General features: G+C 47.6%; 42 protein-coding genes, 8 pseudogenes and 1 riboswitch (2 of these 51 cut by a window edge). Of the genes and pseudogenes, 39 read left to right on the forward strand and 11 right to left on the reverse strand.

Going from position 1 to position 57671, the window contains the following annotated elements:
- The 6 genes and pseudogenes from ASL14_RS24395 to ASL14_RS24420 all read left to right on the forward strand — a co-directional run.
- Positions 1-931: the 3' portion of an ABC transporter permease gene (locus ASL14_RS24395; protein WP_134914013.1), read on the forward strand. The gene continues 59 nt to the left of window position 1, outside the view; the window shows 931 of its 990 coding nt (coding positions 60-990); its start codon lies off the left edge, out of view; the stop codon is at positions 929-931.
- Between the two features lie 98 nt (positions 932-1029).
- Positions 1030-3008 (forward strand): annotated as a pseudogene (gene parE / locus ASL14_RS24400) (DNA topoisomerase IV subunit B).
- A 22-nt stretch (positions 3009-3030) separates the two neighbouring features.
- Entirely contained in the window at positions 3031-5493 is a 2463-nt protein-coding gene (gene gyrA, locus ASL14_RS24405) for a DNA gyrase subunit A (protein WP_134914015.1), read from the forward strand.
- A gap of 275 nt (positions 5494-5768) precedes the next feature.
- The gene (locus ASL14_RS24410) at positions 5769-6239 is read left to right on the forward strand and encodes a MarR family winged helix-turn-helix transcriptional regulator (RefSeq protein WP_134914017.1); all 471 of its coding nucleotides are present in this window, start codon (positions 5769-5771) and stop codon (positions 6237-6239) included.
- 306 nt (positions 6240-6545) lie between these two features.
- Entirely contained in the window at positions 6546-7031 is a 486-nt protein-coding gene (locus ASL14_RS24415) for a MarR family winged helix-turn-helix transcriptional regulator (protein WP_134914019.1), read from the forward strand.
- Positions 7015-8517, forward strand: a complete 1503-nt coding sequence (locus ASL14_RS24420; protein ID WP_134914021.1) for a DHA2 family efflux MFS transporter permease subunit — start codon at positions 7015-7017, stop codon at positions 8515-8517. Before ASL14_RS24415 ends, ASL14_RS24420 begins: the two co-directional genes overlap by 17 nt.
- A gap of 94 nt (positions 8518-8611) precedes the next feature.
- Here the strand turns inward: ASL14_RS24420 and ASL14_RS24425 are convergent.
- Together ASL14_RS24425 and ASL14_RS24430 are read right to left on the reverse strand one after the other, a co-directional pair.
- A pseudogene (locus ASL14_RS24425) lies at positions 8612-9356 on the reverse strand (RluA family pseudouridine synthase).
- 8 nt (positions 9357-9364) lie between these two features.
- Positions 9365-10228 carry a class I SAM-dependent methyltransferase gene (locus tag ASL14_RS24430; protein ID WP_134914023.1) on the reverse strand — a complete coding sequence of 288 codons (864 nt, stop codon included), beginning with the start codon at positions 10226-10228 and terminating at the stop codon, positions 9365-9367.
- Positions 10229-11376: 1148 nt separating this feature from the next.
- Here ASL14_RS24430 and ASL14_RS29015 point away from each other — a divergent pair.
- From ASL14_RS29015 to ASL14_RS24495, 19 genes and pseudogenes are all read left to right on the forward strand, one after another.
- Positions 11377-11598 (forward strand): condensation domain-containing protein, encoded by a 222-nt coding sequence (locus tag ASL14_RS29015; RefSeq protein ID WP_250636798.1) that lies wholly within the window; start codon positions 11377-11379, stop codon positions 11596-11598.
- The gene (locus ASL14_RS28485; RefSeq protein ID WP_442953199.1) at positions 11595-12518 is read left to right on the forward strand and encodes a condensation domain-containing protein; all 924 of its coding nucleotides are present in this window, start codon (positions 11595-11597) and stop codon (positions 12516-12518) included. The genes ASL14_RS29015 and ASL14_RS28485 overlap by 4 nt, the downstream gene beginning before the upstream one ends.
- A gap of 64 nt (positions 12519-12582) precedes the next feature.
- The gene (locus ASL14_RS28490) at positions 12583-12882 is read left to right on the forward strand and encodes a hypothetical protein (RefSeq protein ID WP_223264110.1); all 300 of its coding nucleotides are present in this window, start codon (positions 12583-12585) and stop codon (positions 12880-12882) included.
- Between the two features lie 91 nt (positions 12883-12973).
- Complete coding sequence (locus ASL14_RS28495; protein ID WP_223264111.1) at positions 12974-13207, forward strand: hypothetical protein; 234 nt, start codon at positions 12974-12976, stop codon at positions 13205-13207.
- A gap of 189 nt (positions 13208-13396) precedes the next feature.
- Complete coding sequence (locus ASL14_RS28500; RefSeq protein ID WP_237171591.1) at positions 13397-15922, forward strand: condensation domain-containing protein; 2526 nt, start codon at positions 13397-13399, stop codon at positions 15920-15922.
- Between the two features lie 20 nt (positions 15923-15942).
- Positions 15943-20187 carry a non-ribosomal peptide synthetase gene (locus ASL14_RS28505; RefSeq protein ID WP_223264387.1) on the forward strand — a complete coding sequence of 1415 codons (4245 nt, stop codon included), beginning with the start codon at positions 15943-15945 and terminating at the stop codon, positions 20185-20187.
- Between the two features lie 166 nt (positions 20188-20353).
- Entirely contained in the window at positions 20354-20665 is a 312-nt protein-coding gene (locus ASL14_RS28510) for a hypothetical protein (RefSeq protein WP_223264112.1), read from the forward strand.
- A gap of 26 nt (positions 20666-20691) precedes the next feature.
- Positions 20692-21956: pseudogene (locus ASL14_RS24440) on the forward strand (MFS transporter).
- Positions 21957-22137: 181 nt separating this feature from the next.
- On the forward strand, positions 22138-23241 hold the full coding sequence (locus tag ASL14_RS24445; RefSeq protein ID WP_134914025.1) for a DNA alkylation repair protein: 1104 nt from the start codon (positions 22138-22140) through the stop codon (positions 23239-23241).
- A 231-nt stretch (positions 23242-23472) separates the two neighbouring features.
- Positions 23473-24515: pseudogene (locus tag ASL14_RS24450) on the forward strand (acyl-CoA synthetase); the annotation flags it as partial.
- 225 nt (positions 24516-24740) lie between these two features.
- Positions 24741-25019 (forward strand): AMP-binding enzyme, encoded by a 279-nt coding sequence (locus ASL14_RS28520; RefSeq protein ID WP_237171651.1) that lies wholly within the window; start codon positions 24741-24743, stop codon positions 25017-25019.
- A 33-nt stretch (positions 25020-25052) separates the two neighbouring features.
- A pseudogene (locus tag ASL14_RS24455) lies at positions 25053-26282 on the forward strand (aminopeptidase).
- Between the two features lie 218 nt (positions 26283-26500).
- Positions 26501-27087 (forward strand): annotated as a pseudogene (locus tag ASL14_RS24460) (TetR/AcrR family transcriptional regulator).
- A 45-nt stretch (positions 27088-27132) separates the two neighbouring features.
- On the forward strand, positions 27133-27759 hold the full coding sequence (locus ASL14_RS24465) for an HXXEE domain-containing protein (RefSeq protein WP_134914027.1): 627 nt from the start codon (positions 27133-27135) through the stop codon (positions 27757-27759).
- Between the two features lie 120 nt (positions 27760-27879).
- Entirely contained in the window at positions 27880-28662 is a 783-nt protein-coding gene (locus ASL14_RS24470; protein ID WP_134914029.1) for a DUF4309 domain-containing protein, read from the forward strand.
- Positions 28663-28823: 161 nt separating this feature from the next.
- Positions 28824-29351, forward strand: a complete 528-nt coding sequence (locus ASL14_RS24475; RefSeq protein ID WP_134914031.1) for a TetR/AcrR family transcriptional regulator — start codon at positions 28824-28826, stop codon at positions 29349-29351.
- A 108-nt stretch (positions 29352-29459) separates the two neighbouring features.
- Positions 29460-30415, forward strand: a pseudogene (locus ASL14_RS24480) (SDR family NAD(P)-dependent oxidoreductase).
- A 688-nt stretch (positions 30416-31103) separates the two neighbouring features.
- Positions 31104-31403: pseudogene (locus ASL14_RS29690) on the forward strand (DsrE/DsrF/DrsH-like family protein); the annotation flags it as partial.
- A gap of 76 nt (positions 31404-31479) precedes the next feature.
- Positions 31480-31746, forward strand: coding sequence for a metal-sensitive transcriptional regulator (locus tag ASL14_RS24495; RefSeq protein ID WP_134914033.1), 267 nt, complete (start codon positions 31480-31482; stop codon positions 31744-31746).
- Positions 31747-31789: 43 nt separating this feature from the next.
- Here the strand turns inward: ASL14_RS24495 and ASL14_RS24500 are convergent, their stop codons facing one another.
- Together ASL14_RS24500 and ASL14_RS24505 are read right to left on the reverse strand one after the other, a co-directional pair.
- A complete protein-coding gene (locus ASL14_RS24500; protein WP_134914035.1) occupies positions 31790-32566 on the reverse strand; it encodes a right-handed parallel beta-helix repeat-containing protein in 777 nt (258 codons plus the stop codon).
- Between the two features lie 167 nt (positions 32567-32733).
- Positions 32734-32961, reverse strand: coding sequence for a hypothetical protein (locus ASL14_RS24505; RefSeq protein ID WP_134914037.1), 228 nt, complete (start codon positions 32959-32961; stop codon positions 32734-32736).
- A gap of 74 nt (positions 32962-33035) precedes the next feature.
- Positions 33036-33145, forward strand: a riboswitch (TPP riboswitch).
- A 53-nt stretch (positions 33146-33198) separates the two neighbouring features.
- Between ASL14_RS24505 and thiM the strand changes: the two genes are divergently transcribed.
- The 4 genes from thiM to ASL14_RS24520 all read left to right on the forward strand — a co-directional run bounded on the left by thiM (position 33199) and on the right by ASL14_RS24520 (position 37124).
- Positions 33199-34017, forward strand: a complete 819-nt coding sequence (gene thiM, locus ASL14_RS24510) for a hydroxyethylthiazole kinase (protein WP_134914039.1) — start codon at positions 33199-33201, stop codon at positions 34015-34017.
- 100 nt (positions 34018-34117) lie between these two features.
- Positions 34118-34699 (forward strand): DUF421 domain-containing protein, encoded by a 582-nt coding sequence (locus ASL14_RS24515; RefSeq protein ID WP_223264115.1) that lies wholly within the window; start codon positions 34118-34120, stop codon positions 34697-34699.
- Between the two features lie 368 nt (positions 34700-35067).
- A complete protein-coding gene (locus ASL14_RS28525; RefSeq protein WP_223264116.1) occupies positions 35068-35370 on the forward strand; it encodes a hypothetical protein in 303 nt (100 codons plus the stop codon).
- The gene (locus ASL14_RS24520; protein ID WP_223264117.1) at positions 35346-37124 is read left to right on the forward strand and encodes a stalk domain-containing protein; all 1779 of its coding nucleotides are present in this window, start codon (positions 35346-35348) and stop codon (positions 37122-37124) included. The genes ASL14_RS28525 and ASL14_RS24520 overlap by 25 nt, the downstream gene beginning before the upstream one ends.
- Positions 37125-37386: 262 nt before the next feature.
- On the opposite strand, the gene ASL14_RS24525 is transcribed toward ASL14_RS24520, so the two are convergent.
- Together ASL14_RS24525 and ASL14_RS24530 are read right to left on the reverse strand one after the other, a co-directional pair.
- Positions 37387-39663 carry an alpha-galactosidase gene (locus ASL14_RS24525; RefSeq protein ID WP_134914041.1) on the reverse strand — a complete coding sequence of 759 codons (2277 nt, stop codon included), beginning with the start codon at positions 39661-39663 and terminating at the stop codon, positions 37387-37389.
- 86 nt (positions 39664-39749) lie between these two features.
- A complete protein-coding gene (locus ASL14_RS24530; RefSeq protein WP_134914043.1) occupies positions 39750-40736 on the reverse strand; it encodes a LacI family DNA-binding transcriptional regulator in 987 nt (328 codons plus the stop codon).
- A gap of 653 nt (positions 40737-41389) precedes the next feature.
- Here ASL14_RS24530 and ASL14_RS28530 point away from each other — a divergent pair.
- The 4 genes from ASL14_RS28530 to ASL14_RS24545 all read left to right on the forward strand — a co-directional run bounded on the left by ASL14_RS28530 (position 41390) and on the right by ASL14_RS24545 (position 44611).
- Positions 41390-42238 (forward strand): sensor histidine kinase, encoded by an 849-nt coding sequence (locus tag ASL14_RS28530; protein WP_223264118.1) that lies wholly within the window; start codon positions 41390-41392, stop codon positions 42236-42238.
- Between the two features lie 72 nt (positions 42239-42310).
- Positions 42311-42526, forward strand: a complete 216-nt coding sequence (locus tag ASL14_RS28535) for a sensor histidine kinase (protein WP_223264119.1) — start codon at positions 42311-42313, stop codon at positions 42524-42526.
- Positions 42513-42740, forward strand: a complete 228-nt coding sequence (locus tag ASL14_RS24540) for a response regulator (protein WP_223264120.1) — start codon at positions 42513-42515, stop codon at positions 42738-42740. The genes ASL14_RS28535 and ASL14_RS24540 overlap by 14 nt, the downstream gene beginning before the upstream one ends.
- 269 nt (positions 42741-43009) lie before the next feature.
- Positions 43010-44611, forward strand: coding sequence for an alpha-amylase family glycosyl hydrolase (locus tag ASL14_RS24545; RefSeq protein WP_134914045.1), 1602 nt, complete (start codon positions 43010-43012; stop codon positions 44609-44611).
- A gap of 387 nt (positions 44612-44998) precedes the next feature.
- Here the strand turns inward: ASL14_RS24545 and ASL14_RS24550 are convergent, their stop codons facing one another.
- From ASL14_RS24550 to ASL14_RS24565, 4 genes are all read right to left on the reverse strand, one after another.
- A complete protein-coding gene (locus ASL14_RS24550; protein ID WP_134914046.1) occupies positions 44999-45727 on the reverse strand; it encodes an HAD family hydrolase in 729 nt (242 codons plus the stop codon).
- A 28-nt stretch (positions 45728-45755) separates the two neighbouring features.
- Entirely contained in the window at positions 45756-46805 is a 1050-nt protein-coding gene (locus ASL14_RS24555; protein ID WP_134914048.1) for a zinc-dependent alcohol dehydrogenase, read from the reverse strand.
- 33 nt (positions 46806-46838) lie between these two features.
- Positions 46839-48107 (reverse strand): aspartate aminotransferase family protein, encoded by a 1269-nt coding sequence (locus tag ASL14_RS24560; RefSeq protein WP_223264390.1) that lies wholly within the window; start codon positions 48105-48107, stop codon positions 46839-46841.
- A gap of 84 nt (positions 48108-48191) precedes the next feature.
- Positions 48192-49400 (reverse strand): MFS transporter, encoded by a 1209-nt coding sequence (locus ASL14_RS24565; protein ID WP_134914050.1) that lies wholly within the window; start codon positions 49398-49400, stop codon positions 48192-48194.
- A 542-nt stretch (positions 49401-49942) separates the two neighbouring features.
- Here ASL14_RS24565 and ASL14_RS24570 point away from each other — a divergent pair.
- The 6 genes from ASL14_RS24570 (at position 49943) to ASL14_RS24595 (ending at position 57247) form a co-directional block, all read left to right on the forward strand.
- Positions 49943-50851, forward strand: a complete 909-nt coding sequence (locus ASL14_RS24570; protein WP_134914052.1) for an AraC family transcriptional regulator — start codon at positions 49943-49945, stop codon at positions 50849-50851.
- 120 nt (positions 50852-50971) lie between these two features.
- Entirely contained in the window at positions 50972-52036 is a 1065-nt protein-coding gene (locus tag ASL14_RS24575; protein ID WP_134914054.1) for a Gfo/Idh/MocA family protein, read from the forward strand.
- A gap of 726 nt (positions 52037-52762) precedes the next feature.
- Positions 52763-53812: a LacI family DNA-binding transcriptional regulator gene (locus ASL14_RS24580; RefSeq protein ID WP_134914056.1), complete on the forward strand. Its 1050-nt coding sequence runs from the start codon at positions 52763-52765 to the stop codon at positions 53810-53812.
- Between the two features lie 52 nt (positions 53813-53864).
- Positions 53865-55037: a Gfo/Idh/MocA family protein gene (locus ASL14_RS24585; protein WP_134914058.1), complete on the forward strand. Its 1173-nt coding sequence runs from the start codon at positions 53865-53867 to the stop codon at positions 55035-55037.
- A 36-nt stretch (positions 55038-55073) separates the two neighbouring features.
- Positions 55074-55802, forward strand: coding sequence for a ThuA domain-containing protein (locus ASL14_RS24590; protein WP_134914060.1), 729 nt, complete (start codon positions 55074-55076; stop codon positions 55800-55802).
- Positions 55803-56140: 338 nt separating this feature from the next.
- Positions 56141-57247: a Gfo/Idh/MocA family protein gene (locus ASL14_RS24595; protein ID WP_134914062.1), complete on the forward strand. Its 1107-nt coding sequence runs from the start codon at positions 56141-56143 to the stop codon at positions 57245-57247.
- A 332-nt stretch (positions 57248-57579) separates the two neighbouring features.
- On the opposite strand, the gene ASL14_RS29695 is transcribed toward ASL14_RS24595, so the two are convergent.
- On the reverse strand, positions 57580-57671 hold the end of the coding sequence (locus ASL14_RS29695; RefSeq protein ID WP_223264391.1) for an IS3 family transposase. Its footprint extends 175 nt past the window's final position; only the last 92 of its 267 coding nucleotides appear in the window; its start codon lies beyond the right edge, outside the window; its stop codon occupies positions 57580-57582.

Genomic DNA, 57671 nt, shown 5'->3' on the forward strand with positions numbered 1-57671 from the left:
ATTTTATGTCATTTTACTTGTTTTGCTTGTTCTTGTGCCGATTTTTACGTACGCTCAGATGAAAGTGGCGGAAAATAACCGCGAAAAATTCGGCAATGACTGGCGGCTGGAGCTGCGTCAGGCCATTACGGATAACCAAAATTCGCTGGGCAGCGACCGGGTTCCGGAGGAATGGAAGACCTATAGGCGAGTATTTGTTCAACAAATGCAATATTATCTGGAAAATGATGTGAACCCGAATGAGCCAAGTGGCGTAACCTTTACCAGAGAGTTTATGGACAATTCCATTAATTTGTTCGTTCCATTGCTTATTATGGCTATTGCCTCCGATCTGGTTTCAGGAGAACGAACGACGGGTACCATAAAAATGCTGCTGACCCGTCCTGTCAGGCGGTGGAAGGTGCTGCTGAGCAAGCTGCTAACGCTGTATATGTTCGTTTCGCTCATCATTTTGGCTGTGTTTGTGATCAGTTATCTTATATCGGGCTTGTTTTTTGGCTTTCGCGGCTTTAATGTTCCGGTATTTACGGGCTTCCAAATTGTTGGATCGACGGTGGATATGTCTGCGGTACATGCGATCCCGCAATGGTACTATCTGATGTTACAAACCGGATTGATCTGGTTCGTCAGTCTCGTGATAGCCTCGCTTGCCTTTATGGTATCGGTGCTGGTACGCAGTACGGCGGCAAGCATTGTGGTAATGATGGCTGCGCTTATTTCAGGCACAATTTTAACGAACATGGCCTCATCCTGGCAGAGTGCAAAATATTTATTTATGGTCAACCTCGAATTGACCGATTATTTATCAGGAAGCCCCGCCCCGATTGAGGGGATGACCTTGCCGTTTTCTTTGGCTGTACTGGGCATTTGGGGGGCTGCGGCGCTGATTGTTTCATTCGCCGTCTTTACGAAACGGGATATATTGAATTAAAATGGACAAGGTAAAAGAAAACATCTGTTTGCATTTTTGGTGAAAATCATCAAGAATAAGGCAAAACACGGTTACGATTAGACAAAGGGGGAGCATGAATGGTCGACAAAATCGACTTGTCTGCGGGAGCGTCCGGCACTCAGAACGGAGCTTTGGAATATGGCGTGGACGACATTCAAGTGCTCGAAGGGCTTGTGGCAGTTCGCAAACGGCCGGGCATGTATATTGGGAGCACCAGTTCTTCGGGACTACATCATTTGGTATGGGAAATTGTGGACAACGCGGTTGATGAGCATCTTGCCAAGTTTTGCTCCCGCATTGACATTACAATGCATAAGGACGGTTCCGTTACAGTAACTGATAACGGGCGTGGCATTCCTACGGGAATGCACAAAACAGGAATTCCAACACCACAGGTAGTATTTACCATTTTGCACGCCGGAGGTAAGTTCGGCGGTTCGGGATATAAAAAGTCCGGGGGTCTGCACGGTGTGGGCGCGTCCGTAACGAACGCTCTTTCGGAATGGCTTGAAGTGGAAATTTACCGGGACGGCAAGATTCACCGTCAGCGGTTTGAATATTGGCAGGACAAGAAGGGCGTGGAGCATGTCGGGGAACCGACCACAGGCCTTGAAGTGCTGGGCAATACCAACAAGACGGGCACCAAAATTACTTTTAAACCTGATATTCGCGTATTCCAGCAGGCATTCATTTCAACTACGATACGCTGGCCGAACGGCTTCAGGAAATTGCTTTTCTGAACTCGGGTCTTCGTATCCAGCTTAAAGATGAACGCAGCGGGAAGTCGGATGAGTATTTTTATGAGGGCGGAGCGAGTCAGTTTGTCGCTTTTCTGAATGAAGGTAAGGACGTGCTGCATGACGTCATTCACTTCAATGCAGAGAAGGAAGACGTTGAGGTGGAAATTGCTATTCAGTACAATGCAGGTTATACCGAAACGATTGCTTCGTTTGTCAACTCCATTCCGACACGGGGCGGGGGTACACATGAAACGGGCTTCAAAACCGCTTACACCCGTGTCATGAACGATTATGCGCGACGCACGGTAATGCTGAAGGAAAAGGATAAAAATCTGGAAGGCAATGATTTGCGAGAGGGAATGATGGCCGTAATCAGTGTCAAGATGGCTGAGGTTGAATTCGTCGGTCAGACAAAGGATCAACTGGGCAGCGCTTCCGCACGCAGCACCGTGGATGCGATTGTATCCGAGCAGATGCAGCGTTTTCTGGAGGAAAATCCGCAGGTCGCGCAAACGTTAATCAAAAAGGCAGTTCAGGCATCCAGAGCGCGTGAAGCTGCGCGTAAAGCTCGGGACGAAATGCGTACCGGCAAGAAACGCAGTGAAAGCTCTAATCTGAACGGCAAGCTGTCGCCTGCACAGTCCAAGGATTTTACACGAAACGAGCTGTTTATCGTGGAAGGTGATTCGGCTGGCGGATCGGCGAAACAGGGACGTGATTCCAAAATTCAGGCTATTTTGCCATTGAAGGGTAAGCCAATGAACCCTGAGAAATCCAAGCTGGCGGATGTTATGAAAAATGATGAGTATCGCGCCATTACAGCAGCAATCGGGGCGGGAGTAGGAACAGAGTTTACGCTGGAAGACAGCAATTATTCCAAAATCATCATTATGACTGATGCGGATACGGACGGCGCGCACATTCAAGTGTTGCTGCTGACGTTCTTTTATCGGTATATGAAAGAGCTGATTGATGCGGGACGCATATTTATCGCTCAACCGCCATTGTATAAAATAACCCGGAAGTCGGGTAAGCTCGAAACGGTACGTTATGCCTGGACTGACGAGCAGCTTGACAATTACTTAAAGGAATTTGGACGGAATTTTGAGCTTCAACGCTATAAAGGACTCGGGGAGATGAACCCGGATCAGCTATGGGAAACGACGATGAATCCCGAGTCACGTACCCTGCTGCGCGTCCAGATTGAGGATGCAGCCAAGGCTGAACGCCGTGTGTCGACATTGATGGGCGATAAGGTTGATCCGCGCAAGCGTTGGATTGTGGAAAACGTAGATTTTACGGAATATGTAGAGTAGTGCTAACAAATGAGGTGTATACATGAGCTTATCGGAGCAATTTTTGCCAGCTTTTCTGGAGGAAGTGGTCGGTGACCGCTTTGGCCGATATTCCAAATATATTATTCAGGATCGGGCGATACCCGATGTGCGGGATGGATTAAAGCCAGTACAGCGCCGGATTTTGTACTCCATGTATGATTCCGGCAACACACCGGATAAAGCGTATCGTAAATCTGCCAAAACGGTCGGAGACGTTATGGGTAATTATCACCCCCACGGTGACTCGTCAATTTACGACGGAATGGTGCGGATGGCGCAGCCTTGGAAAATGAGTCACGTACTTGTGGATGGTCACGGCAACTGGGGTTCCCAGGACGATGACCCGGCAGCCGCTATGCGGTACACGGAGGCCCGTCTGTCTCCTATCGCGATGGAAATGCTGCGTGATATCGAAAAGCGCACGGTTATGTTCAAGGATAACTTTGATAACTCGGCAAAGGAGCCGGTTGTGCTGCCTTCCCGCTATCCGAATCTGTTAGTAAACGGCTCCAGTGGGATTTCGGCCGGATTTGCGACTGAAATTCCGACGCACAGCTTACGCGAGGTCATTGACGCCAGCATTGCTGTGATGGAAAAGCCGGATATTGAGCTGGAAGAGATTATGACCTTTATTAAAGGTCCTGATTTCCCGACGGGCGGACTAATTATGGGTGGCGAAGGCATTAAAGACGCTTATCGCACAGGTAAAGGGCGTATTTATATCCGTTCCAAAACGGAAATTCAGTCTTTGCGCGGAGGTAAGCAGCAACTCGTCATTACGGAGATTCCATACCAGATTGTTAAATCAAGGCTCGTAACCGCCATGGAGAATATCCGTCTAGAGAAAAAGGTGGAAGGAATTGCCGAGGTTCGTGACGAGAGTGGACGGAATGGTTTGCGAATTGTGGTGGAACTGAAGAAGGAAGCCGATGCGGAAGGGATTTTGGCCTATTTGCTAAAAAAAACCGACCTTCAGGTGGCATACAACTTCAACATGGTAGCCATTGTGAACAAAGCGCCGCATCAGCTTGGATTGAAGTCCATTTTGGAAGCATATATTGCCCATCAACGCGAAGTTGTCACACACCGTATCCAGTTTGAGCTGGAAAAGGCGGAGGATCGCGCCCATGTACTGGAAGGTTTGGTCAAGGCGCTGAACATTCTGGATGAGGTCATTGCGGCCATTAAAGCTTCCAAAAATCGCCAGGACGCGCAAAATAATTTGCAATGGATGTTTGGCTTTAGCGAACGTCAGGCCGATTCTATTTTGACCTTACAGCTTTACCGCCTCACGAATCTGGAAATCACCACGCTGGAAAAGGAATTAAGTGAAATTCAGAAAAAAATTACGCAGTACCGTTCTATTTTGGAAAGTGATCGTAAGCTGATCAGTTTGATTCGCAAGGAACTGCTGGAAATCCGTGAGAAGTACGGCATTGACCGCCGTTCGGACATACAGGGTGAGGTTGAAGAGATTAAGGTAAATCTGGAGGTCATGGTTGGGGCAGAGGATGTATTGCTGACTCTTTCCAAAGACGGCTATGTGAAGCGTACAGGTATGTTGTCCTTCACCCGTTCCGGTGGGGAGCGCTCAGCTTCTGGCGTTAAGGAAGGGGATTATGTCACCCAGTTGCTTGATGTCAACACACTGGATGTGTTGCTCGTCTTCACTCAGCGCGGACAATATTTCTTATTGCCTGTGCACCAGGTGCCGGAGTACAAGTGGAAAGAGCCGGGAACTCCGATTGTTAACGTGATTTCGTTAACCAAGGATGATCGTATCGTGAGTGTCATTCCGATCAAAAACATTGAGGAAATCGGCAAAAGTCTGGTATTTGTAACGAAGAAGGGCCAAGTGAAGCGGACAGAGCTGACGGAATATGCAACGAAACGTTCCAGTGCTGTAGCAGCCTGCAAGGTAGCAGGGGACGATGAAGTGTTGTCGGTAACGCTAAGCGACGGCACCCGGGATATTATGCTGATTACCCGTGCAGGGATGAGCATACGATTCAAGGAGCAAGAGGTTAATGCGATGGGCCGCGTCTCGGCTGGTGTCAAAGGTATACAACTGGCGGAAGGCGATGAAATTGTCGCAGCGCTGTGGGTGGAAGAGGATGAAGGAGAAGTGCTGGTGCTGACCGAGTCCGGTTATGGCAAGCGCACGCTTCTGCTGGATTATCCTGCTCAGGGACGAGGCGGTAAAGGAATCACCACCTTTGAGTTCAAGGAAGGTAAACGAGTACGTTCAAATGGAACTCGGATCGTAGCTGCCTTCTATTGCCGTGAAGCTATTCAATTGTTTGCGATCACTGCAGAAGGACAGACGATGTCTTTCCTTTCGGAAAAAGCTCCTTTGACCGACCGCAAGGATACAGGCAAATTGCTGGCTCCTGTGGAGAAGAAGGACGAAATTGTGAATGTGCTGCCGCGTAGTGAGCCGCAGGCTTCCCAGTCTATAGAATAACAGGAAAGTCAATCGCTTTTTAGCTCGAAAAAGAGAGGTCCTCTCGTGCCATTCTGGCACGAATGAGGACCTTTTTGCCGTCATGCTGTCGAACCTTGACCACCCTCCAAAACCGAAGTGAGACTTCCTTCCCCTTTTCAATTGATGCTCCAAAAACGGCAGGAAACCGGGGCTGAATGGCGAAAATTTAATGTGATGAAATACAATCCGGACGGTGGCCCATACGGTAACTTTGATGCTTTTACTGACCCTGTTATTCAAAGGAGTGAGGCAAAATGCAAACGACCGAATTTGCGAAAATCTGGTCCAGAATGGCTAAGGATTACAAGGTTCATATGGAGCAGCAGTTGGCTCCATCATTGACTGAGGCTCAGCTTACAGTACTGGAGGTTTTGAACGAATACGGCCGTATGAAACCGTCTCAATTGATCCCGTATCTCGCAACCACACCTGCCGCGGTTACAATGCTGCTGGACCGGATGGAGCGGAATCGCCTGGTCACCCGCTTTAGAGATGTAAAGGACCGTAGAATCGTATGGATTGTTATTTCGGATCAAGGGAGAGAAGAAGCTGAACGGGGATTGCAGATAAGAGATGATTTTCTGGGCTCTGCACTAAACCGGATTTCGCAGCATAATCAAAATTTGCTGGTTTATCTGTTGGGTAAAATCACCACAAAGACGAAACCGTCTGCATCGGCAAGCGAGGCAAAGGGAGTAAAGGAACAAATAGAGCGAGCGGAGTAAGCATCTCCTCTTTAATATTCTAAATAAAAATGCGCGGATAATGCTGGCCAAAAGGGCCACACATGTCCGCGTTTTTTGTGCTGAAAAAACACATACTGTAGCTGTTATCACTTTTTTAAATGACTTGTTGTATCCTGCAAGTTTCAGTTGCTCTTTTCAATACCTATATCTGTTACAGGGGTGAATGTTGACATTTACATATAACATGATAAAATTAGTTATACATAAATAACATTTCGTATGCGAATAATTGTTTAAATATGTATATGGAATGTGAATTGGGTAATGGGAAGAAGGATGGTTCCAGTGAGTGACAGAGAGGAAGACAGACTTGAGGTGTACCGGATTATTCAGTCGGTAAGGGAGGTTAACAAAACGATATTTTATGCCTTCTGGAATGAGGAGCAGCATTTGGAACTGACAGCCGTTCAGCACATGGTTTTGGCGATTCTGAATAAACGACCCAATATCGGGTTATCCGAGCTGGCAGACATAGCCCATATGGGGTGTAGCTCCATGAGCGGGGTGGTTGATCGCTTGACCAAGGCAGGATATATCGCTCGCGGACGGCATGAGCATGATCGCAGATCCTTAGTACTGACGCTTACCCCGGAAGGAAAAGACATCATGCAAAAAGTAGACGACATGTGGATGGAGCGCGTCTTGCCCATTCTGGACATCCCGAAGGAGCATCTGGACATGGTTCTGGATATCCATAAACAAATGATAATGAAATTGACACCGAAGGGAATGAATCAACTTGAGCAGTCCTCAAATGACACTACCAGGTAATGTACGCAGAGCACCCATTGTGGCCGCTCTGTTGATTGGCGCGTTTGTTGCGATTTTAAACCAGACGTTGATAAGTGTGGCTTTACCGAAAATGATGAGTGATCTGAATGTAGATGCCAATGTGGCTCAGTGGCTTAGTACCGGCTTTATGCTCGTGAACGGGGTATTGATCCCGGTGACCGCATTTTTGATTGCGCGTTTTTCCACTCGTAAATTGTTTATTAGCGCAATGATTATCTTTTCAATCGGCACGCTGTTATGCGCTATTGCCCCGAGTTTTAGCATATTGCTGATCGGACGTCTCATTCAGGCCGCGGGTGCGGGTATTATGATGCCTTTAATGATGGTCGTTATCTTGAACATCTACCCAATAGAGCGTCGTGGCCGGGCGATGGGAACGCTGGGGATTGCGATGGGTTTTGCTCCAGCCATTGGACCAACCTTATCCGGTTATATAGTCCAGCATTATGACTGGCGGGTGCTGTTCTGGATCATCCTGCCGATTTCAGTGATTTCGATTGTGATCGGATTTATTTTTCTGAAAAATGTAACGGAGCAGTCCAAGCCTAAGCTGGACATTCCCGGTATCATTTTGTCTACTCTCGGTTTCGGCGGACTGTTATACGGCTTTAGTGATGCAGGAACATCGGGTTGGGGAAGTATTCCGGTCCTGTCTACGCTTATTGTGGGGACGATCGCGCTCATTCTGTTTATTGTTCGCCAACTGAAGGTTGATGAACCTATGCTGGAGTTCCGTATCTTCAAATACGACGTGTATAGCTTGACGACAATCATTAATGTCATTGTGACGATGGCTTTGTACGCCGGTATGATATTACTGCCGATTTATTTGCAAAATATCCGCGGCTTTTCACCGATTGAGTCCGGTATGCTGATGTTGCCGGGGGCGATTCTGATGGGGGTGATGTCTCCTGTAACCGGGGCTATTTTTGACCGGATCGGAGCACGATGGTTGTCTGTGATCGGTTTGTTGATCATGGCTGTGACAACTTGGGAGTTCACACGCTTGACCGAAACAACGACCTACATGACGCTGCTGGCTAATTATACGGTTCGGATGTTCGGGATGTCATTGCTGATGATGCCGATCCAAACGGCCGGGTTAAACCAGCTTCCGCAACGATTGAATGCGCATGGTACTGCGATGAGTAATACACTGCGTATGATTTCCGGTTCAATCGGAACAGCAATTCTGGTGACGGTGATGTCGACTCAAAGCAGCAACCGTCTGACGAATATTGTTGCATCTGAGGGATTATCTGTTACAAATAAAGCAGAGATGCTGGCAGCAGGCAACCAGGCTACGATTTATGGTATCAACTCAGCCTTTATCATTGCGACGCTGTTGAGTGTGACGGCCCTGATTTTGGCATTTTTCATCAAGAATACGAATGCTCAAAACGCTCTGCCCCGTCAGCAGTTGGTGAACAGCAAGAAAGGGCAGTCTGTGGTCTCCTCGTCGTAAGGGCGGGAGGACTATCAGATTTTTAACAAAAAAGAACCGGCAATGCATGTTTGTTTGATTACATGCATTGCCGGTTCTTTTTGTATATGCCTGCTCAATGCTCAGCTTTGAGCATACTTTCATAAAGCGATTTGGGCCACTCACTCCATGGGAATTGGGCTGGAGGGAACGAGTGGAAGCTCATGTTCTCCTTGCTAACAGGATGAGGTGCTCCAGCAAGCAGAGACCAGAGTGCCAACTGTTGACCCGGACGGCTCAGGTTGCCACCGTATTTTGATCCCCGTATAGAGGACAGCCGATAGTCTGCATCTGTACACGAATCTGATGCGAGCGTCCGGTGTGTAGCTCAATTTGTACAAGACTGAGTCCATCTGCTTGTCCAAGCACTTGGTACTCTAAAATGGCCTCTTTGGCCCCAGCCGTACCGGGACGAACTGCCTGAACCGTGTTAGTGCGGCTGTCCTTAGCAGATGATGGGTCAGACGGCCTTGTGAGGCCGCGGGAACACCGTTTAGAACCGCTGCATACATCTTGCGGAAACTACGGTCTCGAACCGACTCTGACAGCCGAGAAGCGGCTTTGGACGTCTTGGCAAAGATCATGGCACCGCCTACAGGCCGATCCAGTCTGTGAACCAGTCCTAAAAAGACATTACCAGGCTTATCGTGTCTGATTTTGAGGTCTTCCTTGAGTAAAGACAGCAGATCAGGATCACCGCTGGCGTCTTCTTGTGTCGGAACGTTGACAGGCTTTACAACGGCCAGAACATGGTTGTCCTCATATAGAACAGGGATATTCGGCTGGGCATGCCCGTGCCGGGTAAGTTCATCTGGAGTCATAGGAGGAATTAAGCCTCCCAGCGTCCGAGAATACCACAAGGCAGATTCAGCCCCGAGCGGGTAATCGGCAATCCGATTTCACCAGCGCTGATTTGACCGCCATACTTTTGTTGCATCGTCATACTCAGCATGTTGCGCAGTACGGTAGGCGAAATCCCTGTGGTATAGGAGTTAATTAGCATGAACAACGGTTGATCGGAAATGATGCTCATGCAGGATTCCAGAAACGGATACAGGCTTTCTTCCAGCTTCCATGTTTCTCCGTTTGGTCCCCGCCCGTAAGAAGGAGGGTCCATAATGATCGCATCATATCGGTTTCCCCGGCGTTGCTCCCGCTGTACGAACTTGAATACGTCGTCTGTGATGAAGCGTACCGGACGGTCGGCTAAACCGGACAATTGCACGTTTTCCTTCGCCCATTGCACCATGCCTTTGGCCGCATCGACGTGGACAACACTTGCTCCAGCATACGCTGCGGCAGTAGTGGCTCCCCCAGTGTAGGCGAACAGGTTCAGTACCGAAATCGGTCTGCCTGCGCTTTTGATTTTATCCATCATCCAGCTCCAGTTCGCTGCTTGCTCCGGAAAAAGACCGGTATGCTTGAAGCTGGTCGGTTTAATGTGGAATTTAAGCGGCCCGTAGCTGATCGTCCAACGCTCGGGAGTAGGCTTCTTCATATCCCAGCTGCCGCCCCCGGAGGAACTGCGGTGGTAATGTCCATGAACATCGCGCCACTCGGCTGTTTCCTGGGACAAAGGCCATATAATTTGCGGATCAGGCCGACGCAGGACAATATCGCCCCAACGCTCCAGCTTTTCGCCGCCGCCTGTATCCACTACCTCATAATCTTTCCATTCTTGTGCTACATACATGTACAATCCATCCTTCAGCATTCAATTCAGGATTCCGGCAGTCCTCTGCACAAAAATCCCCATATGGAGTCTATTGTACAACAAACCTCAGCAACAATCGAATGATTCCATGGAGAAGCTGGTATTGACCGTTATAGGTCCCAGCATTTTTTGTCGCTTTATGGCGGTTAGTGATGTGCAAATATTTGTTATGTTGCAGAATTGTTTATTTTCCAAATAATTTATATTAAAGAAATTTAAAAATCATTGACATTTTCGAATTTATATTTATGATATTAATTAATTGTTATATCTATAGTGTTTCTTAGTGAACACAACAACTTTTTTCACCTCGATGTTATCTTATTAATCTCATCTATGATACTGAAATCCTTAGTTCTAAATCTAAGGTTTCAGCCTACTCCCGGTTTTACCTACTTCTATGAACACACACTTCAATTTGAAATATTTTACTCACACCCTGAAATACTTTTCGATCATTTATTCTATTTTAAAGCTGTTTTTTATTAAATTTGTTTTTTGTCGGTAATAATGATTTTCGTAAAATATTTATGTTTCGCAATATCACTTGTGGGCGGAAAGGGGTTGGGTATGAATTACAGGTCATGTCCCAGTGCCTATTGAATTGATATTTAAACCAACAGGCAATCATGCAGTGTGATAAATTTTGCAAAGGACTGATCTCGCCGTTGACACTTTTATCAGCCAACTGCGCTTAGGGTTAAATAAGTGTCTGAGCATGAATAACTCAGCTTGCTGCCCAACTTAGAATTCAAATTTTCTCAATTCTATTAAACCTGATAAAGCGGCTAACTTCGATTTGTCGAGTTTATGTGTGGAGAACCGCACAGGAAATTGAAAATGAATCCTCTGTTTGTTCTATGATCGGAATGCATAACTGGCGCGCACAATAAAACAGTTCCTTCTCCAAAACCCAATGTTAAATATTACTCGTCACGGTCTGAATCTGTCCGTTTAGGATTCGATACCGACAGACGGTAGAACAGGTCATGGTAGGACAGGTCATCAAAGCTCGAAGATATGAAGCAATTTTATGAAAACCTATAATTATTCGCCCGAGGGGGAAATACGATGAGTAAAGCCTTGAAATCGAAAAAGTGGCTAATTTAACGCCTTTGCAGGAGGGGATGCTCTTTCATACGGTGATGGAGCCGGAATCACAGGCGTACTATGAGCAAGTACGAATGACCATCCGGGGTGAACTGAACCTGGAGGCTCTGCAAAAGAGCTTCCAGGCCCTGGTACAGCGTCACGAAACGCTTCGTTCGAATATTTATCATAAAAGTGCCTCCCGCTCGCGGCTCATCGTGTTAAGGAGCGGAATCCAACGCTTCATTACGAGAATTTGACGGATATTCCCGAGGCAAAGCAGGCTGAAGCGATTCGAAGCTACGCAGTCGCAGACCGAAGCCATCGGTACGATCTGAGCAAGGATTTGCTCATCCGTCTGGCTGTGCTTCACACCCAAAAGGATGCATATACGCTACTTTTAAGCTTTCATCATATCATTATGGATGGCTGGTGCCTTGGTATCGTCATGGACGAGCTGTTCGCGGCTTATGAAGCACTGAAAGCGGGGAAACCCGTAGAACTGCCAACACCGCAGCCCTATACTGGCTATGCTCGCTGGCTGGACAAGCAGGATAAGGAGGCGGCGAAGGAATACTGGCGGTCCATCCTGAACGGCTATGATCAGCCAGCCGTGCTGCCAACCCTGCCTGTAGCCCATCCGCTCCAGGCAGCTACCGGGTACTTACTGCATGAGCATAAAATAACACTCACGGATGAAACCACCTGTCAATTGCGTACGGTGGCTGAACGCAACGGAACGACCCTGAGCAGTCTATTTCTGGCTGCATGGGAGTCGTGCTTGGAGGATACAACCAAAGTGAAGACGTTGTCTTCGGCACCGTTGTTTCCGGTCGACCACCGGAGCTTGAAGGTGTGGAACAGATGTTGGGACTTTTCATTAACACCATACCGATACGAATCAAATTGGATGCAGATCAGCCATTTCAGGTCTGCTTGTGAAGTGCAGCGCAGCGCGGTTCAATCCCGGGCATATGACTATTTTCACTCGCTGAAATCCAGCCCAGTCAGCGCTCAAGCAGCAACTCATGGATCATTTGTTGTATTTGAAAATATCCGCTGGAGGATATGGTTGGCCGGCCGGATTGAAGGAACGCTTGGATTCGTCGTGGAGGACGCCCACTGTCCGAAGAAACACCTTACCCCTTCAACATCGAAGTGGAGGACGGAAAAGCGCTGAGCTTTATGCTGTCCTACAACAACTATGTCTACAGCGATGAAGCGATGACACGGTTAGCCGGCATTTGGAGCATACACTCGTTCAGATTGCACGTACACCAGAAATCCTGCTGCGGGACATTCGTCTGCTGACCGCTACAGAAGAGGCAGACTCACCCAGTATGGAGCGGACCATTGCCGACTATCCTGCCGGAACGTTTCATGGAATATTCGAAGCGCAGGCAGAACGTATCCCGGAACAGACGGCTGTCATCTACGAGGATACCGAACTGACCTATCATGAGCTGAATGAGAGGCCAATCTGCTGCTCAAGCTCTACAAAGCCGTGGGGTCCAACGCGAACATCTCGTCGCCGTGATGCTTGAGCGTTCAGCAGACATGATTATCGCTGTGTTAGGGATTTGAAGGCGGGAGCGGCCTACGTACCTGTCGATCCGACCTACCCGAAGGAGAGAATTGCTTACATGCTTCAGGACAGCGGGCTACTATTATGCTCACGCAGTCTTCCTGACTGAACTACTGGCGGATGTGGATTTTGCAGGTGAAGCGCTGGACTTGCCAGGATTACTTCAACAAGCTTCACAAGGGAACCATTCCCATCAGCAAGCGTCAACTACACACCTATCCATGATCCTGAGGCTTTGGCTACGTCATTTACACATCGGAACGACGGGAACGCCAAAGGCGTGATGATCGAGCACGCCATTACGTAAATACGGCGTGGGCTATAGAGAGGCTCACCAGTTAAAAGAGTTTCAGGTCAAGCTCTTCAGATTGCCAGTATGTCATTCGATGTCTTTGCCGGTGATCTGGCCAAGACATTCGTAAACGAGGCACCATGTCATTTGCCCGCAGGACGTACGTAACGATCCTCCGGCCTTGGCCAAAGTACTTGAACAGCACGAAATTACGACGTTTGAAGTTCCGCCTGCCTTATTAACGTTACTTATGGACTATGTGTATGAACACGGTACAGATGTCAGCGCTATGAAGCTGCTCACTACAGGCGCAGACAGCTTCGGCGTTGAAAACTACCGGACGCTTTTGAATCGATTTGGCGATACAATGCGCATTATTAACACCTACGGTGTGACCGAAGCGGCTATTGATTCCAGCTTTTATGAAGAAACGGCGAAACGCCTGCCTCCATCCGGTATCGTCCCGATTGGAAAGGCGTTGCCGAACCATAGAGTGTATATCGTGGATGAGGCTTTGCGTCCGCTCCCCATCGGCGTATCCGGAGAATTGTGTCTTGGCGGCGCTTCTGTAGCTCGAGGTTATCTGAACCGCCCTGATCTGACGGCGGAAAAATTTGTACCGAATCCTTTTGTGAGTGGAGAGCGTCTGTACCGCACCGGAGATCTGGCCCGCTGGCTACCGGATGGCAACATTGATTTCATCGGCCGGGTTGACTTTCAGGTAAAAATTCGTGGTTACCGGATCGAGCCGGGTGAAATCGAGTCGGCCCTACTCCAATTGGATGAGGTACGCCAAGCGGTGGTCACGGATAGAACGGACAACACCGGACAAAAGTATTTGTGCGCCTACGTGGCAGGCACAACCGACAAATCCTTCCTGCGGACAGAGCTTGCGAAACAGTTGCCTAGCTATATGGTACCTGCACATATTATCGTGCTGGATCAATTGCCTTTGACCCATAACGGTAAAATTGATCGACGTGCGCTTCCAGAACCCGAAGATTTTGTGTTGACCGACGTCGAGTATGAAGCTCCGCAGAGCGAGCTGGAGCAAACACTCGCTTCCATCTGGGAGGAAGTCATTGGCGTTAAACCGATTGGCCTGCGTAACAACTTTTTTGAGCTTGGCGGGGATTCGATCAAAGCACTACAAATTGCAGCCCGGTTGAATGCGAAGGGCCTCAAAATGGACATGAAGGATTTGTTCCGTTATCCGCAGATTGATCTGATCGCTCCTTATATTAAAGAAGTAATCCGGAGCATCCCGCAGAGGGCAGTACAAGGTGCAGTGGAGCTGACACCGATCCAATGGGAGTTTTTTGAGCATCATCGAACAGAACGTCATCATTACAATCAGGCAGTCATGCTCCAGAACGCCGAAAGATGGAACGAAACCTGGCTGCGAAGCGCCGTAGACAAGCTGACCACGCACCATGATGCCTTGCGCATCACCTTTGATGAGCGTGAAAAAGAACCTGTCGCCTATAACAGAGGCACAGCCGAAGGTGAACGCTTCACATTGGAAAGCTACGATTTATCACATGCTGACCAGCCTGAGAAAGAAATCGCGCAGCTCGCTGACGCGTTACAAAGCTGCTTTGATTTGCGCAACGGCCCGCTTGTGCGTTTGGCTTTATTCCGGCTACAGGAAGCCGATCATTTGTTAATCGTCATTCATCATCTTGTCGTAGATGGTGTGTCGTGGAGAATCCTGCTGGAAGACTTGGAAACAACCTACCAACAGTTAGCTAACGGTGAAAAGCTACAGCTTCCCGCTAAGACCGATTCCTACAAGGAATGGGCAGCACGCCTGTCCAAGTATGCGCAAAGCGCACTGGCGCGTCAGGAAATCAGCTATTGGAATGCGGTAGAAGCTCGTGAAATACTTTCGCTGCCAAAAGATCATGAGGTGCCAGTTAGCCTGATCCGTGACGGTCGCCAATCGGAAGTAACACTCAGCCGGGAAGAAACCGAGAACCTGCTGAAACACGCGCACCATGCCTACAATACAGAAACAAATGATATTTTACTGACGGCGCTAGGGCTGGCTTTCCGGGAATGGGGTGGACATGCTGAAATTGCAGTTCAGGTGGAAAGTCATAGCAGAACGGAATTGATTCAAGACATAGACGTTTCCCGCACAGTAGGCAGGTTTACGTCCGTGTATCCGTATGTAGTAGACGTGAGCAAGCCCGAAGATTTGGCCTATCAGATCAAGCTGGTTAAGGACAATTTGCGACGTGTACCCAACAAGGGTGTCGGATATGGCATTTTACGCTACTTGACCGACAGGGAGCAGCAGGATAGGGCAACTCTTTTTTCTGCCAAGCCACCTGAGATCAGCTTTAGCTTTGACGGAGAAGCCAGAGAAGGTACGACATGGCGCACCTCGACACTATCCACGTTTGCTGGTACTGAAATTAGCCCTCTGACTGAAAAAGCGCCCAGCTTTGATATTCATGGTGCGGTGGCTGATGAAAGACTCCGCATTGTATTCGAATACAATGCACGTGAATATGAAGCATCGACGGTGGAGCGACTTACAGCCAGCTTTAAGAATCATCTGATCGAACTTATTCGCCATTGCTGTGCCAAGGATACAGCAGAACAAAGCCCGACGGATTTTACATATGGGCAATTGTCTCTGGGCCAGTTTGAAAATATTGCAAATCGCTTGACAGATAAGCTGTTAAACCAATTGAAATGAGGTGAATTTTTTTGAGCCAAGTGAAAATTAAAGACCTCTATCCGCTATCCCCGATGCAGGAGGGAATGCTATTTCATTCCATACTTGATGAAAAGTCAGAGGCTTATTTCGAACAAACGATCATTACCATTCATGAAGCTATGGATTCCAACCTAATCAGCGGAAGCTTACAAAAGCTGATTGACCGCTATGATATTTTCCGTACGGTATTCATGTATAAGGAGACGGAGCGCCCGCTTCAGGTTGTACTGGAGGAACGGTCAGCTACCCCTGTCCATACCGAAGATGTGCGTAGTCTACCGGATGCGGAAAAGCACAGACGACTTCAAGCCATTTTACAGGAAGAGCGGCAGAGAGGTTTTGATCTGGAGAAGGAGGTTCTCATTCGGTTAGCGCTTGTACAGTGGGATGAGGATACCTCCAAGCTCATCTGGATCTCTCATCATATTATTATGGACGGCTGGTGCATGCGGACGGTAGCCAAAGATTTTTTTGATATTTACACATCACTTCGGGACGATACTCCTTTAAAATTAGAGCCTGTCTATCCATTCAGCAGCTTTATTCAGTGGTTGGAAAGACAAAACAAAGAGGAAGCAGCAGCTTACTGGAAACAATATGTGACTGATTTTGAAAATGAAACCGTCGTGCCCGGATATACTCGACCCGTCGATACGTCGTTTCAGGCAGAACAACTCATATGCACATGGGGAAAGCAGCTGACCCAAGGCATGGAACAAATCGCCAAGCAAAACCGTGTCACAGTCAGCACCTTATTTCAAACCGTTTGGGGCTTATTACTACAAACGTACAACAACAGTAAGGACGTCATTTTCGGGTCCGTTGTATCGGGCAGACCTGATGAAATCCCCGGTATTGAAAATATGGTCGGATTATTCATTAATACCATACCCGTACGTATTAAAAGCTCCGCTGAACAGCGGTTTTCCGACTTGCTTGCGTCTGTACAGGATTCCTTGATGGAGTCCAATCGGTATTCCTATTTTTCCTTGGCTGATATTCAAGCCCATAGTGTACTAAAACAAAACCTGATCCGGCATATTGTCGCTTTTGAAAACTTTCCCGTTTCGGAAGAGCTTACGGACTTGGAAAAAGACCCTAAAGCCCTCCGTGTTGGTGAAGTAGAGGATATTGAACAGACCAACTATGATTTGAATGTAATCGTCATGCCTAGCCGGGAGCTGGAAATCAAATTTAGCTATAACGCGCTGACGTATAACAAAAATGCGATCAAACAATTGGCTGCTCACCTCATCCAAATGATGGAGCAAGTTATTCAAAACCCAAATATCCGGGTTTCGGAGATTGATCTTTTGACAGCGGAGGAAAAACAGCAGATCTTGTTTGATTTTAACGATACACGGAGACCGTATCCATCGGACCACACCATACATCACGGCTTTGAAGAACAGGCAGAGAAAACACCGGATGCAGTAGCCATTGTATTTGAAAATCGTGAGCTGACCTACCGCGAATTAAATATAAAAGCTAATCAACTGGCCTCGAAGCTGCGGAAACTGGGTGTTACGCCGGATACCATCGTAGGTATTTTGACTGAACGTTCACCAGAAATGATTATCGGTATTCTTGGTATCTTGAAGGCGGGTGGAGCCTATTTGCCACTGGAGCCTTCTTATCCGCAAGAACGGATTGCGTTTATGATTCAGGATAGCGGTAGCGAAATTCTGCTAACCCTATCCGACAAGGGAAAACAGATGAACACTTTCGATTTTTTCGGTACTGTTCTGGATCTGGCTGACATCAGCTCCTACGATTCCGACGACTTCATTTTTTCCGAATCGACAACGGCAGACGATCTGGCCTATGTCATGTATACATCCGGCTCGACCGGGCGTCCCAAGGGTGTCATGATTGAACACCGGAATGTCATACGACTGGTGAAGAACACCAATTACATGCCATTTGCCGAGAACGAACGCATTTTGCTGACCGGGGCCCTCGTGTTCGATGCCTGTACCTTTGAAATTTGGGGAGCTTTGCTGAACGGATTGCGCTTATACATTGTACCGGAATCCGTAATCTTGGATGCTGTTCAGCTTGGTGAAGCGCTGGATCGATATCGTATTACAACGATATGGCTGACATCGCCCTTGTTTAACCAACTCGCTCAGCATAAACCAGATCTCTTTGCTTCGCTAAAGCACCTGCTGGTGGGCGGGGATGTGCTTTTACCTGCGATCATTAATACGGTTAGAGCACATTCTCCGGGACTGAACGTTATCAACGTCTATGGACCCACGGAAAACACAACATTTTCTACTTATTTCCCGATTGATAAGGAATATAACAGCATTCCTATTGGTCGTCCAATTGGCAATTCAACTGTTTATATTATGGACTCTTGGAGCAGGCTGCTGCCTATTGGTGCTCAGGGAGAAATATGTGTTGGCGGGGATGGTCTGGCGCGTGGCTATCTGAACAGGGATGATCTGACCCAGCTAAATTTTGTCCCTAATCCATTCATTCCGGGCGAAAAAATGTATCGGACAGGTGATTTGGGCAGATGGCTACCGGATGGCAATCTGGAGTATCTCGGACGGATAGACCAGCAGGTTAAAATCCGCGGATATCGTATTGAAGCTGGGGAAATTGAAACCCAGCTCATGAGACATGATGCAGTTCAGCAGGCGCACGTAGCGGTAAAAAGCACGAAGGATGGTCAAAAAACGCTCTGTGCTTATATCTCAACCGATGTACCGCTATCTATGAGTGATATGAAGACCCATTTGACTGGCCAGTTGCCGGATTATATGATTCCTGCCCAGTATGTGTTCCTGCCGGCGTTTCCTTTGACGACGAACGGTAAAATCGACCGCCAAGCATTGCCTGAGCCAGAAATGACCAGCGGTTCCGATATGGAATACGTTGCTCCAAGAAATGAAGTGGAACAACAGTTGGCGAACCTGTGGCAAGCAGTGCTTGGCGTTGAAAAGGTCGGCATTGACGACGGCTTTTTCGAGCTTGGAGGTCACTCATTAAAGGCCATTCAACTGGTATCCAAAGTACAGGAATCGAACATTCCTCTAGATATACATCAATTGCTTCAATATCAGACGATAAGAAGCTTGTCCGATCTTTTACAACGTGGTGAAGAGAGCGGAGTGAACACGGATACGCTCATTGCGAAAGCTCAGGAGGTTGAGCGGGCTATTGCCGAAGCGTTTGGTGTACAGGTCTTGCTTCAGTCCGTATCCATCGATAAGCAAAACTATTTGTTCCTGCAAGTGGAGCCTTTTCACGCAGAACAAGTTCAGGAAATCTCAGAATTTATCCAATCTCATATCCATCCAGACCTGCACCCGCATTATATCGTCCGCTGGGGAACCGACGAACCAGATAGAGTTCTCGGAGCTATACCGACAAACGAAGAACAAGAAACCTTACTTAAACAACAGGCCGATGTATGGCTTGCCAGCATCGCTGAGTTAAATACAGACTGGAATACCAATATGCTAAGTCTGAATGCTATTGGGCGCTATCCGCTTGCACCAGCTCAGCAGTACCATTTGCGGCATTTTACAGGTTCGGGTATGGTTGTGCAGTTAGATAGCTACTTGGATACCGGACGTTTAACCGTAGCGGTTCAGCGGCTTCTTCAACGCCATGAATTGCTGAGAAGCGTACTTGTTCAATCGTCCGGAACATGGGAATGGGAGCTGCGTCCAGCGCCAGAGCCAGAGCATCTTTCTTTACCGACTGTTGATCTTTCGGGTTATCCGGTGCAAGCACAACGCAGGCTGCTTTCATCCATCGCTTCTAACCTATTTTTAGAATCGTATGAACTTACACAGTCGTTGCAGTACCGGATCGTCCTGATTCGCTTAAATTTGCGGGAACATCTGCTGTTGTTTCCTTGCTCGCACATCATCTTTGATGCTACGAGCAGTGACATCCTGCGCAGACAACTCCTTGATGAATATCATCGTCCGCAGCAGGAACATGCGACAGAAGAGGTGCAATACCGGGATTATGTAAAACATATCCGTCAAGGCCCTCAAGGAATCAGAGATCAGGAAATCAGCGAGCAATTCAAACTTCAGACGTTTGGTGAGAATAATGATCGTATCCATGCGCTGACCGAAGAACACAACTATGGGGACACTACCAGATATCGTTGGGAGCTGAATGTAAGCGACATTTCAGAGCAGCACGGCGCTGCGAATATATGGATATTTCACTTCAATTGGCTGTACGTTTTTCAGCAGCTATTTCCAACTCTCTGATGTTCCGCTTTGGCTTACTAATTATGGAAGACAATATGGCGACCGAAACTATTTTGGAACCGTAGGCGAGTGTATTGATCATATACCCGTTGTACTGCAGGAAGATGACACTGAATCCTATGAAAAGAGTATCCATACCCACCTGGACTTTGCTGCACGCTATCATTTGAACTTTTTCAATCTGATCTTCAATGCTGAAATGGAGAAAGCTTACCCGGTATCCAGTAGCATTTTGAAAAAGGGACTTGAACAGCTGCCTATCGTATTCAACTATTTGGGTGAGGGACGAGAGGATGCAGAATTGCTCGACAATCTGCATATCGAAGGCACACAGGCTAACGTCAACAAGGTTATTTTCTTTGAGTCAGAGCATGTAGGGAATATTCTGAAAATCTCACTTACCATTCCGTATGAAGAGAACGGCCAGTATATCCATCAAATCTTCCAAGCTGCTAGTGACAGGCTCTTAACGCTTTGACCATTTCGCAGTAAGGAGATGAAGATGTGAATCAATTGTTTAAGGATCGTCGTTTTATCCGTTTCTTTGCTTCCCGTACTTCTGCCAACATTGCGGACAGCATTTATTCTATCGTCCTGCTGTATTTTGTACAGCAATCGACACAGTCGGTGGCGATGACCAGCTTCACGTATACGGCCGTATCTGCGGCGTCGATTTTCAGCTTTCTCGTGGGTCCTTTGGTGGATCGCTATTCACCGCCTTTGTTGGCCAGTATCGCCTTGTTTACGCAGGCTGTGCTCATTTTGGCTGTCCCGTTTCTCATTCAGGACGGGATGGTTAATCTGGTCGCTATCCTTGTTATTGTTTTTATTGCATCTTGCTTCTCTACACTGTTTTATCCGGCCAACAGTAAAATGCTGCCGCAACTGGTAGGCTCGCCGGATTTGATTGTCCGGGCGAATTCCATGATTTCGTCGACGGATCAGGTGATTAATATCGCCGGGTATCTGGCTGGAGCCTCGCTCATTATCGCCATGGGGATGAAAAACACGTTTTTTCTAGCCAGCGCAATGCTGTTTCTGGCAGGCTTTGTGTATATCAGGCTCAGCAAGCAAATCGATGCTCCTGCGATGGAGGACACGAACGGTAAAGGTTCACTGAAGCTGGGATACTATCTGAGGGAGCTGAAAGAAGGATATCTTTTTGTAAAACGGCACACCTTCCTGAGAATTATGCTTCCGTTCTTTGCCCTGACGAACTTTTCGATGGCCATTTTAATTATTGCCATACCTTCCATTGCGGTATCCTATGGCTCACCGATCTATTACAGCTTACTGTATGTGGCCTATTTTATCGGTATTTTTGTCGGTTCCTTTCTGGTCAGTGTATTGAAAAAGAACGGCATCACCATTGCGGTCTCCTGGGTAGCCATGGGGCTGGCGATCTACGTGTTTTCCCTTGTGCCGGAGATGTGGATGAAGCTGCTGGCCGCCCTGTTACTAGGTATTTTACAGGCATCATCAATGTACTGCAAACGTCCTTGATTCAAATTATTACCCCGCTGCCGTTAATGGGACGGGTGGCATCCTTTCTAAACACCCTGTCGAGCGCAGCCCTGCCATTAGGAGCCTTGATTGGTGGTGCGTTAGCTTTACGGTTTGCTCTGAGCGAGGTGCTGTTTTTCAGCGGACTGATTACCGCATTGTGCGGCTTGATCATGTTTCTGGTCAAGGATATTCGCCAGTTTGAGATTCCTTCAGAGGAAATTGGAAGAGTAACCCCAACTTCCGTTACTGAGGACATAAGCTAGAGCTTGATCCAAATTCATAAGCTACGCATGCAAAATGCCAGGCCCTCATCACAGGGCTTGGCATTTTTAGTATTTCTGGCTCTGGAACGGTTTTGGTGCTGGTGTTGGAGCGTCGTTTATAGTTATCATAGACGAAGGTATGAATCTATCGTTTACATTCGGATACAAAAGGAGATACAAGATGGCTGAACCTTTAAAAAATATATACACAGAGGATTTTCTTCGCCTTTTCGGTGAAAGAGTACAAACGGCGTATAGCTCGTTTGATACCCAGAGATTTATCCATCAAGTCATGGACGAATCGTGGAATGAGCTGGAGCTAAAAGCCCGGATGCGGCGGATTTCACTAACATTGGGGACGTTCTTGCCCAGTCGTTATGAAGAAGCCTTGGCTGTCCTTTTTGCTATAGACGAGCATTGCAGCGGTTTCCCGTACTTATTCTTTCCGGATTTTGTGGAGGTGTATGGGCAGGGGGAGGAGCATTGGACGCTTTCCATGGAAGCGCTGGAGCGTTTCACACAGAAGTCATCTGCGGAGTTTGCCGTCAGACCCTTCCTGCTGCGCGAACCGGAACGGATGATGCGCCAGATGACGGTCTGGGCGGGGCATCCAAGCGAGCATGTCCGCCGTCTTGCCAGCGAAGGCTGTCGTCCACGACTGCCGTGGGGGCAAGCGTTGCCCATATTTAAGCGCGATCCCGCTCCAGTATTGGCCGTGCTGGAACTGTTAAAAGCCGATCCCTCACTGTATGTACGTAAAAGTGTAGCCAACAACCTGAACGACATCGCCAAGGACCATCCCGAAGCAGTCATTGCAACAGCTCAACGATGGAAAGATATGCATCCCCACACCGACTGGATTGTACGCCACGGCTGCCGGACCCTGATTCGCAAGTCCAGCCCCGAGGTGATGACACTGTTCGGCTATGCCGAAGAAACGAATGGGTCCCCGTTAGTCACGGAAGCGTCTTTTACTGCCGATCCGGCTGTGTTAAAGCTCGGTGATAGCAGTGAGCTAAGCTATGCGCTTCAACTTCGGGGAGGTGACCCGGTGCGAGTTCGCATCGAATACGGAATCGACTTTGTGAAGGCAAGAGGACAAGTCTCGCGTAAATTATTTTTGCTTTCCGACAAAAACGTACCCGGAGGAACCCGTCTTACAGGTACGCGAACACACCGTTTCGCAGACCTGACGACCCGCCGCCATTATCCAGGCGCACACCGTATTACACTGCTTGTGAACGGACAGGAAGCTGCATCTACGGAAGTGGAACTCCAGTTTTAAAAGCTCTATAGCAGCAGAGAGAAAGAGTCTGAAACCTGGCTCTTTCTTTTTGTCGTTCGCTTCTAGGGACTTTACTTTTTCAAAAAAATGAGTCTGGTATTAGAACCTGGTACTAAGACGTGTTATAATAAGATTAGATCGTGGCTCTCATCTTATGTATAAAGGGGAATGTACAATTTGACAAATCAACAGCAATGGCTTGCGCCTGAATATTACAATATGACTTCGGAAATGGAGCACCATGACGCTAGCAAAACAGCACTCAAGTGGTTAAGCGAAACAGGAGACTACGAGGAAATCACCTACGGGGAGCTGCTGAAAAAAGCTAATCGACTGGCTGGAGGACTCGCAGGACTGGGATTTAACAAAGGAGACAGGGTTCTGGTCGTAGTACCACGTCGCATTATTGCGTATGTGATTTACCTGGCATGCTTAAAGCTGGGACTTGCCGTTATTCCTTCTTCCGAAATGCTTCGGGCCAAGGATATTGCTATCGACTTCGCCATTCGGAAGCGCGCGGGGTGATTGCCTGGACCGGAGTAACAGGTGAAGTGGACAAAGTAGACGGGGATTTGCCTTCTCTGGATTACCGTATCTCGGTTTCCAGCGACGACACCGTAGCTGAACCTGGCTGGCTGGAGCTGAATGAGCTGATGGTTGGACAGGAAGATACCTTTGAAGCTGTGAAAACGCACCGGGATGACATGGCAATTCTGGCCTATACCTCCGGTACCACGGGAAATCCTAAAGGTGTCGTACATAGCCACGGCTGGGGATTTGCCCATCTTCGGATTACATCCCCTTGGCTGGATATCCAGGCCTCGGATACGGTATGGGCTACAGCTGCGCCAGGATGGCAAAAATGGATTTGGAGCCCGTTTCTATCCGTATTGGGAAATGGAGCGACCGGATTCGTATATAATGGTTCTTTTCGTCCGGGTCGCTATTTGCAGTTCTTACAGCAATACCGGATTCAAGTGTTATGCTGTACCCCAACGGAATACCGGATTATGGCGAAGACGGATGGGTTGGATCAATATGATCTGTCCCAACTGCGCAGCGCAGTTTCTGCGGGAGAGCCACTTAATCAGGAGGTCATTAACAAGTTTCAGGAGCAGTTCAACATTACGATTCGTGACGGTTACGGCCAGACAGAAAGCACTTTGATTATCGGTAATTTGAAGGATGCGCCTCTACGCACTGGTTCGATGGGGAAATCTATTGCACCGGGACTGGTTGAGATCGTAGACGAGGACGGTGTTCCACTGGCTCCGGGCCAAGTGGGCGATATTGCAGTTCGTGCTGATCTGCCGGCATTATTCCATACGTATTACCTTGATCCAGAGCGCAAAGCAGTCAGTGTCCATGGAGACTATTTTGTTACAGGAGACCGGGCGCGCAAGGACAAGGATGGATATTTCTGGTTTGAAGGACGCGGTGACGATATCATTATCAGCTCCGGTTATACTATCGGTCCCTTTGAAGTGGAAGAAGCGCTCATGAAGCATGACTCTGTACAGGAGTGTGCTGCCGTAGCCAGTCCTGACGAAATCCGGGGACATATTGTAAAAGCCTACGTTGTACTCAAAGCCGGAGTAGAAGGATCACCGGAGTTGGTGAAGGAACTGCAACATCATGTGAAAGCATTGACAGCGCCTTACAAATATCCACGAAAAATAGAGTTTATCAAGAGCTTCCCAAAACCAGCTCGGGTAAAATACGAAGAGTGGAGCTGCGTGAATTGGAGAAGCAGTCAGTACTGTAATTGTAGATTGTAAATATCATGAAATTCGGAACAGGAGCGTGGAAAAATGAGTTCATTTGAAGCATTGCTGGAGCAATATGCAGAACTGGTCGTAAGAGTAGGTGTTAACATCCAGCCCGGACAGGCGTTGTTGGTCACTGCACCACTGGAAACCGTTGAGTTTACACGCCTGATTGTCAGCAAAGCCTATGAAGCAGGCGCTAAATATGTACAGGTAGAGTTTGAGGATGATTCCATTACACGTAGTCGTTTTGAACATGGTGACGAAGCCAGCTTGATTACTACCCTGCTTGGAAGGCAGAAATGATGGAGAAATTCGCCGAAGAGGGTGGAGCCACGCTAACAATCAAGGTGCCGAACCCAGATCTGTACCAAGGCATTGATCCGCAAAAGTATCGCGTGCAACGAAGGCGGCGGTAACGGCGAGAGAGGGCTTCTCCCACTACACCCGAAATCATAAAATCAGCTGGTGTCTGATCAAAGCACCGACGAAGGCTTGGGCCGATAAAGTGTTTGCCGATGTGGCGGAAGAGGATCGCATTCGTGTCATGTGGGAAACGATTTTCCAAATGAACCGTGTAGACGGCTCCGATCCCGTCCAGAATTGGCAGAATCATCTGAAAAATCTCGAACAGCTGCAAAACAAGCTGAATCATAAAAAGTATAAAAGCCTGCACTACCGCGCGCCCGGAACAGATTTAAAAATCGAACTGGCCGACGGACATATTGGCGCAGCGGTGGTGGTGAAAACGAGCGTGGAGACTACTTTGTGGCAAATATGCCGACAGAAGAAGTGTTCACGATGCCTAAGCGTACAGGTGTGAATGGTTATGTCACCAGCACAATGCCGTTAAATTTGAATGGACAACTGGTCGATCGCATTATATTTACCTTTAAGGATGGCAAGGTCACCAAATATACAGCGGAATCCGGCGAGCAGCATTTGACGAATTTGTTGGCTACGGATGAAGGGGCAAGCTATTTGGGGGAAGTTGCGCTGGTGCCGCACGATTCACCGATTTCCAATCTCAATCGCATCTTTTACAACACAGGGATTGATGAAAATGCCTCCTGTCACTTGGCGCTCGGCAGTGCGTATCCGTTTAACCTCGAAAAAGGAACACAAATGAACCGGGAAGAGCTGCTCCAGAACGGTGCCAATGTCAGCCTGACCCATGTTGACTTTATGATTGGCTCTGCTGAGCTGGATATTGACGGCGAGCTGCAGGACGGAAGTACAGAGGCTGTGTTCCGCAAAGGAAATTGGGCGATTTAATCCTTTTCTCAATCTCAATTTATAGCAACCCGCAAGCGATCTCATTCGTTTGCGGGTTTTTGTATATGCTAAATATCAAACTGTGCTTGTATTGCGAAATATAAAGTGCTAAACTAAGTTCAAACATAAATTTAAACAGTGTTTTAAATTATGTTTAACTTATAGGATTCTGGTCTATTCAATCCGCTCTGATTGGACCAGGTAAGAGGAGGAGAAGTATGAATCACGTAGACAAAAAACAGCAAACCAAAGAAAAAATATTACACGCTGCGCTTGAATTCATTAAAAAGGAAGGTTTTGAGGCGGTTACAATCAGGAAAATTGCCGACCTGTCGACCACTAATATTTCTCTAGTTAATTATTATTTTGGCTCTAAGGAAAATCTGCTCAGTGAAGCCATTGAAGTGATATTAAGTGGCTTTCAGCACACTTTTCTATTTTGGACGATACAGCGATCCCACCCCAAGATCGACTGAAACAATTTTTGTTTGATTATTTACAAGTCATTCGGCAATACCCGGAGCTTCTCTCACGAGTCATTGTCATGGGCAGCACGCCCTTCACATCCCAACAGGAATACGGAAGGTTTTTAAACATGATGGGATTCCCCAAAGTGCAAAGTACGATCAAGGAGCTGACAGGTGAGCAACAGCCAGAACGATTGCTAGCGATGATGCTGCAAATATTTGGGGCTATTTTTCTTCCCGCATTGATGAGCCCGATTCTTGAATCCGGAGCGGCTGTGGAAATGCCTTCAATCGAGGAACAATTAAATCTGTTATTTGAAAGATATTTTGATAAATAAGGATTTTGCAAAATCCTGGAATAATAAATGACTGGAGTGAATACTATGAATTTTTTGAGAAAATACTGGCAGGACGCAGGGGCTATCATCGGTGTGATCGTATGTATTGGTTTACTTATGAACAGGGCCATTTTTTCGGATATAACAGGAATTTTATGGTTGAGCTTTGTAACCATACTTTTTCATCAATTTGAGGAGTACCGCTGGCCTGGATATTTTGCCGGTCTATTTAACAACGTCATGTTTAAAAGTGAAACCCCAGATCGGTACCCCTTAAACACCCAATCAGCCATGATTATTAATGTGGTGATTGCCTATGTGTTTTATTTACTCCCGATATTATTTCCGCACGTGATATGGATTGGACTCGCGCCTGTTTTTATGGGCTTCTTCCAGGTAGTCTGGCATGGCATTGTTGTGAATATAAAAGCAAAAACCTTATATAATCCCGGTTTGTTTACGGCAGTCTCCCTGCATGTTCCGGTCGGAATCTGGTACATTCACGATATTGTCAAGTACAATGCACCCACCGCAGCAGACTGGATCTGGGGGACAATCTACTTTGCTTTTGCTGTATATATCTTCATCATAAAAGGGAATATGTGGTTGAAAAACAGCAATTCTCCCTATCCTTTTTCTCAACAACAGTTAGGATCGTACTATCGTAAATAGTGTATGTTGGATGATCTTCAATGTCCTTGTTTACAAGTTGGAAACAAGTAGAGGTATTCTGGAAATGTGGTTCGGTTACACTTGGTTTGTACCTCATTGAAACAAGGAAAGAGTGATCTCATGATAAAACATTCACATCAACCACATGAATCAAAAAAGCTGCCCTATAAGCTAATAACGGCTACTGCTTTGATGGCTATCAGTTTCGTTGTCATCACCGGATGCGGCAATAGCGGAGATGCAAAATCAACTGCTCCAATTACGGAAGGCGCGGTTGCACCATCTACCGATTCTGCGGTTCAGCAAACGGACGATAATAGTAAGAGTGCAGATGCGAACAAGCAAGGTTCGGACACACACCAGCAAAGTCCAAGTGCAGCAGATTCCAAAAATACAGGAAAGGTGTCTGAGCAAGGCTCAACCTCGGCCCATCAGTCACCTGCCAGTAGTGCAGCGCCATCTAATCACACACACAGTTTCCCAGCAACCATACTCAGCGCCGCCAAGCTGGGGACGCTTCCGAATTTGCCCAAAGGTCTTGGTTTGGGAACGGGCAGCGATCTTTTGTTCGAGCTGTGGGGAAAATCCGAGTCAGGCTCTACCGGTCATCTGCGGAGCTACGCCAAGCATCATACGGATATCGTACTGGATGGAAGCGATAAAGTTACAGAGATTACATCATCCGATCCATCTTATAAAAAGCTGGTTATCAACCAAGTCATTAAGGAACTAGGTAAGCCGACCGAAAGGAACGACACCTCCAAAGACGTACCGGATACAGCAGAAGTTAGTTATACCATCAAAAATACTTCCGGGCTTGATCAGTATTTAGTATTTTCCTATCAGACAAAAACACAAAAGGTCAACTATGTCAGATTGTATTTTAACTCCATGACTCCATAATCTGAGACACAATAAAAGAGTCGCTTCCGAAACCATCACGGAGGCGACTTATTTTTTCTGAGCGATTACTATTGCATTTTCGTGCAGTGTCGTTTATATTGAATTTAGTGATTGATCAATCACTAATCTGAATCTGTGTTGAACAAAAGGATGGAGATTTCATGACCAAAGCTACGTCAACATCAATAAATCGTCAGAAGGAAATCATATCCGCCGCCATTGAAGTGTTTGCGGAGATGGGCTATTATCGTGCGACCACAGCCAAAGTGGCTGAACGGGCCAACATTTCTCAGCCATATGTTTTCCGTTTTTTCGCTACCAAGGAAGCCTTGCTGATTGAAGCGCTGAAGGTTTCATTTGCACGCATCATAGACTCTTTTCACCGAGTTATTCATTCGGTTTCGTCTGAACGGCTAGAGCAGGAGCTTATTGCAGCATATTCGCAAATTATGATGGAATACCGCAATGAGATCCTTTTGCAAATGCAGGCGCAGACGATTCACGAGGACGTGGTTGTGAACGTGATGCAGCAGGGATTACGTGAAATTCATGCGACGGTATATGATGCTTTTCGCCAGGCAGGGATTGATCAGGCATTGGAAAGAACGATGCTTTTTCTGGCCAGAGGCATGCTTTGTAATATCTCAATGTCGCTGGATCTGCCGGAGCTGATGAAAATAAACGATTAACCTCGTTTATTTTCATATTATGTAATTGATCAATCACTAACTGTTATTTCATCGCACTTTGTTATTGATTAGTCACTAAATAATTATTCTATTTAAGGAGTGTTCACAATGAAAAAAGCAATCGTATTAGGTGCAACCGGAGGAACTGGGTCGGCAATTCTACATGAACTTCTCAACAGAGGCATTGAAACCATCGCCTTCGGCCGTTCTTCCGATAAGCTCCAGCAATTACAAGCGTCATTGGGTCAGCCAAAGCATCTGTCTGTTTATAAAGGAGATGTATTCGATGCGAATCAGGTTAGTGACGCGGTTAAGGATGCAGATGTCATTTTCCAATGCGCGGCTGTTCCATACCACGAAATGGAGACACGCCAGCTTCCTTTGGGGAATCCGTCATGGAGGCAGCCAACCGTTTAGGTAAGAAAATAGTCATCATAGACGGAATTTATCCGTACGGAAAGGCATTGACTCCATTGGTGAATGAGGAACATCCCAAAAACCCTCATACCCGTAAGGGAAAAGTCAAGCTGGAATTTGAAAAGCTTATATTCAGTTCCCACTGGGATCATGCACAGCCTATGATTGCAAGATTGCCTGATTATTACGGACCTACAGCCAACAAATCCTCTTATTTAGGTTTAACTATGGAGGCTGTGGCTGCTGGAAAACCGGCTATTTTCATAGGAGGCTTGAATGTCCCCCGCGAATATGTGTATCTACCCGATGTGGCAGTGATGATCGTGGAATTAGCTAGCCGGGAAGAAGCTTACGGTCAAAATTGGAACATACCGGGGGCGGGTGTGATTTCCGGCAAAAAGCTTGTGCATATTGCACAAAAAGCAAGTGGTAAAACTAAACCCGTCTTTCCACTGCGAAAAACCGCACTTCGTCTGATCGGATTATTTGATCCCGTGATTCGTGAAATCGTAGAGATGCTATATCTGACCCAAACACCTGTTGTGCTGGATGGTAGCAAATACGAGCGTGTTGTAGGCCCTATACCCAAGACCCCTTTTGAAAAAGGCATAACGGATACAATACTCGCATTGAAAAAACGTCAATAAAAAAATCTATGATGGGGCTTTATCAGAAAATATACTTCCAAGCTATGAAAGCCGCGATGGCAGCATCACGGAGCTGAGTGAAGGCGGTAAAGTTCACGCACGCTTAGCAGAGCTTTACCAGACGAATCCGGGTTTAAACCTGCAAAGTGAGACTGAATTCAGAAATAGAGTAACTGCTAACTTACCAGAACACCCTAACGCCTATCAAGAAATTCGGCAGACCAACATGGAAGAAATAACACCTGCGGAAGAAGAACAGCGAGACATGGAAATGGGACCTAACCGCTGTGCCGTACATGACAACTAAAGTGGGGGTATGATGGATATTCTCCTGTATGGAGTCATGGTGCTTCTGGGTCTGATCGGATCATTCTTTTCCGGTTTGCTGGGTATCGGCGGAGCCATTATCAATTATCCGTTATTACTTTTTGTCCCGGCTGGCTTGGGCATAGCACATTTTTCAGCACAAGAAGTGTCCACGATTAGCATGTTTCAGGTCTTCTTTGCTTCATTAGCGGGAGTATTTATGTTAACCGTGCTCAAGATTCCTACCCGAACGACCATCGCATCCTCATTCGCTATTGTGTTCATTTCCGCCATTGGCGGTGTCATTGGCAAAATATCAACGGGTCAAATTCCGGTTATCGTAACTGTTTTTACGGTATTGGGAAGTTTGATCGGCGCACCTCTAGGCTCCAAATTTGGCTGGATGATGCCGCGTGGACCCCAAAAGCTTGCATTGTCCAAAATGAATTTTGCAGGACTCGGCCCACAGATGATCAAGCATGTCATGAAAAAGCATAATGCGCTTTCCCTTCCGCAGCTTATCGAGCTGGCGCAAGAGCAGGGGATCAAGCTGGTGGCCTGCACCATGACCATGGATCTGCTAGGACTACAACAGGAAGAGCTGATGGACGGTTTGGAATATGCCGGAGTAGCTGCCTACCTGGGGGATGCTTCGCAGGGTAAGGTAAATCTATTCATTTAGGATGTCCTTATTATTTTTTTGGTTTATAATATACCTATACATGTATATGATTAAATCAAAAAGGAGTGTATACCTGATGGATTACAATTATAGTGATGAGCTGAAAACACGCCTGAGAAGAATTGAGGGTCAGGTGCGTGGGGTGCTTCGTTTAATGGATGAAGGACAATCCTGTAAGGACGTAGTAAGCCAGTTATCCGCCGTACGCAACGCATCCGATAAAGCGATTGCCCAGATCGTGGCAGAGAATCTGCAACGTTGTATATCGGAAGAACAAGAGGCTGGTGGAGATACAGATAAACTTGTTAAGGAAGCGATCCAGCTTCTCGTAAAAAGTCGTTAAGGAGCTGTAGTCCGACTTGAACCTCAGAATGGGTAGGACAATATTATTTCCCGAAATTATTGCCCTCAATCCATAAGGGATGCTGAACATAAGTCCCTAAAACTCGATTAAAATACACTCGATTGTGAGAGGTTTCTTTCGTAACCCGAATACCAAAATCCCCATTTCCCTTGGATATGATTTCATTTAAATAAATACTGGATTGTTGAACATCCGTTTCCAGATAAATCCCGTTCGAATCACTCGTCCAATCACGAATTTTACCACGACCTTTCCAGGCTCCAAAATTAGAAATGATATTATTGGAAATATTGATTTTAGAACATCGCAAAACCTGGATGCCCGAGAAATCAGGATGATCAATCGTGTTGAACATCACGTTAATATGGTTAGAAAGCTGATCCAGTTCAATGCCAAAAAAGCGGGTATCCCAAATCTTATTGTACATAATCTCTAATCCATGGTATCGACTGCCTAATGAAATTGGGTGCTCTAAATTACGTGAAACGCGAATCCCTGAATTGATTGAACGAAGGATGATGTTCCTTTCAATGCGGTTGTTATAAGCGGGCAATGAATAAGAGATACCTGAGAGAGGAGAATCCTTAATGAGATTGCCCCATACTTCGGAATCACGACACATATAAAAAGAGATCATGGAGCCAAATACATTGTTATTGCGCACCTTACCATTTTTCTGAAGAGAAAAGGATAGGCCATCCCCTATAAAATCAGAATATAAGGTGTTATTTTCAAACACATTTTCATTATCGAGATGATTTTCTTCTACTGCTGCAATCGTATCTGCACCTGGCGTCACCTGTGGACCCGCAAAGTATACGGCAAAAATACTTGCAGCACCTAAAATCTTATTTCCTTCAATGCGGGTACGGTTAGAGGATGCAACAACAAGAGCTGCTTGAGCAGAGTGAGTGAACGTATCCAGGGTTAAGCGGGTAATCGAAACATCATCGGCGTTTATTTTGATTAAATCCTTTGAAGGATCGGCTTGGCGAAGTATCGTTTGTTCAATGGATTCACCCTGTATTTTGTAGTGTGGTTTTGGATCAATATAGTAGTAGAAACATTGTAAATACCGTTTTTTATTAAAATATTTGTTTCATTGGATGCTAAAGCTTCAATTAGAGAAAGATAGTCACCCGAGCCATCAGCGGCTACAACAGCAGACGGGGAAGAAGCAATAGATGGGTCCAAAAGCAAACCTCCAAACGTTTTTTACATGATCAAAATATCTGTTGATTTTTGTATGACGAACCCGTAACATTAGAAAAAAATATAACGGGAGCCTGTGGAAGCAAGCTGAGAGTACGACTAAGCCGTCGTAGACCGTGTGAACCTGTTGGATAATGCCAGCGTAGGGATAGAAGTGTATACATATGTATAGGCCAACAGTCTTTCACAGGTTCCTGAAGAAAGAGGGTTGGTTTTTTTATGTTAGATCAAATGGCTTTGTTACTACAAAATATGCGGGATACGAATCCGCTCGTTCACAATATAACCAATGTGGTCGTCACCAATTTTACGGCAAACGGACTGCTCGCGCTCGGCGCTTCACCAGTTATGGCATACGCCAAAGAGGAAGTCGCAGATATGGCCCGAATTGCGGGGGCGCTTGTACTTAACATTGGTACGTTAAATGAAGAACTTGTAGAGTCCATGATTATGGCTGGTTTATCGGCTAATGAACATGGGGTACCTGTGCTGTTAGATCCCGTGGGCGCGGGAGCGACCCCATTCCGCACAGCCTCCGCTCTCCGGATTCTGGATCGGGTCAAGGTGGATATTGTTCGCGGTAACGCTGCTGAAATTGCACAAATCATTGGCGAAGACATACAAATTAAAGGTGTCGATGCTGGAGAAACAGGCAATTTGAATATTTCACAACTTGCAGTCAAAGCAGCCCATCAACTGAATACAATTGTTGCAATCACCGGCAAAGAAGACGTCATTACCGACGGCCGTATAGGGTGGATCATTGAGAACGGCCATAGCATGCTTACCAAAGTTACGGGAGCTGGTTGCCTATTAACTTCGGTGCTTGGCGCTTTCGCTGCTGTCGAAAACGACAGACTTACTGCTGGCATGGCAGCACTTGCCGTATATGGCGTTGCTGCTGAAATGGCAGCAGAACGAAAAGGTGGGGAAGGACCAGGAAGCTTTCAGATCGAGCTACTTAATATGCTGTTCGCGGTAACGCCGGAAGATGTGCGCCAGTACGGTAGGGTGCGCGCATTAGAGCGGATATTCTGAACACAAGAGGATAGAAGGTGAAATGAACTACTGTTTATATAGAAATGGACAGGTGTAATAACCCGTAAGGAGAAATAACTTCTTGCCGGGAGGTGTATGTATGGAGGTATTCGTCACGATTAGTGTCAAATTGATCATCAGCTTTTTTGGTTTGTGGATTATTGCTTTTATTACAGGGCGGAAAACCCTCAGTCAGTTAACACCGCTCGATTTTTTAACGTCATTGGTTTTAAGCGAAATTATGGGGAATACACTATACGACGATAAGGTGAGCATTGGGCAGCTTTTGTTTGCTTTGGCACTGTGGTGCGCGCTGTCCTACTTTTTTGAGAAGGCAACGACCCATTTTGTAAGATTTGGATATATGGCGGAGGGCCGGACTGTGCTGCTCATCGATAAAGGCAAGGTTAATCAAGAAATGCTAGAAAAATACGATATTGAGTATACACAGTTACTTTCCATGCTTCGGCAGCAAAATATTTTTTCTCTTCGTGAGGTCAGGTACGCCACGTTGGAAACGAACGGCTCACTATCAGTCATGCGCAAACCCGAATACGAGCCGCCAACCGCTCAGGATATGGGGATAGGTGTGCAGCCTGATTTCTTTTCCGTTACGGTCATCGATAAAGGAAAGCTGCTGAACGAATCCATGAGGGGCAAGAAAATCGATAGAGCAGATTAAAGCAAAGGTCCGAGAGCAAGGATATGGTGATATCGACGAGATCGCCTATGCGGAGTATAGCGAGGATGGAACACTGTACATTGTTCCGATGGGAGAGAAAACCTAATTAGACCAGGTTGGACCAGGCATAAATTATCTTTTAGTATCCGCGCTCAGCGCGGCTTTTTTTATGTATACAAGTCCAGTTCTTGGCTTGGGGAAAGAGCTTGTACTATTAGCCTAAACATTTCCTTTAAATATTCCGATAACATTTAAATGAACGTCTATTGCTTATGCTAGGCTGACAAGGCTGGATTACAATAGGAGGATTTTGTAATCTTACCAACTGGTTTGACAAATACATATTGTTATCAAGGAGTGCACAGATCATGAAAAAGAAGGGATTGCGCCAATGGATGGCTCCGTTCGCAACGGTTACTCTGATTTTGAATACGGGATATGGCATCTTGGGGGGAACGGATGTAGCGGCGAGTGCGTTGCCTGCCAAAGAGCATAGCTGGAATTTGAAAAATCCGGGTATAGAGCAGTCACATGCAAATGTATTAGCAGGTCAAGGGCGCTATGCGAAGGTTGGTTCGGGTACAGGCGTGACTACGCTTACAGAAGTAGATGGTCAAAGAACCTATATTAACAGAATTATAAAACGTTGGCGAACCAAACAGCTGCGTTGAATATTGCAACTGGAGAAGTAAGCCATTTGACAGCGGTTCCGGCAGATACAACAAAGATGAACTTGTCTTGGACAAATCCGACGGACACCAATTTTGACCATGTAAAGGTCAGCGTCAGCACGGACGTATATGTAGATAACATCAAAAGTAATTCTTATATGATGAGCGGCTTACAGCCTGATACAACATATAACTTTCGCGTGCAGACGGTGGATAAGAGCGGAAATGAATCTCAGGGGACTACAGTACAGGCCAAAACGGCTTCTGTTGTTCCTGTAGATAAGACACCTCCAGGAGAGGTGAGCGGGCTCACAGCGACGAATGTGGGTTACAACGCTTTTACTGTGAATTACATTTTGCCCAAGGATGCTGACCTGAGCCAAGCGATTATCTATCTAAATGATAGGGAAGTGCAGCGAACCTTAGGTACGTCCTACACGTTTAGTGGCTTGATCGCTTCCACTAACTATACCGTAACGGTCAAAACAGTGGATAAATCCGGAAACGTATCTGGGGGGGTTAGTATTCCAGTTACAACCCCAACAGTCTCCGTCGATACTTCGTCCGTGCCAGATGTGACTGGAGCGACAGTGACGTCCGTTGGTAATCAGAGTATATCCATTTCCTGGACGAGACCCAGCGGGATTAGTACAGTTAGTCTATATCTGGACGGGCAACTGATAACAGATTCATCAGGAACGACATATACGTTCACGAACCTGACAGCAGCTCGGTCGTATGGAATTACGATTAGGTCCAAGCGGAGCACAGGTGCGTTGTCCTCTGGCGTGAAGCTGAGTGCGACGACTAATTCGAACTCCAGTACGTCGGAAGTAACCAATCTTGAGGTAGACAGCAAGGATGAAACCTGGATAAAAATCACCTACGATATTCCGAGTGAAGCGCAGAGGGTGAAAATATATGTTGATAATGACTATCGGGGGGCTACAACCTCTGAGTCCTACAATATTACGAATTTGCGTGCTGGACGCTGGTATGTGATTAAGGTAGTAGCAGTAAAAAGCAATGGAGGGGAATCTTCAGGTGTGAGTTTGTCGGAACGTACGGATACTTCCTATTCGTCTTCATCTTCGTCGTCTAGTTCATCAGACTATGAGGAAGCAAGAGATTTGATGAGGACTGCGGAGAATAACCTGAGTGCATCCAGTTGGCGTGCTGCCAGAGACGCAATTAGTGATCTGCCAAGCGGGTCGCGTAAAAGTGATCTGCTGGATCGACTGGAAGCTATTCGCAATCGTGTGTTTAATACCAGCGGATCATCAACCACGACAAGTACAAGTACAGGTACAACAAACTCTGGCTCAGCGTCCGTGTACTCCAACAATGCGGTTGCCCCATACGCAACTTCATTCATCCTGACACCAGGAGCTAAATATGCTTACGTGGATGGTCGCGCTATGTCGATAGATCAGGCCCCGCAGATCATAAATGGGGTGACGATGGTTCCGCTACGTTTTATCAGCGAACAGGTGGGCTACCAGGTGAATTATGAAAGAGGGACCAAGCGGATCCTTATGAATCGCCCTACTGAAGGCAAACAGGTGATACTTCAAATTAAGAATCCCAAGATGGTAGTATATGAGCTAAATATATCCCGGAATTCCTCAACTCCCATCACAGCCCCGATTATTGTTAAGGGCTACACGTTAGTTCCACTAAGAGCCATTAGTGAGCTTTCGGGCTACCAAGTGAATTATAGCGCTGCATCCAAACAAATTACGATTACAAAATAAATGCTTTTGTAAAAATGGTTCCAAGTAAAGAATCTGGAACTCAACTTGTCGAGAAACCCGGTCATTTCCATGACGTTGGGTTTCTCTTTTTTTTGTATGTCACACGAAAAATGAAAAAGCGATGGATAGACAGGAAGTAGTAATTATTCGCCATTAACATACAGGTAGATAACTAAAATATTGGAATAATTATCAAACAAGGCAGACCGGAGAATCGGTCTGCCTTGTTTTAATTTTTTACCGTCACTGACTGCATTCGTGATCAGCGGGGGATCGCCTTAATGCGGAAGGTAGAGCTGGCGAAATCCCCTGTTAGATCCGAGACCACAAGCCCAATTCTCATTAGGCGGTCACCTCCAAAGATTTCGCCATCGAACGCTACGCTGAAGGGGGAGCCGCCGTCTTCCGCCAAGGTATTAACCGCATGATCTGCAGTGTTGCCCGTCGCCCCGGTTTCGATTTTATACTTTTTCTCCGGGTCAAGTCCTTTTAGTGTTAATCGCCGGATTGGCCCATTCGGTTCAGCCAGTACGCGGAAGTAAGCGACAAACGCTTCCGACTGGTCCTCGCTAACGAACATCCAGGCCGTATCACCTCGGCCTTCAAATGGGCTAAGAAGCCGATACATATCCCCTTGTTGTACAAGGGAACGAATTTCCTTGTACTGGGCGATTTGTTTAGTAGCAAGCTCCTTTTCTTTCTTTGTAAATGCAGTAAGGTCAAGCTCGTAACCAAAGTTTCCACTCATTGCCACGTCGCCGCGTATAGCGAGGGAGGTGATTCGTCCCACCTGGTGGTTCGGCACGCTTGATACGTGTGCCCCCATGGTGCTGGCCGGATACACGATGCTTGTTCCGTACTGAATAGCCAATCTTTCAATCGCATCGGTATCGTCGCTGGTCCATGTTTGCGGCATATAGTAGAGCATTCCTGGATCGAACCGTCCGCCACCTCCGGAACAGCTTTCGAACAAGATGTCCGGGAACCGGGAAGTCAAGCGTTCCAGAAGATCGTAAAGTCCGAGCATATAACGGTGTGCGGTTTCCTTTTGCCGTTCGCTAGGAGCTGTAGCCGAAGCAATCTCCGTCATATTACGGTTCATGTCCCACTTGACATAAGTAATCGGAGCGATTGAGAATACGGAGCTAAGCGTATCGTACAAGTAATCGCATACTTCTTTGCGGGAGAGATCGAGCACCAACTGGGATCGGCCTTCCGTCCGCCGCCGCCCCTCAGCATGCAGGCACCAGTCAGGATGGTCACGGTATAGTTCACTATCAGGAGATACCATTTCCGGCTCTACCCACAAGCCAAACTGTAATCCTTGTTCATTCACCCGTTTGGCCAGGTCGGCAAGACCGCCAGGCAGCTTGCGGCGGTTCTCAAACCAGTCCCCAAGCGAATTGTCGTCATTATCGCGTTTGCCAAACCAACCATCATCAAGAACAAAGAGCTCAATACCGAGGGGTCCTGCTTCCTTAGCAATCGCCTCGATTTTATCAGCATCGAAGTTGAAATAAGTGGCTTCCCAATTGTTTACAAGAATCGGACGCTCTTTGTCACGGTAAACGCCCCGGCACAGACGTGTACGATAGAGTCGATGATAAGTGCGAGACATGCCCCCAAGACCTTCTCCGGAAAAGACCAGTACGGCTTCAGGGGTCTGGAATGACTGACCCGGTTCAAGTTGCCAGGAGAAGTCAAAGGGATTGATCCCGATACTTACACGGGTCTGGTCGAACTGCTCTACTTCTGCCTGTGCGACGAAGTTGCTGCTATAGACCAAGCTGAAGCCGTACACATCACCACGATCTTCAGTTGCATCAGGACGAAGCAGTGCCAGAAAGGGATTCATCTGGTGACTGCTGGAGCCCCGACGGCTCTCCAAGCGAATGGCACCGGGTCCCAGGTCACGGCGCTGGATATGCCGTTCCCGTACCCAGGCACCGGACAGGTAGAGAGCTTGGTAGTTGGAATCGGCGAAATCGACAGAGGCGCTCATGGCTTGCTCAATATTTATGATAGCGCTTCCAGCATGCTCAAACAGGGTAGACCGGGCAATAGCACTGTAATTCGCAAATACAGTATAAAGCAGTGTAGCCTTAAGACCTGAGTTTTTGTCCTCAAGGATCAGAAAGAGGGTTGCTGCTTCATCATCCGATTCGGTATAGACGGCAGGAAGTCCTTCGAGCTTTGGTTTACCCGGTACAATGCGGTAACCAGTATATTTTAGCTCCGTAATCCGGGTGCCGTCCGCAAGTGCAACCTGGTAAGCGGGCTGACGAAAGTCGCTTGTTCCATACTGGGGAAATTCCTGGGGAAGCGTGTCCAGGGAAATCGTACGATTGGAAGGAACGGGAGTGGGAGAGAAAGAGCAGCGCTCCCTAAGTTCCAGTATACTTGCTAGACTTTGGTCATGGTGAAGTCTAGCTCCCCAATAGACATGTGCGGGATATCCTTCTATAAGCTGGATAATATAGCTGCAATCCTTGGACTGCAGGTGAAACAAACCAAGCGTCTCGTTTACATGAATGTTCATAGTATTCACTCCTTGGGGTTCATAATATCGATTTGTTTTTACGTAAGGATATTTATCAATAACGTTAAGACTTTCAAGTGCTGATTTTAGCTGTTTTGGCACGAGCTCTCCCGTATGACAAGCTTAGTCCCGATCACGCTGTGCGCAGGTGGTTCACGTCCCTCAAACCGTTCAGCTAGCAGTTGAATGGCAGCCTTTCCCATCTGTTCGGGATAGGCACGCACAGTGGTTAGCGGTGGCTGTACGAAGGCCGCCATCTCAATGTCGTCGAAGCCGACGACGGCCATATCCTCAGGTACCTTGACTCCATCTCCATGAAGGGCACGGAGGGCACCGATGGCGAGCGGGTCGCTTGCAGCGAAGCAGGCCGTCGGTCTTTCCTGTTCGACAAGTAGCTCGTTCATCATCCGATAGCCATCCGCGGTAGTCCAAGCGCCTATACGGACAAATTCAGGATTGTACAATCCCCGTTCCCGCATGAACCGTTCAAAATAATGCGCCCGTCGCTCTCCGTCGCTTTTACCGCCGATAAACCCGATTTGTCTGTGACCAAGCTCCAATAAATGTCCGAGTGCCTGATCAACAGCTTGCCGGAAATGGAGGCGTACGGAATCGTACTCCAACTGTTCATGGTACTGGTCGACAAGGACAATGGTGTTCTTGTTGGGATGCAGCTTGATCACCTCTTCAGGATCGACGCCGCCCACGACAATCAGACCGTCCGTCTTCTGCAAGCTGACGATGGAAGAGCGGCCTCGCAGGGTCTGCCCCAACGTCAGGCCAAGCTCTTCACAGCGCAGTTCGATTCCACGGCGGATCGAGGCATAATACGGATCGTCCCGTTCCTCTTCAATGGAACACCACAGCAGGAGGGAGACTGTCTTCCCGGCACGTTCCGTGTTCTGCTTTAATTGCCTCAGCCGGGAAGGCTTATACCCGAGCTGTTCAGCAATCGAAAAAATCCTGTTTTTGGTGTCAGGGCTCACGGACAGAGACAGATCGTTATTTAAAACCCTTGAAACGGTTGCGGCAGACACACCCGCTTCGCGGGCAATGTCTTTAATGGTTGCCAAAAAGCTCACACCTTTTTTAGTTAATAAATTTACTAAAATTCGACTTCATCCTAACACATCCCATTAATACTTTCAAGATGGCGGCTGAATCTTTAAGGTTACTTTTGATCTACTCTTGTACAGATTAGTTGTGTTAACATGATGAATATTCTCTTGATGGCGGAGGGGTTTCAAATTGAATATTCTGTCACTAGCTCGAAAGTGGTTTGGTCGGCTTCGATTCAAAAGCAAGGATATTGCAGTATTTCTTCCGCTAATCATTGTTTCTCTCCTTATTCTTGGCCTGTTGTCTAATCAACTCTTCAGCCGTTCTTTAATAGACCGAACCACGAGTAACGTAATGGACGAGTCAGCTTATCCTGTCTCGGACCGATTACATATTCAGCAGTGTGGAAACGGCGGCCAATAGTATGGTCACGAATATTAACAGGAGGTATGATTCATACGGTGCCGAATCTGATACTGCCATGAAGCGTGTTCGGTTTGGAAACCTGATGCAGAGCCGCCTATCCATTGACTTGTCAATCTTTCCGAGGTAGATGCCGCTGTATTCATTGATAAAGAAGGGACAATTTTCGCCTCTTACACCGAAAGTGGAGATGAGAGCAAAGTCTATAGCATGCGAAAGTTATGGACAGGCACTCTGGTTTGATATGGAGAGAAGAGATTTCCTAACACCAGATCCGAACTCTCCGGTTTTGACGCTGGGGAAGACGGTCATTAATATAGACACCGGAGAATCCTATGGAACGCTTTTTCTGCTAGTGAAGGAAGAAGGTCTGTCCGATTTTTTTCGTTCCAGCGATCCGAATGCGCCCAAATCTTATTATTTTTTGAATAACAGAATGCGCGTGGCTGTGGCAGAAGACAATGAGATGCTGATGAATCCAGTGAATCCACAGCTGGGTGAGGCCATCCAACGTTGTGCACCTAATGCATCCCATGGAACGTGCTCATTCGAGGATGAGGGCAATCTGGTAACGGTCACTGATTATAACCGGATGGATTGGAAGTTGGTCAATATTGTTTCTCTTAGCCTGCTTACGGCTGATTTCCGGCAAAATATTAGGCTGTCGCTTTTAATCGGCCTATTATGCCTTGTTTTTTCCTGGCTGGGCGCTAGCTTTCTATCTAAATTGGTCGTTAGCCCTCTCGAACAACTAACTAGGGCCATGCGAAAAGTAGTAACCGGGGACTTGCAATCGGTTACAACAGTCCGCACAGAGGATGAGATCGGTACCATTGCTGAAGCGTTTAATTTTATGTTAAGACGGGTTCGGGAGCTGCTGGATGAGGTGAGGCAGGAACAGAACCGAAAGCGTGAATATGAGCTCGAACTGATGAGCGCCCAAATTAAACCGCATTTTCTGTATAACACTTTGGATACCATTTACGCGCTCAATGAGTTGGACCGTAATGATGAGGCTAGAGATACTACAAAGGCGCTGGCAGATTTTTATCGAATGGTGCTGAATAAGGGAAGGGAGCTCATTATTCTATAGAAGGAAGCTCAGATTACTGATGATTACCTGACGATTCTGCAAATCCGTTATCCCGATGTGTTTCGCTATGAGATGGATATTCCACCAGAACTTGCGGGCACACCGATCCCGAAACTTTCGCTCCAGCCGCTTGTCGAAAATTCGATTTACCATGGTCTTAAGGAGAAAGGAACAAAAGGTTTTATCCGCATTTGCGCCTTTAAACAGGGCGATAAGGTGGTCGTTCGGGTGGAGGACAACGGTGTAGGGATGGACGAAATCCAGGTTCAGACCTATGCCCTTCATTGACGGAATTGAATTAGCCGAGAGGTTGAAAGTCAAGTTCGAACGCATCGTTATTGTATTCATATCCGGACATAACGAATTTGAATATCTACAGAAGGCGGTTCGAACCGGAGTGCAGGATTATTTGCTGAAGCCGTTCAATGCAGAAGAAATGCTCTCGATGTTGGATCGCATTAAGTCGAAACTACCTATAAATCAAATTACTTATTCTGGTTAATCAACAGACGTGATGAGATATATATCCTGAACTGATTCGGACGACAGCAAACAAGCTTTTATTCAGCAAAATAGAAAGTAGTAAATCTTAGAAAGAGAATAATTTCTTAAAGAGGAGTAGACATATCGTCTGCTCCTCTTTCGTTCGATACAGAGATAAAACAAAAAGATCGATATTTTCCACCATAATAGATAATAATATCCCCTTTTTTGGATTGTTTCTCTTTATAATGAAAGCGCACTCATAACAATCTAAGGAGCTGATATGTTTTGACACGTAACAAACGCTTAAGAAGATTGTCCACCGTCATGTTAACGGTACCTATGCTCACGATGTTCGCTTCAGGTGCAATGGCCGAGCAGGAAATGAACGGACATAAGCCTCCGGTTTCTACTGGAAGCGGTGTGTTTTATGAAATTTATATCAACTCTTTTTATGATTCGAATGGAGACGGACACGGTGATCTGAAAGGAATTACACAAAAACTTGATTACTTAAACGACGGCAAACCCCGTTCGGGCAAGGATTTGCAGGTCAGCGGCCTCTGGCTCATGCCCCTGAATCCGTCTCCAAGCTACCATAAATATGATGTAACCGACTACTATCAGGTGGACCCGCAGTATGGGAATCTGAATGATTTCCGCACCTTGATGAAAGAAGCGGATCGAAAGGGCGTCAAGGTGATCATGGACCTTGTTATCAATCATTCGAGCAGCGAGCACCCTTGGTTCAAGGAGGCCAGCGCCAACCCGCAAAGCAAATACCACGACTATTACGTATGGGCGGATGAGAACACAGATCTGGAAGAAAAGGGCTCGTGGGGCCAGCAGGTATGGCATAAGAATCCGAATGGGGAAGGGTATTTTTACGGTACGTTCTGGTCAGGAATGCCGGATCTGAACTTCGACAATCCCGAAGTCCGCAAAGAAATGATCAAAGTCGGCAAGTATTGGCTGCAGCAGGGTGCACAGGGGTTCCGGCTTGACGCGGCGATGCATATTTTTAAAGGACAGACGAAGGATGGTGCCGATAAAAACATCGCGTGGTGGAATGAGTTCCGTTCCGAGATGGAGAAGGTAAATCCAAATGTATATCTGGCAGGAGAGGTTTGGGACAAACCGGAAATAATAGCTCCTTATTACGGACCGCTCCACTCCCTGTTTAATTTTGACCTGGGTGGAACGATTTTGAACTCCGTGAAAAACGGCCGGGATCAGGGTATCGCAACATTCGCCGAGAAAACGCTGAAACTGTACAAATCGTACAATAAGGCGGCACTCGATGCTCCGTTCCTGAGCAACCATGACCAGACCCGTGTCATGAGCGAGCTGGGCGGGGATGTGCGAAAAGCCAAGCTGGCCGCTTCCATTCTTTTGATGCTTCCGGGTCAGCCGTTCCTCTATTACGGGGAAGAAATCGGCATGAAGGGAGAGAAGCCCGATGAGTATCTTCGGGAGCCTATGCGCTGGTACACGGGAGATGGCCCTGGTCAAACAACGTGGGAGAAACCCAAATACAACACAGGCGAAGTGTCGGTCGAAGCGCAATTGCGGGACGATGATTCCCTGCTGGAAAGCTACCGCACGCTCATCCGTCTGAGAGAAGAACATGAAGCTCTCCGCAGCGACAGTCTACAACCTATCCAAACAAATTCTTCCAACGTGACCGCATTTACACGCACTTCAGGCAAAGAAACATTGTATGTATATCATAACCTGTCTGAAGAGCCAGTTACCCTGCAGATGAAAGATTTGGATAGGGGTAAATGGAAAGTGGTCTTCTCCACCTCAAAGGATGCGAAGGTGAAGAAAGGAACAGTTACAATTCCGGCTTACAGTTCTCTAATTACCGAAGAAGACAGAAAGAGCTGAATATACGGAAAAATTACCGTTCAGATGAAGCAGGATATATATTGATGAATCCAGTTTGGGGTGTTAACAGCACCCCATTTTTCTATATGAGTTTTGCTGCATACGAATAGAGGATTTAAAACCGTCAGGAGATCAGTTATATGTCAAAAAGATAGTTTTTACGACTGTTGTGTGTTGAACCGGGAAATTACTCGTTTCAACTAGACCACTTCGATGTAAAGCACGCCCGTTAGAGTACACACAGGGCAGAATAAATGACATTCTCCAGTGTGTAGTCCAAGGGGCGTTATTTAATGCCCTCATCCATATTAAAGATCGGGCGCTTCCATATGATTATAAAGGGGATATGCCTTCTGGTACATTTCAATTTTTGGTCTTGGCAGGCAGCTACTCCTCGAACGGCAGGCTCTCTTTAATCGCCCACAGGTCGTCATAGCTGATAATCCGGCGATCGGCTCTGGACAGGTCCTGCCGGCCCGAGCCGGGGTTGTGGAAGCCAATGCAGCGCATACCCGCACTCTTGGCTGCCTGGACACCGTTCCGTGAGTCCTCAATAACGATGCAATGGGCCGGGGCAATGCCAAGCTGCTCGGCGGCATATAGGAAGATGTCCGGTGCCGGCTTACCCTGCGATACTTCTTCTCCAGTGATTCGAATATCGAAGTAACGGCCAAGCCCTGTCTTTTCCATGATGAGATCAATCAGCTCCCGTGGAGAGGAAGAGGCCACCGCGACTGGAATCTCTCTATCTTGCAGCCAGTCCAGCCACCGCTCCAACCCGTCAATTGCCACAAGGCTCTCGTGTGCAACCATCGTCTGCATCACATTTTTTCGGTGATAGAACAGAGCCTCTTCCACTGTATTGGTGAGCTGATGTCTGTCCAGCACCTGGCGCCACATGGATTCAAGTGTCACTCCAACATAGGTGTGGTGCTCTTTTTCCGTCATGGACGCACCGAAATGGGCAAAGGAGCTGCGTTCGATTTCAAAATAAATCGGTTCGCTGTCTACCAGTACTCCGTCCATGTCGAAGATGACCGCCTTGACTGGAGCGGACGCTGTTGGGCCTCCCGTGCATTCATTATTCGGCTGCGCATCATGATGAATGGTTGTCATGTCCATCCCCCCTTGTTAATATCCGGATTTAGTTACCGGAGCCGTTCGATTGCAGCACAACCTTGATCGCCTGTGAAGAAGGCTGAAGTGTCCGCTCGCTGATATTGCATCCCAGGGTCAGAAAGGCCTCTCGGTAGTCTTCCAGCGGATAGGAGTGGGTAATGATTTTTTTGGCGGGAACGATCTGCTGCTCAATCAGGTAATGAGCCGTGGAGAACGTGCCTAGGGAATCAATCGAGCCGATGATTTTGAGGCTACGGTCAACTACCTCCTTCGGATTGAACGAGCTTGTCCCGTCTCTCAGCCCCACCAGCATCAAATACCCGCCGCTCGTAAGCCGGGAGAGTACCTGGGTGCCAACCACGCCTGTAGTATCCACAATCATGTCTACCTGATTCTTTAGCGGTGCCAGCTCATGAATGGCCGACTCTAGTGTAGCGTGCACGGACCACCGCTTGGGGGCAACGGAATGCGCTATGGCAAGCCGTTCCTCCGAGATGTCGACGAGACAGCCGGTCACGCCTTTGGAAGCAAGAGCATAACTGTACAGAATCCCGATGGGTCCTGCGCCCAGAATGACGGTTGTAAAGTTCGGTAGCAGGTGAATCTGGTTGATTCCGGTTAGCATACAGCTCAGCGGTTCGGTCAGTGTCGCTTCTTCGTAGCTGATATGATCCTTCAGCTTGTACAGAAAACGATCCTCGGTCACATAATAATCAGTGAACGTGCCGTCGGCACTGACTCCAGTCTCCGTTACGGATTTATGTGTGCAATGATTCTGTCTTCCTGTCCGGCACATATCACATTGACCGCAGTAGTACGTCGGATCAATCACAACCCGGTCCCCGGGCTGTATTGAACTGACGGCTGACCCTACAGCGATCACTTCCCCCGCTGATTCGTGGCCCAGGATAGTGGAAGGCACGGCATGATATTTGCCGCTGATGATGCCTAGATCCGTACCGCATACGCCTGTCGCCCGAATCCGGACGAGAACGTGGTTATCTTTGGTAATTTCGGGGACGGGTCTTTCCTCAAGAGCCACATCCCAAGCTGATTTGTATACCAGTGCAAGCATGAATAGTCCTCCTTTTGCCTGTTCGGCAGATAGTTAGTGAAGGGTGGCCAGAACGGCGTCAAGCCGCTTGACAATTTCGACAATCTCGTCTTCCGTAACCGTGAGAGAAGGTCTTACTTTGACCACATTGCCGTAACCGTAACGGGAACCTCTGAGAATCAGCTGCTGTTCGGCAAAAGCACGGTCGATAATCACATTGCTCTTGGCTGCGTCCGGGGCATCATCTTCGTCCACAATTTCCAATCCCCACATCAGTCCGACGCCGCGAGCCTCCCCGATGCAATCATGCTTGTCAGCCATCTCTGTCAGCAGGGTCCCGAGCAGGCTTCCTTTCGACCGTACGGCTTCCAAAAAACCGGGCTCGGACACAACCTCTAGCGTGGATTTGGCTGCCGTGACCGAGATCAGATTGCTGCCCGAGGTGAAGGAGTGCTCATGTTTCTCCAGAACATTGAGACGAGACTGCACCAATACTGCTGCAACAGGAACACCGATGCCGCCCAGTCCCTTGGCAAGGGTAATGATATCCGGCTGGATATCAAACAGCTCACTTGCGAACATGTATCCTGTCCGCCCAATCCCTGTCTGAACCTCGTCAGCGATTAGAATCAGACCGTACTCGTTGCACAGCTGACGGAGGCGCTTAAAATATCCTGCAGGTGGGATGATGTTGCCTCCGTTGCCCAGGATGGGTTCAATAATCATGCAGGCCACAGAGCCTGAGCTTGCATACGCAATGGCATCCGATATTGCTTCGACGCATTGATAGCCACACTTATCAGGCGAAGAATTAAACGGGCATCGATAGCAGTAGGGAGCAGGTACATGCAGGGAATTTGCTGCAGCCGAATTGGGAAATTTCCGCCGCCGGAAGGCGTTACCGGATATGCCTGTTGCGAACTGGGTCTGCCCATGATGGGACAGATACAGGCTGATTATATCGAGTTCTCCGGTATATTTCTGGGCTAGCTTCACAGCGCATTCATTCGCCGTGGAGCCGGTAATATCTCTCATCCATCCCGCGTCGATTCCATTTGGCGTATACTGGATCAAATGATCCAGGACTTCCTCGACGTAAGGCTCGGTAAAGGATGAGGACATGTGGGTAAGATTGGCGACTTGTTCCTGTACTTTGGTGACGACATGAGGGTGATTATAACCAAGCGACAGATTGAAGGTGCCGGATACGCCATCCAAATACTCCGTACCCGAATCGTCAATCAGAGTAATGCCTTTTCCGTATCTGAAGCGTTCTTTGGTTAAGGTATGCACAATGCTTCCCCTCCATATCAGAATATACATTCTCATCAAGTACATCCTTATAATGTACAGCCCCTGTTACAGCATAACCCGGTAGGCCTCACCTCCTTCAAGAATAAGGCGATTTCATCCTTCCTTGCCCTGATGGACAAGGGAGCTAACTACCCGGCTGCTCCTGCCATTCCACAGATACGAGAGAATAACAGCCAGTAGCAGAAGCAGGCTGAAAGCAGCCAGAATCCAGAGGGTAGCCGTCACCGACCATTCGCTCATGCTCCAGCCTATTACATATTGAAGCACCGAGCCGCCAACTCCGCCCGACGCAATCAGAATGCTAGTCGTTCGCTCGGTCATTCCCGGAATCAGCACGTTCGCATAGACGAGAGCGATACAGAAGAGTCCGGACATGAATAACCCTGCGCCGAAAATCAAAAGGTATGTAGCCCACTGGCTGGATATAAACACCATTGCAACCAGGAAGCAGAAAGTCCCGATTGCGCTCCACAGAAGGAAAGGAATATATCCTGATGACTCTGCAATCCTTCCTGAGAACATGCGGCCGATGATCATCGCAATCCAGAGAATACTGACACCCAGCGAGGCTACGGATTCCCGAAGCTGCAGCGTCTCGATCAGAATAGAGGGCAGGAAGTTCATGAGCCCCAGTTCAAGACCCATATAAACAAAGAAGAAGACAATAAAGATCCCCAGCAAAACACGATGCTGTCGGGAGTACCGGGCTTTTTCAACCGAACGTTCAGAGGTTTGGAGGTCTGCCTGGGTCAGGTGTGAGGAGGTGGAAGCAGGCATGGTAAGCCAGAACAGCCCCAGGATAAACGTCAAAAGGGAGATGGTGTAGAAGGTCAGATGCCACATCCCAAGCCAGATATACAGGCTTACTACCGCCGGAATGAGCAGTGCACCAAGTGCAAAATAGACATCCAGCTTGGACATGGCTACGGCTTTCTGCTCCTCGGTGAATTCTATCGTGAACGCTCCGATGAACGATTCAATGATGCCTGAGCCGAAGCCAACCCAGATGGTCATCACGATGACCCAGGTCCAGGATGGCAGTACACCCAGAATGGCACACGCTGCCATGATACTGCCCAGGGCAATGGATAACATCCACTTCCGACCGATATGTAGAGCCATGAAGGGGGAGAGCAGAACGCCGACAAGAAATCCGGAAAACTGCAGGAACAGCAGTAACCCGCCATCACTGTACCCCCGTCCATAGTGAGGCAGCAGAATCGGTAGTAATGCCCCAAGAACCACGCTGGTAACGCCGATTAGCAGATAGAAAGCACAACTTAAAGCGAATAGTCTCTTCAAGGCCTGTCCCTCCATAAGGATATTTTTTTTATATGAATATTTTTTCTTTACTAGGTTATACCATTTTTATGGAAATATATATATGGATTTATATAAAAAATGTTAAAAAAATCAACAATCTTACACGTATTCATTGCACGCCTCCTCTTTTCTACTCGAACTAGGTAACAATTGTTTTTTCTTGATAGCAACTGTAACTTTTATGATAGGAAAAATATTATTAAACGCTTACAATTCAAAGAGAAGAAGATATTTTATTCAAAAGTTGAGAAAGCGCACATTTAAATCCGTATGCTATTCGCATGATCCGTGTTTCATAGCAAAAAGCGGCCCATGATGCAATAAACTGAAACTGTCAATATATCGTTACGCACTCTTATCAGACGATTTCGGGAGCGATGCTATCTTTGTTTTTTCGTTTGCTAAAGTAGTACCTTAATAAGGTAAACGTTGCGATATTCCATCTGTACGAAAAGGCAACATGATTATGAATAGTTATGTGTGCGTTTTTTTGAAATTTACAACAAAAGGAGTCTACCAAAATGAATTTGTATTTAGAGATCCCGGAGCTTGATAGACATTTTCCTTTCCGGAGTTTTATTAATAAAGGCGACGTACTTTGCTATCCCCATTGGCATAAAGAAATTGAAATTATCTATGTTACTCAGGGAACCTTGGATCTGGGAATTAACGATAATTCGATACGCATGAAACAAGGTGAAGTTCAATTTATAAATGGTGGTGATGTTCATTATTTCTTGGCTTCTCCCGACAGCGAACGGGTGGTTATTCAATTTGATTTGAGCTTTTTTCAAGAGATATCCACATTAAGCGATCAGAAGCGTCCTCTAAGAGATATATTTACAGAGATGGAGCAATCAAGCTGGAACTGGCCAGAAGAAACAGCAGCTAAAATGCTCCCGCTGATTCAAAGCATTTATGATGAGAACGCCAACTGCAAAGAAGGTTGTGCCTATATGATCAAAGCCAAACTGTTTGAGATGTTGACTCTTATTTTGCGGGAAGTGCCGAGAAGTACGAAGCCTAGACTTCGCGAAATCTCTGAAAGTACCTTAATACAATCCAAGGACATGCTTTGTAAACTGGAACGTATTTTTGAATATGTGGAATGCCATTATCATGAAACCATTTCGCTGAAGAATGTAGCTGAATATATGGGTTTCAGTCCCTATTATTTCGCCAGACTATTTAAGAAGAATACGGGGATGACCTTTGTAGCCTTTTTGCATGAATACAGACTGAATAAGGCCAAATGGATTTTGCTGAATGAAGACAATCCAATCACTGAGGTCGCAGAGGCTGCAGGTTTCAGGAGCGTGAAGACGTTTCATCATTTCTTTAAGGAAGCGACAGGAACATCACCATTGAAATACCGCAGGGCAATATTCGGGAATAAAACGGCAAGAAATGAGGAAGAAAGTTTTTCATGAGAAATGTATGATAGAGCTATTCAACTAAAATTTTATCGTGCAGTAACCCATCTGCAATCGATTTTGATCCGTGAGCAACCGCTTTTTATGTGGTGCGCTTAAATCAGGAGTGAAAGGAAAATGAAAATGGATAATCGGATATATAATGTAGTCATTATCGGTTATGGAGGCATGGGAAGCTACCATGTTCAATTGATCGAACCTATTCAGCAGCTTGCTGTTGGTGGTGTATATGATATTGTTGATTACCGGATGGAACTCGCTGCGGCTGCTGGCTATAAAACCTACGCCAGTCTGGATGCCGTTCTCGCCGATCAGGCCGTCGATATTGTTTTGATAGCAACGCCTAATGATGTTCATAAAGAAATCGCGATTCAGGCACTGCAAGCTGGAAAACATGTGATTTGCGAAAAGCCGGTTACGATAACGAGCGCGGATTTCTTGGATATTGTCGAGGTAGCGAAGAAAGAAAACCGCTTGTTTACGGTACATCAGAACCGACGATGGGATGAAGACTTTCGGATTATCAAAGATATGATTGGCAAGAAGACCGTGGGCGAGCTTTTCCAGCTAGAATCGCGGGTTCAGGGGGCTAACGGCATTCCAGGTGACTGGCGGCAACTGAAGGCGTACGGTGGAGGAATGCTGCTGGATTGGGGAGTCCATCTGTTGGACCAGCTGCTTCAGATTACGGACAGCCAAATCGAAAGCGTAACTGCTACCCTCAGCTATATTTTGGGAACTGAAGTGGATGACGGCTTTACCAGCTTTATTGAGTTCAAGGACGGCCTGACAGCAGTTATTGAAGTGGGCACAACCAATTACGTAAAACTGCCGCGTTGGTATATTAAAGGAACCGAAGGAACCGCAGTGATCAGGGATTGGGACTTGAGCGGAGAGATCGTTACCCGGAATCCGGATGTTGCTCATGTGGAACCAAAACCAATTCAAGCAGGTCAAGGATTGACAAAAACGATGGCGCCGCCGTCTGAGGAATCCACCCTTAAGTTCCCGATTGAAAAAATACCTGTTGCAGCGGAAAGCTTTTACGAAAATTTTGTCTCCACCATCGAAGGAAAAGCGGAGCTTGCGATCAAGAGTGAAGAAGTGCATCGTGTCCTGGTGCTGATTGAGACAATTTTTGAGGCGGCTGCAACTAAAAGCGTGATTCGAAGAACTATTTAAATCAGCTCTATTTTTCGACTCGCCTAAGACAGATTTTTAATAGGATCTTATATTTTGAGAACCTTTGAAAAACATTGAATCTTAAAGTTTCTCATAGGTTCTGGAATCAAATGAAATAATGATTAGACTCAACCCCCTTTTTCCTCAAATCGAGGGCAAAGGGGATTATTTTCTTAATTTTTCTATCTGCCCCACATATAGTCGGCAGGGATTAAACATGCTACATAATTTCACGTCTTGAACAAGATCTTAGTGTTATATTTTTCATCATCCAAAAACTATTTAAGATTTCATCTTATACGGATTAGAAAATGGATGGACTGGAGAAAACATTATAAATTTCCAAGACGGACTCGAGATTATTAGTAAGATGGGATATGACGTTTCATGGCTTAAACCATAGAACAAACAGGGAAAATTCTATAAAGTAACGTTCGCTAACGGAAAACGATAGTTCAAAAATCTGCTGAAGTCGTCTAGGTCCAACTCTTTTAAGCATTCAACAATCGTTATCAAACAAGTTACAGCCAATAGAGTAACTGAATCCATTAAGTGTTCATCCGTTAGGCGACAGCTTCTAGAATGATTAACGAATAACGAGAGATGACATAACACATGTCCTCTCAAGAGAGGAAAAAGCTTGTCTGTCTATGGGGCACGCTGTTTGGGATTGACAGAGGTATGGCTGCATGAGAAAATGTACGCGCGTACATAAAATGATCGGAGGTGGGCAATATCGTTTCGCGCAAGGAAGTAGCAGAACTCGCCGGCGTGTCTGAAGCGACGGTGTCTCGGGTACTGAACGCGGCTGGTCCCATCAAAGAAGATACGCGGAGAAGGGTCCTCGACGCCGCCAATCAGCTTGGATATGTTCCCAGTGCGCTGGCCCGCAACTTTGCCCGAAGCAAGAGCGGCCATCTTGGTGTGGTTATGCCTTATGTACCGAAGGCGCACCTGTTCTCAGCCTATTTTTTCTCCGAGATGCTGAGCGGCATTGGAAGTAAGGCCAGGGACAGCGGGCTCGATCTGCTACTATTGTTCCGAAAGCCGGGGGAAGGGATGGATTACAGCGGTCTTTTCCGGCAGCAAAAGGTCGATAGCTGTATCATCCTGGGAGCCAGGGATGACCACGATGAGTTGGAAGCTCTGAAGAGACTTCAGGAAGAAGGGCGTCCGTTCTGCGTCATGAATCATCATTTTGAAGGACAGTCGTTCTGTGAAGTGGATGCAGACCATGTGGAGGGAAGCCGGGCGGCTGTAAGTCACCTCATTGAGCAGGGGTACAAGCGGATTGCCTTTCTCAACGGCCCGGATATCTATTCCAACAGTACTGAACGATTGAAGGGGTACCACACCGCGCTTCAGGAGGCCCGTATTGAATATGATCACGAGCTGCTTCTGCAGGGTAATTACAGTCGTCGAAGCGGGCTCGAAGCGTCGGCTACAATCGCAGGCAGGCTGAATGATATTGATGCGGTATTTGCAGCGAACGACCGGATGGCCATCGGGGTGATGCAGGGTCTGCGCGAGCGCGGATTGGGAGTTGACCAGTTCCCGGCGTTTGTGGGCTATGACGATTCGGATGCGGCCGAGATGGCCGTTCCGCCGCTAAGCAGTGTCCGCGTTCCTTTTTATGAGATGGGGGAGCTTGCGGCCTCGAAGCTTATACCGGATTCTCTGGACCTCATTCCAGCCCTGGAACTGACCGGTTGCGCCTCGATAAGACAGCTTCTGTCCACGGAGCTGATTATCAGGGGGTCTTCCATTCGTCAATAACCGCATTCGTCAACAATCTGTTGGAACTCAGACCCATAAGGAGGATAACGACATGTCTAATCGTCTTCGTATCGGAATGGTTGGCTACAAATTTATGGGCAAGGCTCACAGCAACGCTTACCGTAGTCTACCCATGTTCTTCCCAGATGCCCCGCTGCAGCCGGAGATGTCCGTCATCTGTGGACGCAACGAACAGGCAGTTCAGGCAGCTGCCCGCCAGTTCGGCTGGACCGAGAGTGTTACCGATTGGCGTGATCTGGTGAAACGTAACGATATTGATCTCATTGACATCAACGCCCCGAGTAATGCCCATAAGGAAATTGTCGTTGAGGCTGCCCTCCATGGGAAGCATCTGTTCTGTGAGAAACCGCTTGCACTTTCGCTGGCGGATTCCCGTGACATGCTGCAGGCAGCAGAGGAAGCAGGTGTCAGACATATGATCGGCTTCAACTACCGCTTTTCTCCGGCTGTCCAGCTGACGAAGCAGCTAGTCGAGAGCGGTCGCCTGGGCAAAATCTATCATTTCCGTGCCTTTTTCCTTCAGGACTGGATCATGGACCCGTCCTTCCCGCTGGTGTGGCGTCTGCAAAAGGAAGTGGCTGGTTCTGGCTCTCATGGTGATCTTGGCGCCCATCTGATTGATCTCGCCCGGTTCTTGGTCGGCGAGTTCCATGAAGTGGTCGGTATGAGCGAGACGTTCATCAAGCAGCGCCCGCTGGCTTCGGAGATGACCGGATTGAGCGCCAAGGGCAGCGCCGGGACGAATGCGCCGATGGGAGAAGTGACGGTCGATGATGCCACGCTGTTTCTGGCACGATTCGCCGGAGGTGCGCTGGGCAGCTTCGAGGCCACACGGTTTGCGGCCGGACACCGGAGCACCAATTCATTCGAGATCAACGGTAGTCTGGGCAGTGTGCGGTTTGACTTTGAACGGATGAACGAACTGGAAGTATATTTCACGCAAGATGAGGAGGACGTTCAGGGCTTCCGCCGCGTGCTCGCCACCGATCCGGCACACAAGTACTCTGAGGCCTGGTGGCCTGCGGGACATACGATCGGATTCGAGCATACCTTCACACACGAGATGCTTGAGCTGGTGAGTGCCATCTCCGGGGGACGGCAGCCTGTGCCGAACTTCCACGATGGGGTCGCTTGTCAGGCCGTGCTTGAAGCGGTGGAACGATCCATAGAGGAACGCCGCTGGGTATCCATTGAAGAAATGTAATATAACATCACATTCCGAAAGGTGAGTGGATTACAGATGAGCAAGGCACTGATTGTATGGGGCGGATGGGACGGACATGAGCCGGAGCAGGCGGCAACCATTTTTGAACGCATTCTGAAGGAAGAGCGGTTCGAGGTGGAGGTGTCTAATACCCTTGAAGCCTATCAGGATGCGGAGAAACTGCTTGGCCTGGACCTGATCGTTCCGCTGTGGACCATGGGACAGATTGAGCAGGAACTGGTCAATCATGTCTCAGCAGCGGTTCAAAGCGGCGTTGGTCTGACAGGCTGCCATGGCGGCATGTGTGATGCCTTCCGGAACAATGTGGACTGGCAGTTCATGACAGGCGGGCAATGGGTTGCACATCCCGGCAATGACGGGGTGGAGTATATGGTGAACATGAAGCGCGGCTCCAGCCCGCTGCTGGAGCATATTGAGGATTTTCAGATCAAAAGCGAGCAGTACTACCTCCACGTTGACCCGGCGGTTGAAGTGCTGGCAACCACACGCTTCCCGGTCATACCGGGACCGCATTCGGCCAATGGGCCGGTGGATATGCCCATTGTATGGACGAAGCGCTGGGGGAACGGCCGCGTCTTCTACAATTCGCTGGGACATCACGCGGATATCATAGATATGCCTCAAGTGACCGAGATGATGCGCAGCGGATTCCTGTGGGCTGCGGGAGGCAAACAGGCGGCGGCCGCCCGGTGTAGCTCCCTTGGAGAGGCTTATACGGGCATGGCAGATAGCCAGCAGCGGTAGCGTGGACAGGATGAAGCGGCAGAGCCTCTGGCAGAGATTTTGATGACCTGTAACCTCGTGGTTGGAAAGAGACTGAGTGCAGAAAGGCAACGACAAGACGGACGCATAAGCTCGTTAAGTCGTATATACTCGTGCAATGATGTCCTGATTGACATCGAATTGCGGGTTCTCTTTAGATTGATATATTGGTGATTTGTTAATTTCCTGAATTGAGCAATCTGAATGAAATTCAATGAAGTGGTGCTTGTTCACAAGCCCCATTTAGACGACAGAATGGTATCGAATGCAGAAGGAAATGCCATAATCCATTTATTCTTGAAGGTGAAGGGAGTCCAGGCATGAACAAAATGAAAATAGGCATTATCGGATGTGGTAAAATCAGCGGAATTTATATGGAAAATTGCTATCGCTTCGACATTCTGGAGCTGTCCGCAGTAGCGGATCTGGACCAAGGCCGGGCAGAGGAGCAGGCTGCAGCATACAACGTTCCGAACGTATATTCGGTAGATGAGATTCTGGCTGACCCAGAGATCGAACTTATCATTAATTTGACCATTCCCGCCGTTCACGCCGACATATGTCTCAGAGCCCTTGAGGCAGGCAAGCATGTTTATGTGGAGAAGCCACTTGCGGTCACCCGTGAGCAGGGCCAGGCTGTCTTGGAGCTTGCTCATCAAAAGGGACTGCTTGTCGGCTGCGCACCGGAGACCTTCTTCGGCTCCGGCATACAGACGTCATTGAAGCTGATTGAGGACGGGGTCATTGGCAGTCCGGTAGCAGCTACGGCCTTTATGATGAGCCGTGGACATGAACATTGGCATCCCGATCCTGAATTTTATTATGCGATCGGCGGCGGCCCAATGTTTGATATGGGGCCCTATTATTTGACGGCTCTGGTGCAATTGTTGGGTCCGATTGCCACCATCTCCGGCATGACAAGCAAGGCGATGGACCAGCGAACGATTACGAGCGAGAAAAAGAGAGGCCAGACCATCCCGGTTGACATTCCGACCCATGTATCCGGATTGCTGCGCTTCGAGCAGGGGGCTGTCGGCACGTTGATTACCAGCTTTGACATCTTTGGTGGAAGCACTCTGCCACCGATCGAGGTATATGGTACTCATGGCACGCTGCAGGTGCCTGACCCGAACACGTTCGGAGGGCCGGTTCGCTACAGGCTGCTGGGTGAGCAGAAGTGGACAGAGGTCCCGCTGCTGCCGGGCTACCAGGAGAACACTCGGGGCATCGGTGTTGCCGATATGGCCTACGCTGTCCGCAGCGGACGGCCTCACCGCGCCAGCGGTGAACTGGCCTACCATGTGCTGGAGGCGATGTGGGCGTTCCATGATTCCTCCGATGAGCAGACGTTCTATCCGATGCAGAGCACATGCATGCGCCCGGCGGCTTTGCCGGAAAACCTACCCTTGTATACGTTGGATGCTTAATGTCAGCCTGATGCAGAATCCGAAGCTAGCATGGTTGATACTGATAACAGCAAACCCGATTATACACAGGATAAACCAAGCAGGGCAGAAAAGGCTTTCTCGCCGCCCAGAGCGATTCCAACGTTACCCATTTAGTGTCGCCTCCTCTCCAGTGTTACTACCTAGAAGAGTAGGGATTGCATCAATAATAGGTTCCAGTTTTCCTTCATATAAAGGAATGTATCCGGTTTTGCTTCAACGGACAAACATGCACTCATAAAAAGTCGCCATGGTGTGTTTGCCCTGTCAAGTACACAAGTAAAAAAGACTAAGCAGCCAACGCGTGCTGGTATTCAACCGGCGCGTTGGCTGAGTTTGGCTTGAAATCGCTGGTAGTTGTAAAAATAGATATACTCCTCCTCCGCTTGTTGAATTTCTGCTTCTG

The organism is Paenibacillus sp. IHB B 3084 (genome assembly GCF_001447315.1).
Lineage (GTDB): Bacteria > Bacillota > Bacilli > Paenibacillales > Paenibacillaceae > Paenibacillus.

Excerpts from the sequence above, each read along its gene's own strand:
- gyrA (WP_134914015.1), top strand. The coding sequence starts at position 3,031 with ATGAGCTTATCGGAGCAATTTTTGCCAGCTTTTCTGGAGGAAGTGGTC.
- ASL14_RS24410 (WP_134914017.1), top strand. The coding sequence starts at position 5,769 with ATGCAAACGACCGAATTTGCGAAAATCTGGTCCAGAATGGCTAAGGAT.
- ASL14_RS24420 (WP_134914021.1), top strand. The coding sequence starts at position 7,015 with ATGACACTACCAGGTAATGTACGCAGAGCACCCATTGTGGCCGCTCTG.
- ASL14_RS24430 (WP_134914023.1), bottom strand. The coding sequence starts at position 10,228 with ATGTATGTAGCACAAGAATGGAAAGATTATGAGGTAGTGGATACAGGC.
- ASL14_RS29015 (WP_250636798.1), top strand. The coding sequence starts at position 11,377 with ATGCTCTTTCATACGGTGATGGAGCCGGAATCACAGGCGTACTATGAG.
- ASL14_RS24445 (WP_134914025.1), top strand. The coding sequence starts at position 22,138 with ATGGCTGAACCTTTAAAAAATATATACACAGAGGATTTTCTTCGCCTT.
- ASL14_RS28520 (WP_237171651.1), top strand. The coding sequence starts at position 24,741 with ATGAAGCATGACTCTGTACAGGAGTGTGCTGCCGTAGCCAGTCCTGAC.
- ASL14_RS24465 (WP_134914027.1), top strand. The coding sequence starts at position 27,133 with ATGAATTTTTTGAGAAAATACTGGCAGGACGCAGGGGCTATCATCGGT.
- ASL14_RS24470 (WP_134914029.1), top strand. The coding sequence starts at position 27,880 with ATGATAAAACATTCACATCAACCACATGAATCAAAAAAGCTGCCCTAT.
- ASL14_RS24475 (WP_134914031.1), top strand. The coding sequence starts at position 28,824 with ATGACCAAAGCTACGTCAACATCAATAAATCGTCAGAAGGAAATCATA.
- ASL14_RS24495 (WP_134914033.1), top strand. The coding sequence starts at position 31,480 with ATGGATTACAATTATAGTGATGAGCTGAAAACACGCCTGAGAAGAATT.
- thiM (WP_134914039.1), top strand. The coding sequence starts at position 33,199 with ATGTTAGATCAAATGGCTTTGTTACTACAAAATATGCGGGATACGAAT.
- ASL14_RS24515 (WP_223264115.1), top strand. The coding sequence starts at position 34,118 with ATGGAGGTATTCGTCACGATTAGTGTCAAATTGATCATCAGCTTTTTT.
- ASL14_RS28525 (WP_223264116.1), top strand. The coding sequence starts at position 35,068 with ATGAAAAAGAAGGGATTGCGCCAATGGATGGCTCCGTTCGCAACGGTT.
- ASL14_RS24525 (WP_134914041.1), bottom strand. The coding sequence starts at position 39,663 with ATGAACATTCATGTAAACGAGACGCTTGGTTTGTTTCACCTGCAGTCC.
- ASL14_RS28530 (WP_223264118.1), top strand. The coding sequence starts at position 41,390 with ATGGAGAGAAGAGATTTCCTAACACCAGATCCGAACTCTCCGGTTTTG.
- ASL14_RS28535 (WP_223264119.1), top strand. The coding sequence starts at position 42,311 with ATGGATATTCCACCAGAACTTGCGGGCACACCGATCCCGAAACTTTCG.
- ASL14_RS24540 (WP_223264120.1), top strand. The coding sequence starts at position 42,513 with ATGCCCTTCATTGACGGAATTGAATTAGCCGAGAGGTTGAAAGTCAAG.
- ASL14_RS24550 (WP_134914046.1), bottom strand. The coding sequence starts at position 45,727 with ATGACAACCATTCATCATGATGCGCAGCCGAATAATGAATGCACGGGA.
- ASL14_RS24555 (WP_134914048.1), bottom strand. The coding sequence starts at position 46,805 with ATGCTTGCACTGGTATACAAATCAGCTTGGGATGTGGCTCTTGAGGAA.
- ASL14_RS24560 (WP_223264390.1), bottom strand. The coding sequence starts at position 48,107 with ATGTATATTCTGATATGGAGGGGAAGCATTGTGCATACCTTAACCAAA.
- ASL14_RS24570 (WP_134914052.1), top strand. The coding sequence starts at position 49,943 with ATGAATTTGTATTTAGAGATCCCGGAGCTTGATAGACATTTTCCTTTC.
- ASL14_RS24575 (WP_134914054.1), top strand. The coding sequence starts at position 50,972 with ATGAAAATGGATAATCGGATATATAATGTAGTCATTATCGGTTATGGA.
- ASL14_RS24585 (WP_134914058.1), top strand. The coding sequence starts at position 53,865 with ATGTCTAATCGTCTTCGTATCGGAATGGTTGGCTACAAATTTATGGGC.
- ASL14_RS24590 (WP_134914060.1), top strand. The coding sequence starts at position 55,074 with ATGAGCAAGGCACTGATTGTATGGGGCGGATGGGACGGACATGAGCCG.
- ASL14_RS24595 (WP_134914062.1), top strand. The coding sequence starts at position 56,141 with ATGAACAAAATGAAAATAGGCATTATCGGATGTGGTAAAATCAGCGGA.